At 28.0% G+C, this 41702-nt stretch carries 40 protein-coding genes; 34 read left to right on the forward strand and 6 right to left on the reverse strand.

Annotation, left to right across the window (positions count from 1 at the left end; all coding sequences use genetic code 11):
• Window positions 1-233: 233 nt before the first annotated feature.
• The 5 genes from Q5O44_RS11630 (at window position 234) to Q5O44_RS11650 (ending at window position 5773) form a co-directional block, all read left to right on the forward strand.
• The gene (locus Q5O44_RS11630) at window positions 234-1670 is read left to right on the forward strand and encodes a flippase (RefSeq protein ID WP_022168597.1); all 1437 of its coding nucleotides are present in this window, start codon (window positions 234-236) and stop codon (window positions 1668-1670) included.
• A 22-nt stretch (window positions 1671-1692) separates the two neighbouring features.
• Window positions 1693-2838 carry a glycosyltransferase gene (locus Q5O44_RS11635; RefSeq protein WP_022168598.1) on the forward strand — a complete coding sequence of 382 codons (1146 nt, stop codon included), beginning with the start codon at window positions 1693-1695 and terminating at the stop codon, window positions 2836-2838.
• Window positions 2839-2957: 119 nt separating this feature from the next.
• Window positions 2958-3902 carry a glycosyltransferase family 2 protein gene (locus Q5O44_RS11640; protein WP_022168599.1) on the forward strand — a complete coding sequence of 315 codons (945 nt, stop codon included), beginning with the start codon at window positions 2958-2960 and terminating at the stop codon, window positions 3900-3902.
• Between the two features lie 22 nt (window positions 3903-3924).
• Window positions 3925-5400, forward strand: coding sequence for a glycosyltransferase family 39 protein (locus Q5O44_RS11645; protein ID WP_022168600.1), 1476 nt, complete (start codon window positions 3925-3927; stop codon window positions 5398-5400).
• Complete coding sequence (locus tag Q5O44_RS11650; RefSeq protein WP_302637922.1) at window positions 5381-5773, forward strand: GtrA family protein; 393 nt, start codon at window positions 5381-5383, stop codon at window positions 5771-5773. Before Q5O44_RS11645 ends, Q5O44_RS11650 begins: the two co-directional genes overlap by 20 nt.
• Window positions 5774-5812: 39 nt before the next feature.
• Here the strand turns inward: Q5O44_RS11650 and Q5O44_RS11655 are convergent, their stop codons facing one another.
• On the reverse strand, window positions 5813-7501 hold the full coding sequence (locus Q5O44_RS11655; RefSeq protein ID WP_302637924.1) for an LTA synthase family protein: 1689 nt from the start codon (window positions 7499-7501) through the stop codon (window positions 5813-5815).
• A 13-nt stretch (window positions 7502-7514) separates the two neighbouring features.
• On the opposite strand from Q5O44_RS11655, the gene Q5O44_RS11660 reads away from it, so the two are divergent.
• The 14 genes from Q5O44_RS11660 to Q5O44_RS11725 all read left to right on the forward strand — a co-directional run bounded on the left by Q5O44_RS11660 (window position 7515) and on the right by Q5O44_RS11725 (window position 22355).
• Window positions 7515-7832: a hypothetical protein gene (locus Q5O44_RS11660; RefSeq protein ID WP_302637926.1), complete on the forward strand. Its 318-nt coding sequence runs from the start codon at window positions 7515-7517 to the stop codon at window positions 7830-7832.
• Between the two features lie 391 nt (window positions 7833-8223).
• The gene (locus tag Q5O44_RS11665; RefSeq protein WP_022168603.1) at window positions 8224-8874 is read left to right on the forward strand and encodes a sugar transferase; all 651 of its coding nucleotides are present in this window, start codon (window positions 8224-8226) and stop codon (window positions 8872-8874) included.
• A 26-nt stretch (window positions 8875-8900) separates the two neighbouring features.
• Window positions 8901-9827, forward strand: a complete 927-nt coding sequence (locus Q5O44_RS11670; RefSeq protein ID WP_022168604.1) for a glycosyltransferase family 2 protein — start codon at window positions 8901-8903, stop codon at window positions 9825-9827.
• 19 nt (window positions 9828-9846) lie between these two features.
• Window positions 9847-10710: a glucose-1-phosphate thymidylyltransferase RfbA gene (gene rfbA / locus Q5O44_RS11675; protein WP_022168605.1), complete on the forward strand. Its 864-nt coding sequence runs from the start codon at window positions 9847-9849 to the stop codon at window positions 10708-10710.
• A gap of 141 nt (window positions 10711-10851) precedes the next feature.
• On the forward strand, window positions 10852-11418 hold the full coding sequence (gene rfbC, locus Q5O44_RS11680) for a dTDP-4-dehydrorhamnose 3,5-epimerase (RefSeq protein ID WP_022168606.1): 567 nt from the start codon (window positions 10852-10854) through the stop codon (window positions 11416-11418).
• Window positions 11419-11440: 22 nt separating this feature from the next.
• Window positions 11441-12349 (forward strand): dTDP-4-dehydrorhamnose reductase, encoded by a 909-nt coding sequence (gene rfbD, locus Q5O44_RS11685; protein WP_022168607.1) that lies wholly within the window; start codon window positions 11441-11443, stop codon window positions 12347-12349.
• 4 nt (window positions 12350-12353) lie between these two features.
• On the forward strand, window positions 12354-13406 hold the full coding sequence (rfbB, locus tag Q5O44_RS11690) for a dTDP-glucose 4,6-dehydratase (protein WP_022168608.1): 1053 nt from the start codon (window positions 12354-12356) through the stop codon (window positions 13404-13406).
• 45 nt (window positions 13407-13451) lie between these two features.
• Window positions 13452-14933, forward strand: coding sequence for an O-antigen ligase (locus Q5O44_RS11695; RefSeq protein WP_022168609.1), 1482 nt, complete (start codon window positions 13452-13454; stop codon window positions 14931-14933).
• Entirely contained in the window at window positions 14869-15705 is an 837-nt protein-coding gene (locus tag Q5O44_RS11700) for a glycosyltransferase family 2 protein (RefSeq protein WP_302637973.1), read from the forward strand. The genes Q5O44_RS11695 and Q5O44_RS11700 overlap by 65 nt, the downstream gene beginning before the upstream one ends.
• A gap of 33 nt (window positions 15706-15738) precedes the next feature.
• Complete coding sequence (locus Q5O44_RS11705) at window positions 15739-16692, forward strand: glycosyltransferase (RefSeq protein WP_022168611.1); 954 nt, start codon at window positions 15739-15741, stop codon at window positions 16690-16692.
• A gap of 27 nt (window positions 16693-16719) precedes the next feature.
• On the forward strand, window positions 16720-17754 hold the full coding sequence (locus tag Q5O44_RS11710; protein WP_022168612.1) for a glycosyltransferase: 1035 nt from the start codon (window positions 16720-16722) through the stop codon (window positions 17752-17754).
• Window positions 17755-17927: 173 nt separating this feature from the next.
• Window positions 17928-18554 carry a sugar transferase gene (locus tag Q5O44_RS11715; protein WP_022168613.1) on the forward strand — a complete coding sequence of 209 codons (627 nt, stop codon included), beginning with the start codon at window positions 17928-17930 and terminating at the stop codon, window positions 18552-18554.
• Between the two features lie 95 nt (window positions 18555-18649).
• Window positions 18650-19261 carry a hypothetical protein gene (locus Q5O44_RS11720; protein ID WP_022168614.1) on the forward strand — a complete coding sequence of 204 codons (612 nt, stop codon included), beginning with the start codon at window positions 18650-18652 and terminating at the stop codon, window positions 19259-19261.
• A 112-nt stretch (window positions 19262-19373) separates the two neighbouring features.
• Window positions 19374-22355 (forward strand): glucosaminidase domain-containing protein, encoded by a 2982-nt coding sequence (locus Q5O44_RS11725; protein WP_022168615.1) that lies wholly within the window; start codon window positions 19374-19376, stop codon window positions 22353-22355.
• Between the two features lie 193 nt (window positions 22356-22548).
• Here Q5O44_RS11725 and Q5O44_RS11730 read toward each other — a convergent pair whose 3' ends face one another.
• Window positions 22549-23802 carry a hypothetical protein gene (locus Q5O44_RS11730; protein WP_022168616.1) on the reverse strand — a complete coding sequence of 418 codons (1254 nt, stop codon included), beginning with the start codon at window positions 23800-23802 and terminating at the stop codon, window positions 22549-22551.
• A gap of 234 nt (window positions 23803-24036) precedes the next feature.
• On the opposite strand from Q5O44_RS11730, the gene galU reads away from it, so the two are divergent.
• A complete protein-coding gene (gene galU, locus Q5O44_RS11735) occupies window positions 24037-24909 on the forward strand; it encodes a UTP--glucose-1-phosphate uridylyltransferase GalU (RefSeq protein ID WP_022168617.1) in 873 nt (290 codons plus the stop codon).
• A gap of 125 nt (window positions 24910-25034) precedes the next feature.
• On the opposite strand, the gene trpS is transcribed toward galU, so the two are convergent.
• The 3 genes from trpS to Q5O44_RS11750 form a co-directional block, all read right to left on the reverse strand.
• The gene (trpS, locus tag Q5O44_RS11740) at window positions 25035-26042 is read right to left on the reverse strand and encodes a tryptophan--tRNA ligase (RefSeq protein WP_022168618.1); all 1008 of its coding nucleotides are present in this window, start codon (window positions 26040-26042) and stop codon (window positions 25035-25037) included.
• Window positions 26043-26163: 121 nt separating this feature from the next.
• Complete coding sequence (locus tag Q5O44_RS11745; protein ID WP_022168619.1) at window positions 26164-26331, reverse strand: zinc-ribbon domain-containing protein; 168 nt, start codon at window positions 26329-26331, stop codon at window positions 26164-26166.
• A gap of 167 nt (window positions 26332-26498) precedes the next feature.
• Entirely contained in the window at window positions 26499-27581 is a 1083-nt protein-coding gene (locus Q5O44_RS11750; protein WP_022168620.1) for a GerAB/ArcD/ProY family transporter, read from the reverse strand.
• Window positions 27582-27679: 98 nt separating this feature from the next.
• On the opposite strand from Q5O44_RS11750, the gene Q5O44_RS11755 reads away from it, so the two are divergent.
• From Q5O44_RS11755 to Q5O44_RS11810, 12 genes are all read left to right on the forward strand, one after another.
• On the forward strand, window positions 27680-29110 hold the full coding sequence (locus Q5O44_RS11755; RefSeq protein WP_291661847.1) for a spore germination protein: 1431 nt from the start codon (window positions 27680-27682) through the stop codon (window positions 29108-29110).
• A complete protein-coding gene (locus Q5O44_RS11760; protein WP_022168622.1) occupies window positions 29094-30224 on the forward strand; it encodes a Ger(x)C family spore germination protein in 1131 nt (376 codons plus the stop codon). Before Q5O44_RS11755 ends, Q5O44_RS11760 begins: the two co-directional genes overlap by 17 nt.
• 171 nt (window positions 30225-30395) lie before the next feature.
• Window positions 30396-31409, forward strand: a complete 1014-nt coding sequence (locus tag Q5O44_RS11765; RefSeq protein ID WP_022168623.1) for a diguanylate cyclase — start codon at window positions 30396-30398, stop codon at window positions 31407-31409.
• Window positions 31410-31745: 336 nt separating this feature from the next.
• Window positions 31746-32159 carry a hypothetical protein gene (locus Q5O44_RS11770; protein WP_022168624.1) on the forward strand — a complete coding sequence of 138 codons (414 nt, stop codon included), beginning with the start codon at window positions 31746-31748 and terminating at the stop codon, window positions 32157-32159.
• A gap of 114 nt (window positions 32160-32273) precedes the next feature.
• Window positions 32274-33494: a tyrosine--tRNA ligase gene (tyrS, locus tag Q5O44_RS11775; protein ID WP_022168625.1), complete on the forward strand. Its 1221-nt coding sequence runs from the start codon at window positions 32274-32276 to the stop codon at window positions 33492-33494.
• Window positions 33495-33648: 154 nt separating this feature from the next.
• Window positions 33649-35427 (forward strand): hypothetical protein, encoded by a 1779-nt coding sequence (locus tag Q5O44_RS11780; RefSeq protein ID WP_022168626.1) that lies wholly within the window; start codon window positions 33649-33651, stop codon window positions 35425-35427.
• An 18-nt stretch (window positions 35428-35445) separates the two neighbouring features.
• A complete protein-coding gene (locus tag Q5O44_RS11785) occupies window positions 35446-35700 on the forward strand; it encodes an EscU/YscU/HrcU family type III secretion system export apparatus switch protein (protein WP_022168627.1) in 255 nt (84 codons plus the stop codon).
• 17 nt (window positions 35701-35717) lie between these two features.
• Window positions 35718-36404 (forward strand): metallophosphoesterase, encoded by a 687-nt coding sequence (locus tag Q5O44_RS11790; protein ID WP_022168628.1) that lies wholly within the window; start codon window positions 35718-35720, stop codon window positions 36402-36404.
• A 191-nt stretch (window positions 36405-36595) separates the two neighbouring features.
• Window positions 36596-37390, forward strand: a complete 795-nt coding sequence (locus Q5O44_RS11795; RefSeq protein ID WP_022168629.1) for a GTP pyrophosphokinase family protein — start codon at window positions 36596-36598, stop codon at window positions 37388-37390.
• Window positions 37391-37462: 72 nt separating this feature from the next.
• Window positions 37463-37813, forward strand: a complete 351-nt coding sequence (locus Q5O44_RS11800; RefSeq protein ID WP_022168630.1) for a PTS lactose/cellobiose transporter subunit IIA — start codon at window positions 37463-37465, stop codon at window positions 37811-37813.
• A gap of 69 nt (window positions 37814-37882) precedes the next feature.
• Window positions 37883-38188, forward strand: a complete 306-nt coding sequence (locus Q5O44_RS11805) for a PTS sugar transporter subunit IIB (RefSeq protein ID WP_022168631.1) — start codon at window positions 37883-37885, stop codon at window positions 38186-38188.
• A 176-nt stretch (window positions 38189-38364) separates the two neighbouring features.
• Entirely contained in the window at window positions 38365-39027 is a 663-nt protein-coding gene (locus Q5O44_RS11810) for a hypothetical protein (protein ID WP_022168632.1), read from the forward strand.
• Window positions 39028-39065: 38 nt separating this feature from the next.
• Here the strand turns inward: Q5O44_RS11810 and Q5O44_RS11815 are convergent, their stop codons facing one another.
• On the reverse strand, window positions 39066-39398 hold the full coding sequence (locus tag Q5O44_RS11815) for a HesB-like protein (RefSeq protein WP_022168633.1): 333 nt from the start codon (window positions 39396-39398) through the stop codon (window positions 39066-39068).
• A 204-nt stretch (window positions 39399-39602) separates the two neighbouring features.
• On the opposite strand from Q5O44_RS11815, the gene Q5O44_RS11820 reads away from it, so the two are divergent.
• Both Q5O44_RS11820 and Q5O44_RS11825 read left to right on the forward strand, forming a co-directional pair.
• Window positions 39603-40352 carry a hypothetical protein gene (locus Q5O44_RS11820; protein ID WP_022168634.1) on the forward strand — a complete coding sequence of 250 codons (750 nt, stop codon included), beginning with the start codon at window positions 39603-39605 and terminating at the stop codon, window positions 40350-40352.
• 617 nt (window positions 40353-40969) lie between these two features.
• Window positions 40970-41702, forward strand: a 733-nt coding sequence (locus Q5O44_RS11825) for an Rpn family recombination-promoting nuclease/putative transposase (RefSeq protein WP_302637940.1), incomplete at its 3' end; no start/stop codon positions are given.

A 41702-nucleotide genomic window follows, 5' to 3' on the forward strand; every position in this document is an offset into this window, starting at 1 on the left:
AATTCCCGAAGGGAGCGTGGCGAAGCCACTTTTGTACTTAGTTAAAGTTTGCTTGTTTTAGTATAATAGTACTGAAATAAGCAAACTTTTTTGTTTTTCGAAATAGCTAATTAAAACTTTTATTAACAAATTGGTTATATTATTGACAAATTTAGAGAGGTAATAAATAATTATCTAAGACAATTAATATAGAAAAATATAAATAATTAGGAAGAATAAGAGGTGGAAGTATTATGACCATGAGCGTTAAGAAGAATTATTTGTATAATTTATTATATCAAATGACTTCAGTTTTATTGCCTGTACTAACAATACCTTATGTATCAAGAGTTTTGTCTGCAGATGGAATAGGTATAAATACTGTTACATATGCAAATACACAATATTTTATTCTGCTTGGTAGTTTAGGAATAAGTATATATGCAACTAAAAAGATAGCAACTATAAGAGAGAAGAAAGATAAGTTAAAGAAAACATTTTGGGAGATATTTTCTATTCAATTTACTGGTTGTCTTTTAGCTTATGTGGTATTTGCTTTAACATTAGGGCAAAGTCACAAATATGGAGTTTTCTATATGCTACAAGGATTTTATATATTAGCAGCAGCTGTTGATATATCTTGGTATTTCCTTGGAATTGAAAATTTTAAAAATGCATCATTAAGAAGTTTTTTTGCCAAAATAATTTCTGTAATATTAATATTTACTTTTGTAAAAACAAGAGATGATTTATGGAAATATATTTTAATTAATGCAGGAACAATGTTTGTAGGACAATTAATTATGTGGTTTTATGTAGGTAAGGATATGCTTAAAGTTAAGGGAATTGGAAAGCTGAAAATAGCAATGCACATTATGCCTATATTAGCACTATTTGTACCACAAATAGCTACTCAAGTTTATACTGTTTTAGATAAAACTATGATAGACTTATTTAAAGGGGCAGTAGAAGCTGGATATTATGATCAATCACAAAAGGTAGTAAGAATATTATTATCTGTTGTTACTTCTTTGGGTATCGTAATGCTTCCTAGAATTGCAAATTTATTTAGTAAAGATGACTTAAATGAAGTTAAGAAGAGTTTAAGAAAAGCCTTTGTTGTAATTAGTTTTTTATCTATACCAATAACTTTTGGCTTAATAGGGATAAGTGATAAATTTGTACCAATACTTTTTGGTAATGAGTTTTTAAGTGTAATTCCATTAACTAAGATTTCACCGGTATTGGTAATAATAATAGGTCTTGGCAATGTTTTTGGGACACAGTATTTGTTAGCGATAGGAAAGAATAAAGAATATACAACCTCTGTTTGTGTAGGAGCATTAGTTAATTTTTGTTTTAACTTATTATTAATTCCAAGATTTGCAGCTATGGGAGCAGTAATAGCTACAGTTTCGGCTGAATTATCAATTGCATTAATTCAATTTTGGTTTGCTAGAGTTGTGTTTGATCTAACTTGGATAAAAGAAACATATAAGTATTGGATAAGTGGTATATTGATGTTAGTAGTTGTAAGATTAGTTGGAAACGTAACACCAATTAATATTTTATCACTTATACTTCAAATAGTAGTAGGAGCTTTAGTTTATTTTGCATCCTTAGCCATACTAAGAGATAAATTTTTATTTGAAGCAATTAAAAATGTTATAGATAGAATTCGTAAAAGATAATTTGTAAAAGAAGGTAAAAAAAATGATTAAGGTTTTGAAAAAAGTTAATTACTTAAGAAAACAAAGAAATTATAAAAAATTTATAGATAAAATTTTAAAAGTTGTAGACTTTACTCCCATTGAGAATAAGATTCCAGAAAAAGTGGAAAAGGTAACTTTTATTATTCCAGGAATGCCATTGTATAGTGGTGGTCATACATCAATTTTAAGATTAGGTACTGAGTTAAGTAAAAATGGTTATGATGTAAGATATTTTTCAATTTATGATAATGAAACTCTTGAAGAAATGAAGAGTAATGCAGAAGCTACATTAGCAGGATATAAGGGAACTTTTATTGATGGGTCAATTGAAGATATTGAAACTGATGTAGTAATTGCAACTCAATGGGATACAGTTTATCATGCAAAAAAAATTAATGGATATAAAATGTATTTTGTACAAGATTATGAACCATACTTCTATATGTTTGGTGAAGCTTTTATAATTGCACAAAAGACTTATGAATTAGGCTTCCATATGATAAGCTTAGGAGCTTGGAATAAACATATGGTAGAAAAAGAATGCTCAATAATTTCACCAATAGATGTAATTACATTCCCTTATGAAGGAAAGGAATATTATGATAAAGGTAGAAATTTTGATGAATATCCTAATAAAAAAGAATTCAATATGGCTGTTTATGTAAAAGATACTGGAAAAAGAGCACCATACATATGTCAATATATGGTTAAGAGATTAAAGGATGACTTATTAAAAGATGGTATAACTTTAAATGTTAAATATTATGGTGAATCTACTGACTTTAAATGCGATGGAGGAGAAAATATAGGAAAGCTTACTAAAGCAGAATTGTTAGAGTTATATAATAATTCAGATTTTGGTATGGTTGGATCATTAACTAATATATCTTTAGTACCATATGAAATGTTAGCTACAGGATTACCTATATTTGAATTTAAGGAAGGAACTTTTAATTATTTCTTCCCAACAGGTTCAGCTTTAGTTACATCATTTGATTATAATGAGTTTTATGAAATGTTTAAAAATGCAATTAATAATCCAGATGTATTGAAAGAAATAAATAAAGTTTCTACGGAATATTTAAATACTTTAAGTTGGCAAAATACAGGAAAAGAATGTGTTGAAATATTAAAGAGCTTGAAATAGAAAGAAGAACTCTATTAGAGTTCTTTTTTAAAATTTTTTAGAAAGTTAATATTTATGATATAATGTTTAAGTTATAAAAGAATTAATTTTAGAAATTAATATAAAGGAGAGAGAGCTTAATGAAAACTATATATTTAGTTTTACCTTGTTATAATGAAGAAGCAGTACTTCATGAAACATCTTCCAGATTAAAAGTTAAAATGAATCAGCTTATTAGTGAAAACAAAATAAGCAAGGACAGTAGGGTAACTTTTGTTGATGATGGTAGCAAAGATAATACATGGAGTATTATTGAAGAACTTAAAGAAAGTGATGAATTATTTGCAGGTGTTAAATTATCAAGAAATAGGGGGCATCAAAATGCTTTATTAGCAGGATTAATGACTGTTAAGGATTACTGTGATGCAGCAATCTCTTTAGATGCAGATTTACAAGATGATATTAATGTAATTGATAAATTTATTGATAGATTTATAGATGGTTGTGATGTAGTTTATGGGGTAAGAAGCGATAGAAAAACTGATACTGTATTTAAAAGAACTACAGCACAAGGATTTTATAAGGTAATGAAATTATTAGGAGTTGACATAGTTTATAATCATGCTGATTATAGATTAATGAGTAAAAGGGCCTTAGATGCACTAGAAGAATTTGAGGAAGTTAATTTATTTTTAAGAGGAATAGTTCCTCTTATAGGATATAAAAGTGATGTGGTTTTATATGAGAGAAATGAAAGATTTGCAGGAGAGTCTAAGTATCCACTTAAAAAGATGCTTTCTTTTGCTTTTGAAGGAATAACTTCTTTTAGTGTAAAACCTATAAAATTAATATTAGATATAGGTATAATAATGTTTACAACAAGTTTATTATTTTTAATATATTTTATAGCATTATGGTGTCTTGGGAAAACAGTTGAAGGATGGGCAACAATTGTTGTATCAATATGGATGTTAGGTGGAGTTCAGCTTCTATGTCTAGGAGTAATAGGAGAATACATAGGTAAAATTTATATTGAAACTAAGAAGAGACCTAAATTTATAATAGATAAATTTATAAAGAAGTAATTATAGCTTTAGGAGGATTCTTATGAAGTTAAATAATATAGGAAATGTTTTATTAAAAATATTTGCATGTATTTTCACCTTAATGAGTTCATATTTATTATTTATTAACGTAACATCAAATTATGGAAGATTGTTTCCTATGAATAAATTTATAGTTATAATTGGGGCTATAATTATATTAGCTATATTATTAATGTTAAAGTTTATGTTTAATAAATTAAGTGATAAAACTTTAGTTAAAATTAGTGCTGTATTTGCAATGGTTTTAATAATTTTACAAGTGATTTTTATTATATATTGTAGAGTAATTCCAAGTTGGGATTTTGGAGTTGTATTTAATGATGCTTATAAGATAGCTAATTCAGTATTTGAACTACCAGAGTATTATTATAAGTTTTACCCTAATAATATAGGGGCATTATTAATGTATACAGCATTATTTAAGTTTATAAGCTTGTTTACTGTCAATAAGATGATTTATCTTATAGTTGGAAGTGTTTTCAACATAATGATGATAGATGGAGCTTTATTAATAACTTATATTTTGATTAAGAAAGTATTTAACTTGAAAATGGCAGCAATATTTAGCTTTTTATCTATTTTTATAGTTCCACTATTTGCTTATTCTCCAATATTGTATACAGATACAACAACCATGATATTTCCTATGGCAATAATGTTACTTTTATATAATTATAATGAAAGCAAATCTAATGCAAGAGCTTGGTATTTAATAGGTATAGGGATGCTAGGTGCATTAGGAGTTATATTAAAAACTAATATAATTATTGCTTTAGTTGCTGTAATTATATACATAGTATGCACTAATAAAATAATGAAAAGTTTAATAAACAATATAATAATTATACTTTCATTTTTAGTGATATTCTCATTTTATAAAGTTATTGCAAATTATGTAATGCCTATAGACTATAATGAGGCTGGACTTCCAATGACTCATTGGGTAATGATGGGGCTTAAAAATAACGGAGCATTTAATGCTGATGACGTAGAGTTTACTAAGTCTTTTAATGACAAAGAAAAGGCTAAGGAAGCTAATATAGATGAAATTAAGAAGAGGCTAAGCCACTATGGCTTTAAGGGGTATATAGAGTTTTTATCTAGAAAAACAAAGTTTACTTGGAATGATGGAACATATTATTCTATTAATAAGTTATGCCGACAGCCATTAGAAGATAATAAAGTAGAGGAATATGTAACTGGGGAAAAGAATCATATGCTTATTTATCTTGCACAAATGAGTCATCTAGTATTGATAACCCTTATATTTATTTCTTCAATTGCAGCATTTAAATATGGAGATAAACATAAAATTGTGCAATGTGCACAAATAGCTATATTTGGAGTATTTTTATTCTTAATTATTTGGGAAACTAGATCAAGATATTTAGTTTGTATTTTGCCGATGATGATGTTTGCTGCTATAGGAGGATTATATTCTTTAGGAGTAGGAGAAGATGATGAAATTTATAAATGATGATTTAATTAGATTTATAAAGTTTGGAATGGTTGGAGTATTAAATACATTAGTAAATTGGGTAATATTTTTTATTCTAAATGCCTTTGGTATGTATTATATACTAGCCAATATTATTGCATATACCTTAGGTACTATTCATAGTTATTTATGGAATACCTTATGGGTGTTTAAATATAAAGAGAAGGCATCAACAGATACAACAATAAAGTTTGTTATATTAAATGTTGTTGGACTTGGATTAAATACTGGAATATTATATGTATTAGTTGATTTATGTAATTTAAATAAATTTATAGGGTTAGTTATAACAACGGGAATAGTTATGATTATAAATTATGTAGTTAATAAGCTATGGGTATTTAGTAAATAATAATTAAAGTATTAAAAAAAGGCCGATTTAGGCCTTTTTTTAATATCCATATTCAAAAGTTTCTCTAAGAACTGTTCCATCTCCAGCTACTTGTCTTATTGTATAAGTATCTCCAGGTTTTAAACTGTCTTTTGAAATTGCTAACATAGTATCACCGTAGAAAGCAGTATCTACTTCTTTTCCGTTTACACAGACTTTACTGGATTCTGTAAAGTTACCACCTTTTAGTATTATAAGATCATCTTCATATTCTATTTCGCCTACCCCTTGTTCTTTAAAACCAAATAGCATATTTGTTTTACTGTAAGGACTTTCTCCACCATAAGAATATTTTTTACCATAAAGGATATCATATTGGATTGCATGAAGAGAATCTAAATAATTATCGTCTTCTGATTTTAATTGATGCAATGAAGAAACAATTCCACCTTGAAGATGAAGCTTATCCAATAAATAAGATGATAATTGGTAAGACTTTAACGACAATGAATCCTTATCTAAACCAAGGTTGTCCCAAATTAATAGTGGAGTATCATAGATTGTACCATTGCTTAATCTATCATTTGTTATATTTAGACCAGGTAAGTGATCACCATAAAAAGCTATTATTGTAGGCTCACCAAGTGCATTTACTTCATTGATTAAATCTAATACAATAGCATCCATTTCATTAATTTCTTGGACATAGTATTCCCATTTGTATTTATCAGCAGCTGATAAGTTTTCACCGGTAACAGTAATGTTTACTTCAGGAAGTATTTCATAATCAGGATACGATCCATGACCTTGCATTGAAACTGCATAAATAAAGTCACTTTCATCTGTGCTTGATAATAATTCAGGTATATCACGAGTAAATACAGTATCCTTAGCATAAGTTAGAGGAGTATATTCCCAAAGGTGCATAGTTTCTCTTGAGATAAATCTATCAAAACCTAAATTTGCATAAGCTATGTTTCTACCATAAAAAGTGGCATAGTGATTATGCATAGCTGTAGCTTCATACCCTTGATTTTTTAGATAATATGCCAGCGACTCAGAAGTACTAGTTTGAAGCAAAGTATTGTAAGGGAATTGTCCTGGACCAAATAGTTTAGTGGATAGTCCTGTAATGACTTCAAACTCTGTATTAGATGTTCCGCCACCAATTGTAGGAACAGTTAAATACCCAGAAGAGTATTCCTCTGAAAGCCTTCTGAAGTTTGGAATTGGATCTTCACTAAAAGTTAAATCATTCATTAGTGTTGGATCAAAAAATGATTCTAATTGAACCATGATTATATTAGGTTTATTATTTGTATTTTGATTATCTACAGATATAGAAGAATAAATATCACTAGTTGCTGATGCTAATGTATCAGTATTTAATTCCATTGAAAGGTTAGTGATATAATCTTCACTATAGCCATTTGGTTTCTCTATTCCATAATTAAAAACAGTACTTGTAAAAGAGTAAGGGAAACCATAAGAGTTATAAGCAGTTGTTATATCCCAAAAGTTTGTTGATAAAACTTGAGAAGATATTAGTTTGTTTGAATATCCTTTAAAACAAAAAGCAAAAGCAATTATTGAAGGAATAATTAAAAAATAATTAACTTTTTGTTTTTTAGGACTTTTAATAAATAGTAAAATAAATAATGCTACTAGTATTAAAATCAATATTATTGCTAGATAAATTTGTACTTTGGTAAAATATTGATTTATCAATGTTAGCCCCATATTAGCCATTTGGATATCACTTATGGTTAAAGGAGATCCTCTAAAAGAAAGAAGCATTTTATTTCCTAGACTAAGTCCAATCCACGTTAGAGATACTAACGAGAACCAAAAGATTCTTTTTTTAAATAAGAATATAAATGAAGAACTTAACATAATAAGTAGTAAATTATATGTAAATTTAACAAAGTCAAATTGTGAAGAACCATATAATGTTCTATCAGATAATAAGCTAATATTTTCTACTATAAGAGTTAATACTATAGAACTTATTAGCCATAGAAAAAATGTATTTGAAAAAATACATTTAACATATTTTTTACAATTAACCATAAATTTGTAAACGTTATCCCTCATGTTGCCTCCCAATAACAAAATTATAGTATGTGATAATATATATTATATAATTATTATTGTATTAAATAAAGAGTGAAAGTATGCCATATAGCTTAAAATAAATAAAGTTCATAAAAAAATCATATTCTACAAAAGAAAACATTTTCAATGACATTTAATTGACAAAAACATAGCTATTATAGTATCATAATGGATAGTCTTAACAGTTGTAATTATAAATATTAGTAAGTATAAACTACACTAAGAATATTAGGTGTGGTTTTTATAATATAGTTGTTTTTTAGAACGTATGTTGTTTGTAAAATAGATAGGGAGAATTGAATGCAAAGTTGCAAACAAAGAAAACAATAATAAATCTTTTAAGTGAGGGTTATACTATGAATAATGTAGGTTCTACAGATATTGTAGATAATGAAAAGATAAGATTATATTCAGTTACAAAGAAGAGCATGGATTTAATTTTATCTTTCATAGGATTAATTTTATTGATTCCTGTATTCCTAATTTTAGCTATCTTAGTTAAACTAGATTCTAAAGGTCCAGTATTTTATGCGCATACTAGAAAAGGTAAGAATAGAAGTGACATAAAAATATATAAGTTTAGGACTATGTATTCTAATTCAGATGAGATTTTTGAGTCTTTTTCAGATGAGCAAAAAGAGGAATATTATAAAAACTTTAAACTGGATAACGATCCAAGAGTAACTAAGGTTGGAGATTTTTTAAGAAGAACAAGCCTAGATGAAATACCACAATTAATAAATGTTTTAAAAGGCGATTTAAGTTTAGTTGGTCCTCGTCCTATTGTAGAAAAAGAGATATGTAAATATGGACAATATGCAGATAAGCTTTTTTCAGTTATTCCAGGGATAACAGGATATTGGCAGTCACATGGAAGAAGTGATACTTCTTATGAGGAAAGAATTGAGATGGATATGTATTATATTGATAATAGATCAATATTACTTGATATTAAAATTATGTTTAAAACAGTTATATCTGTTATTAAAAAAGAAGGCGCAGTATAAATTAAAAGTTAAAATGGAGGATTATTATGTCAGTAACAGTAATATGTCCCTTGTATAAATCAAAGCAATATATTAATTCATTACATAAATCATTACTTATGCAGGAAGATATAGATTTAAAAACAATTAAATATATATTAACTGATACAGGTGATGGAGTAGATAAAATAGTAAACGACTTAGAAAAAGCAGAATTAACAATCATACCTATAAGTGATTTTTCACATAGTTTGACAAGAGAAAAAGCAGCAATGGAAAGTGATAGTGATATTATTGTGTTTATAACTCAAGATATTATTATTAAAGATAAAAAGTGGTTAAATAAATTATGCAAACCTATTTATGAAGGAAAATGTGAGGCAGCATTTTCAAGACAAATATGTGATAATCAGTCTATTGAAAAATATACAAGAATAAATAATTATCCTAAGGAATCTAGAATTGTATCTAAGAAGGATACTGAAAGATTAGGGATAGTTACTTTCTTTTTCTCAGATGCAGCTTCTGCCGTTAAAAGGGATATATATGTTAAGTTAAATGGTTATGATGGAAAAGATTTACTGACCAATGAAGATATGTATCTTGCATATAAGCTTATAAATAACGGTTATAAAATAATGTACAATTCTGAAGCAGAAGTTATTCATTCACATGATTATAAATTTAAAGAATTATTTAAACGTTACTTTGATCAAGGAGCGTTTTTAAGTGATAATGCATACCTTACTCAATATGGAGCCAGTGGTAGTGCATTTAAATTACTAAAAGTAGTAGTAGTAGAATCTTTAAAAGATAAGAATTTTAAAGCATTTTTTAATATAGTACCAAATTTTGCTGCTAGATTTTTAGGAGATAGATTTGGAAAAAGATATAAAAAGCTTCCTTTAGAGAAAGTGAAGAAGTATTCTGGTAATATAGGTTATTGGAATAGAGTAGAAAACAATTTAAATTAAGAGAAGGTAGGTAAAAGATATGAAGGGGATTATATTAGCAGGTGGATCAGGAACAAGACTATATCCGGTAACAAAGGCAATGTCAAAGCAAATGGTTCCGATATATGATAAGCCAATGATTTATTATCCAATGTCAGTTTTAATGCTTGCAGGAATAAGAGATATATTAATAATATCAACACCAAGAGATATTCATAATTTCAAAGAATTGTTTAAAGATGGAAGTGAATTTGGATTAAATATAGAATATGCAGTACAAGAACATCCAAATGGATTAGCAGAAGCATTTATTATAGGAGAAAAATTCATTGGCAACGACTCAGTGGCAATGATATTAGGAGACAATATATTCTATGGACAAAGCTTCACAAGTCATTTAGAGAGTGCAGCAAAACTGGAAAAAGGAGCAACTGTTTTTGGGTATTATGTTCAGGATCCAAGAGCATTTGGAGTAGTTGGTTTTGATGAAAATGGTAAGGTTACTTCATTAGAAGAAAAGCCAGAGCATCCAAAATCAAAATATGCAGTACCAGGGCTTTACTTCTATGATAACTCAGTAGTGGAAAAGGCTAAGAATATAAAGCCTTCTGAAAGAGGAGAATTAGAAATAACTGATTTAAATAAAGTATATATGGAAGAAGGAACTTTAACAGTAGAGTTATTAGGTAGAGGAATGGCATGGCTTGACACAGGAACTCATACATCTATGCTTAAGGCATCAAACTTTGTTGAAGCAGTGCAAACTACACAAGGAACTTACATAGCTTGTTTAGAAGAAATAGCTTATAGAAAGGGATGGATATCAAAAGAACAAGTTATAGAGTTAGCAAAGCCTCTTATGAAAACTGGATATGGTAAATATCTTATGGATATAATTGAATAGCAATTAAGAGGTATAGTATAATGGGAGATTCAATTAAAAAATAATAGTGAAATGAATTTAATGAAAGCATTGGGGATTATTGCAGTTGTTTTAGGGCACACTGCATTTCCTTATTTATTGAGAAAAGGAAAGTGATAGTAAATGGGTAATTTTAAATTTATAGAAACAAAGATTCCAGATCTTTATATTATTGAGCCAAAGGTATTTGGTGATAATAGAGGTTATTTTATGGAAAGTTATAGTAAGAAGGATTTTGATGAAGCAGGATTAACTATGAACTTTGTACAAGACAATGAATCAAGATCAACTAAGGGAGTACTGAGAGGATTACACTTCCAAACAAAGCATACTCAAGGTAAATTAGTAAGATGTACTGAAGGTGAAGTTTGGGATGTTGCTGTAGATTTAAGAAAGGGTTCACCTACTTATGGTCAGTGGGAAGGTGTGCATTTATCAGCTGAGAATAAAAGACAATTTTATGTTCCAGAAGGCTTTGCTCATGGATTTGTAGTTTTATCAGATGTTGCAACTTTTAATTACAAGTGTACTGATTTTTATGCCCCAGAATATGATGGTGGAATTCCATGGAATGATAAAGATGTTAACATACAGTGGCCAATAGAAGGTTTAGATATATTATTATCAGAAAAAGATAAAAATCATAAGCCATTAAAAGAACAAGACCTTCCATTTGTTTATGAGAAGTAATGAGAGGTATGGAGGAAAAGTTATGAAAATAGTTGTAACAGGTGCTAATGGGCAACTTGGAAAAGAGCTTCAAAAAATAATAAGAACAGGTAAAGCAGAAATTGGAGAAATATCTAAAAGTGTAGCTTCAGCTGAGGTTTTTGCAGCAGATGTTGATGTTTTAGATATAACCAATCTTGATAATGTAAGAGCTTACTTAAATGATATTAAGCCAGATGTGGTAATAAACTGTGCAGCATTTACTAATGTTGATGGTTGTGAAGAAAATTATGATGCAGCATTTAAGGTAAATGCAATAGGACCAAGAAACTTGGCTATGGTTTGTGAAGAGTTAGGTTCTAAGCTTGTAAATGTATCTACTGATTATGTTTTTGATGGTGAGCCAAGAGAAACACAATTAAGAGAATATGATAAGGTAGAGCCACAAAGTGTTTATGGAACAACTAAATTACAAGGTGAAAATTATGTAAGAGAGTTTTCTTCTAAGTATTATATAGTAAGAACAGCATGGCTTTATGGATATGAAGGAAATAACTTTGTATACACTATGATGAGACTTGGAAAAGATAAAGATTCAATAACTGTTGTTAATGATCAAAAAGGTAATCCAACATCTGCAAATGATTTAGCATATCATATTTTGAAGATTATTGAAACTGAAGAATATGGTGTATATCACTGTACAGCAAAAGGTGAATGTACATGGTATGATTTCGCTAAGAGAATTATGGAACTTGCAGGATTAAACTGTGTTGTTAATCCTATTTCAACTGAGGATTATATAAAAGGTATTAATAAGAAAATAGCTAAAAGACCAGCTTATTCATCGCTTGATAATATGATGCTTAGATGCACAGTTGGTGATGACATGAGAAATTGGGAAGAAGAACTAGAAACTTTCATGGAAAATATTAAAAATAAGGGAGAATAGTGAAATGAAAACATATTTAGTTACAGGTGGAGCAGGATTTATAGGTTCAAATTTTGTATTATACATGCTAAAAAAATATCAAGATATAAGAATAATAAACTTAGATAAATTAACTTATGCAGGAAATTTAGAAAATTTAAAATCAATCCAAGATGACCCAAGACACATATTTGTACACGGAGATATTTGTGATGCAGAATTAGTATCATCATTATTTGAAAAGTATGAAATAGACTATGTAGCTCACTTTGCAGCAGAATCACATGTTGATAGAAGTATAAGAGAGCCAGAAGTATTTGCTAAGACAAATGTAATGGGAACAGTTAATCTTTTAAACTGTGCAAGAAATGCATGGGAAAATGAAGATGGAACTTACAAAGAAGGAGTTAAGTTCTTACATGTTTCAACAGATGAAGTTTATGGTTCACTAGGAGAAACAGGATACTTCATGGAAACAACACCACTTGATCCACATAGTCCATACTCATCAAGTAAGGCAGGATCAGACTTAATGGTTAAGGCATATCATGATACATATAAAATGCCAATGAATATAACAAGATGTTCAAATAACTATGGTCCATTCCAATTCCCAGAAAAGTTAATACCATTATTAATTAACAACTGTTTAGCTCACAAAGATTTACCAGTATATGGTGATGGGATGAACATAAGAGACTGGTTATTTGTTGAAGATCATGCAAAAGCTATTGATATGGTTATAAACAACGGAAGAGTAGGAGAGGTTTACAACGTTGGAGGACACAACGAAAGAACTAATATCCAAATAGTTAAGACTGTTATTGAATACTTAAATGAAAATGTTGATAATGAAATAACAGAAACTTTAATTAAGTATGTTGAAGATAGAAAAGGTCATGATAGAAGATACGGAATCGATCCAACAAAGATAAAAGAAGAATTAGGATGGTATCCAGAAACTACTTTTGAAGTTGGTATAAAGAAAACTATTCAATGGTATTTAGATAACCAAGAATGGATGAAGAATGTAACATCTGGAGAATATCAAAATTATTATAATAGAATGTACAAATAAATATAATAACTATAAGTAGAGGTAGGTTAATTAGGAGTATAAATTATGATAGAAGAGAGAAGAGGGATTTATAAATTAGTATATGTACTAATGGCTTTAACTATACTTTTAATTCCTTTTAATAATTTACCATATCTAAATAATATATTAAAAGAATTATCATTTAGTGCTACATCTTATCCTATGTTGATATTGATGACAATTATGGCTATTTATATATTAAAGGAATCGAGAATTGTTAAAGTTAAAGATAAAAGTATTTATATATTAATAACTTTTGTAATTTTATGTTTTATATTTTCATTATTTAACATTAGTGAGATAATGACAAATTCATTTAAAGGGAAAACAGGGATAAGAAGACTTGTATTTCAATATCCAATGCTTGCTTTTGGAGCTGTAACTAGTTATTGTTTTTATTATTTTTTAAGAAGAACTAAAATAACATTATGGACTATAAGAAGATGGGTTTTATTTTCTACTATAATAGCAAGTGTTTATGGTTTTGTTGAAATGCTTAATATGTTAAATATTATAGATACTAGTGAAATATTAAAAGCAGTATCAAATGTAATTCAACTATATGCTAGAGGGGAATTATATCCTAGAGGAATAAGAACAGTTTGTGGAGAGGCATCTTATTTTGGCATGTATGCAGCATTTGTTCTTCCATGGATTTTAAGTTATATTTATACGGAAAAGGAATATTGGAAAAAAGGAATATCAGTTGTATATGCACTATATTTTATAGCTTTAGTTTTATTATCAAAATCAAGAATGGGTTTACTTATTTTTTGGTTAGAGTTTATTATTTTTACAATTGGAATGATTATCATGAGAGGAAACTGGAAGAAAAAGCTTATAACAGTTCTTTTGTTCCCATTGGTATTTTTAACATCTAACATAGTTAATAAAGTTGGCTTTACTGAAGAAGTGCAATATGAAAATACTGCATCAAATGCAACTGTTGGAGCAGTAGTAGAATCTTTAAATGATGAAAATAATATGTCTAATGTAGCTAGATTTTCAATGATGAAAGCTGCTTTCAGAATAGGAAATCAACACTTATTAACAGGTGTAGGTGTAGGACAATATGCCTTTTATGCTACAGATAATGTTGAACCAGATGATTATAGATCAAGTGAAGTTACTAGATGGTTAGATCCTGAACAAACTCAGTATTGGCCTACTGTATTTGCATTACATGCTAGAATATACGCTGAAAATGGAATAATATGCTTTTTAATTTGGGTAGGATTATGGGCATATATTGGTATATCTTTATTAATTAGATATATAAAGTATAATGATATTAAGACTCTGATTTTAATGTCAAGTGTAGCAGGTGTTTTATTAGCATGCTTTAATGTCGACACATATATATATTATCCATTATGGATTCTTATAGGATTGTATTGGAGATTTGGAAAAGAAAATATAGAGGAAAACAGTGGTGAAAGAGATGAAGAGATTTTCTTTAATTATGGCGACTTATGGAAGAGAAAAAGAGGTAGAAAGCTTCCTTAAGAGCCTTAAAAAATCAAATTATGATTTATCTTTAGTAGAAGTAATTATAGTTGACCAAAATGATAAGATTGATTTAAATCCTATAGTAGAAAGACATAATGATTTAAATATTAAGCATATTAAATCAACAGTTAAGGGATTAGCTAAAAATAGAAATATTGGTCTAGAACAGAGTTATGGTGGAATAATTGCTTTTCCTGATGATGACTGTGAGTATCTACCAGATACATTAAATATCATAAGTGATATTTTTGAGGCTAATTCAGAAATTGACGTGGTGATGGGAAGAATAGTTGAAAGAGATGGCTCAGATTCATTAAGAAAGTGGCCAAAAGAAGAAATAAAAATAAGTAAATCTAATTTTTATACTAAGTGTTCATCAGTAACTATGTTTTATAGAAATGGATCTTCTTTAAGATTTAATGAAAAGTTAGGTGCAGGTAATTATTTAGGCTCATGTGAAGATAGTGATATACTTTATAGAGCTTTAAAGAGTAATAAGAATATAGTATATAAACCAGAAGTGCAAATATATCATCCTCATTACAGTTCAGATACAAATATGAATGAAGGAAAAGTTAGAAGTTATGGATTGGGGTTTGGAGCTTTTTGTAAATTTAACTTTGATTTTCATATATGTATTCTTTTCATTAAAGCAGAGGTATTCCATGTATTAAATACTATTATAGGAATATGTACATTTAATAAAGAAAAAATAAGAAAAGGATATATTGCATTTTCATCAAGATTAAAGGGACTTACCGTTGGGTAGTCCCTATATAAGCTTTTTAAGGTGGTGAATTATATGAAAGAAATAGATGTGTCTGTTATATTATCAGCATATAATGAGGAAGAGCGCTGGTTTAGGGAAGCAGTAGAATCAATTATAAATCAAAGCTATGAAAATTTTGAACTTATTCTTATACTAGATAATCCTAATAATACTTTATTAGAAGGAATAATAAATGAATATGTTAACAAAGATAATAGAATAATTTACATAAAGAATGAAAAGAATTTAGGATTGGTGAAAAGCTTAAACAAAGGCTTAGAGTATGCAAGAGGTAAGTATATAGCTAGAATGGATGCTGATGATATTGCAAATGTTGATAGATTAAAAAAACAATATGAGTTTATGGAAGTTAATAAGGACATAGACTTAATTGGAACCAGTGTTGACTTCATTGATGAAAATAATTCTATAATTCAGAAAAATACTTTTGTTGTAAAGAATAGTGATAAAATTAAAGATTATTTAAAATATACTAATGTTGTTGTACATCCAACATTTTTCTTTAGGAAAAGTATTTTACAAAAAGTAAATGGATATAGAGAAATTTCATTTGCTGAGGATTATGACTTTATTTGTCGTGTTGTTGCAGCTGGATATAAAGTTAGTAATTTATCGGAATCATTATTGCAATATAGAATAAGACAGAATAGTATTTCAAGAGATAAAACATTAGCACAGATATATAATGCTTTTTATTTAAAGAAATTATATAAGGAAAGATTGAAGTCAGGGAAAGATAGTTACTCTATAGATGATTTGTATTCTGAAGATAAGATATCAAACAAAGATATAAGAGACTTTGATAAGTCAGAACAATTAAAATCTACAGCTGATAATAAAAGAAAAAATGGTAAAGCATTAGAGGGAAAAATAATTTTTGCATATTCCAAAATTATATCTAAATATGCAAGAAAGAATGCCATGTGCACAGCTTGGTATAAGATACTTGCAAAAATGTATGAATAAAACAAATATGTTTTAGAAAGGGAAGAAATGAGCAAAAAAGAAGTTTTAATTGTAGGACCTAATTTTTATGGTTATAATGAAAGTGTTGCTAAAGCTTTTCAAGTTAAAGGCTTTAAAACTAATATAATAAATTTTGAAGAAGAGAATATTCCAGTTACAGGGAATAAACTTATAGATAAATTTTTACTTAAAGCTAAAAGAGAATACTATGTAAATGAATATGGCAAAAAAGTTAATAAAGAAGTAATTGATTTTGTTGATAAGAATAATATAAAAAATATAGTTGTAATTAAAGGAAGCTATATTACTAGAGAAACTTTAGAATATATTAAGAAAAAAGGATGTAAGCTAATAATGTGGATGATGGACTCAGTATATAGAGAGAGTCAATCAATGGATACTTTAGAATTATATGATTTTAGATTTATGTTTGAAAAAACTGATATAAAAAAGTTGCAAGAAACAAAGAATATAGATAGTTATTTTCTTCCTCTATGTTATGATAATTTTGTCTATGATGTTAAAGAAATTGAAAGAAATGTAGATATTTCTTTTGTAGGTAGTTTTGCAAACTATGAGCATAGAGTAGTGCTATTTGAAAAAATAATAGAGGAATTTAAAGATTGCAATATTGAAATTTATGGTAAGTATTTAATGCCTAGTAAGCCAGAGAGATATGTCAAATATTATTTAAAAGGATATAGGAAATATTTCAAAAATAGATTTTTATCACCTAAAGAAGTAAGTAATTTATATTCTAGATCAAAGATATGTATTAACATACATAACAAACAATCTAAAGAAGGGTGTAATCCTAGATTCTTTGAAATAATAGGTACAAAATCTTTCGAATTAGTAGATAATATAGAATATATACAAAAGAATTTTAATGATTATACTGTTATTTATAAAGATACAGATGATTTAATAAGTAAAATTAGATTTTATTTAAAACATGAACAAGATAGAGAGTGCATTATAGATAAAGGATATGAATATATTTCTCAAAATCATACTTTTATAAATAGAATAGAAGAAATTATTTCTATATGTGATATATAATATGCTATAAGTATTTATGATTATTTTACATGAGTTCTTTTCTTTTCAATATAAATATTAATATTTTCTTAAAAATAATATTTTTCTTTATTACAAGAAGAATTAATAATATAATAGATATGTTATTTATTTAAGTAGAGTTTAAGCAGAGGAAGAATTCAGGGAGGAATTTTATGGCTAATTCAGCGAGGAAAAAAGTATATTTAGCAATAAAAAGGTTAATTGATATAATAGGTTCTTTAATTGGCATAATATTATTAAGTCCCCTATATATTATTATTGCAATTTTAATTAAATTTGATTCACCAGGAAAAGTTGTTTTTGGACATACAAGAAAAGGTAAAGGCGGAAAGGATATAAAAGTTTATAAATTTAGAACTATGTATTCAAATGCCAGTGAAATTTTTGAAAGTTTTACTCCTGAGCAAAAAGAAGAGTATTATACGAACTTCAAATTAGATAATGATCCAAGAGTAACAAAACTTGGAGGCTTTTTAAGAAAGACAAGTTTAGATGAATTGCCACAATTATTTAATATTCTTAAAGGGGATATGACTATAATTGGACCAAGACCGATAGTTGAAAAAGAAGTTGAAAAGTATGGTGACAAAGCTGAAAAATTATTTTCAGTAGTACCTGGATTAGGTGGTTATTGGCAAGCTAATGGGAGAAGTGATACTACGTATGAAGAGCGTGTAGAAATGGATATGTATTATATTGATCATATGTGTTTTACATTGGATGCTAAAATATTATTTCAAACTATATTTTCAGTATTGAAGGGTGAAGGTGCTATATAAGAGTTAACATAAGTTAACTCTTTTTATTATTTATTTAGCAAAAGTTTCAGTTTAAATAAAATTAAACGATAATAGATTTAGATAGGAGTGAAATTATGAAGAGAACATTAATTATGTCTTTAGCAATTATATCAATATGTTCATTTGTAGCATGTACTAATGAAAATAATAAAAGTGAAGGTAATGTTGAGCAAGTTGTAGAGAATAACTCAGTAATGGTAGATGAAGGTATAACTGAAGAAGAAAAAGAAGAGGAAGAAAACAGAGAAGAGAATAATATAGCTCCTGTTATTGAAGAAGGTATAACTGACAAAGAGAATAATTACAATAAACATTATGAAATGGTAAAAAACATAGTTGAGAATAAAAAGATGACTATTATAAAGTCTGATAATAGAGAAATTCAAGCAGAAAATGGATTAGGAGAAAGCATAGTATATAAGTTAAAGGAAGATAATGAAATTATTATAAGTTATTCTGTAAAATTAACTAGCATATTAAATGATGGAAATTATGAGATTAATGGAACTGTATTTAGTAATATTCTAAGTGAAATATTAAATGATGATAAATATATAATAGATGTAAATGAAGCCATTACAAATTATTTTAATGAAGAAAAAGAAAGTTATATAGAAGATATTGACAGAGTTAAAGTGGATATAAATCAAGATTATGACTTTGTAATAATAAAAATAACTATTTAATTCTATATTTAATATAATTTCAAAATAATGTTCACCAGTTGGATATTTTATGGTATATTTATAGTTGTCTGTAAAACTAATAATTAAATAATCTAGCGAAAGGAGGGATAATTTGAAGAAGATAGCTTTAATGATGACTACATTATTCGCTTTAACTAATATAGTAATACCTTCTACAGCTACTTATGCTCTTGAGCAGATAAGGATTGTTGAATCTTTTGATGAATGTGATAATTTAAATGAATTTAATACTTCTAATAATGAGATAATAGAAGAAAATATATCAGAAGATAATGCTGAAGATAAAGAAAATATCATTGAGGAAAATGTCGAAAATAGTGTAGAAAATCAAGAAGATGTTGAAGCTTTAGAAGATGTCACTGAAGAGTCAAATATTAATTATGAGTCTAATACTTCAAATGATGAAGCCCAAGAGGAAAAAGAAATTTCTGAAGAAAATATTGATGATTCTATTTATAAAAAGGTAAAGAGGAATCCAGAAGAACTAAATGATGTTGAAATTCTTGAAAGCGACATTCAAGTAATTACTGCTGAAAAGGCAAGATTTACATCTGAAACACCTGTTGAGAGTGATATCTATATTGCCACCGAGGATGTAGAATATCATGTTGAAACTGAAGGTGAAAGTATCATACTTGTTGGAGAATACTCAGATGGTACAACTGCAACAAGTAAAGAGGTAGCATTTTATGATGATGCATTAATTGAACAGCTTGAACAAGAAGAGTTTAAAGCTAATTATGAAAATGCATTAAACTTTGAATATTTAGTTAAGAAAACAGATGCTAATTACGAAATTGTAGAAGCATATTCAGATGGTAACTTTAGTTATATAGAAAGTGCTGATACTATTGAAGAGGCAATGAGTATTGCATTAGATGAATACGAAGATGATTCAGCAATTCCATGTGTCATTGATAATTATGGTGTTGTAGTTTACTCAACAAACGCTATGGCAAGATTCTTTAAACATACTAACGGAAAAGTTGATAATTCTAACGTTACTATGTTATATCAAAATTCAAATCTTTCAGGAATTACAAATTATACTAATCATAATTATGTTGATGATGCTCCTGTTATTGAGGATAATGGTAATGCAGTTAGAGTAATGGTTAATGGATATAAGGGATGGACTAAAAAGGATACTAATACTGGTACATATGACGTAGTAATAGTTCCAATGAATCAGGCTACTAATCCAAGTTATTATACTGTTAATAATGGACAACTTCAACATTATATTACTACTGATATAACAGCTAAAAGTGGAACTTCAGGAAGCATTAGAACAGTTGGAGTAGCGCCAAGTTACCTACAAGAAGGTGTAAAATACTATAGTTATGACGCTAGGTATTTTTATACAAATTTAAATACACTAATTAATGATCTAAAAGGAAACACATATGGAAATGCAGTAAATGGCTCAAATCCATATTATAATTACTATCAATATTTACCTTTTAGAAGTAAAAGTATTTATAGTGCAGGTCAATTAAATTCTTTTATAGAGGCAAATACTCAAAGCAACAGTAAATTAAGAGGAATTGGACAATATTTAATTAATGCTCAAAATGCTTATGGAGTAAATGCACTTCTTATATTAGGAGTTGCAATAAATGAATCAGCATGGGGAATGTCAAGTTATGCTCAAAATAGAAATAATCTATTTGGGCTGAATGCAGTAGACTCTAACCCAGATGATGCAAGTAGATTTAATTCAGTAGAACATTGTATAAATGAATTTGCTAAGTATTGGATATCATCAGGATATAGTGATCCACATGATTCTAGATACTATGGAGGATTTGTTGGTAATAAGTATATGGGGGCAAATGTTAAATATGCTTCTGACCCGTTTTGGGGTGAAAAAGCAGCATCTTATGCTTTTACAGCAGATAAATATTTAAGTGGAAATAATATAAATTCATTAAATGATTATAATTATAACCAATTAGCCATTTATTCTGCAGCTGGAAGAGTTGTAGATAAAAATAATAACTTATTATACAATGTCTCAAATACAATGGACTATTATGTTACATTTGTAGGAGTTCCTGTAGTACTAACTACAACAAAGACTTATACAATTGGACAAGATGTATGTTATGAAGTATATCCAGAAAGAACTACTCCGTTATCATCAAGTGGTGGTAGTGAATTTAGTGGAAATTATGACTGGAATATAAAAGGTTACATTAAAACATCTAATGTAAAGTTAATTAATACAGGAAAAAATAATTCTACTGCAAATGAAGCTCCTGGAATAACATATCAGGCACATTCAGCTAAGTATATGTGGTTACCAGAAAAGAATGAAGGAGAAGTTGCAGGAACTGTAAATCAGTCTTTAAGAATGGAAGCTATAAGAATTTCTCTTCAAGGATATGAAGGGGCATCTGTTAAGTATAGAGTACGTGGTGAAGGTTACAATTGGCAAGATTGGGCTAGAGATGGACAAGTTGCAGGTACAACAGGTCAAAGTAAGCGTATGGAAGCTATTCAAATAGTTACAGAAGGAATGCCGAAAGGCCATTATCTTCAATATAGAGTTCTTGTTCAAGATTATGGTTGGATGAGCTGGAAAAACGAAGGTGAAACAGCTGGAACAATCAATGAATGGAGAAGAATAGAAGCTATTCAAATAAGAATAATTAAAGAAGAGTGTAATATTCAATATAGAACGCATCTTGCAGATACTATGTGGCAAGATTGGCGTTATAATGGACAAATGGCTGGTACTGTTAATCAGTGGAGAAGAATGGAAGCAATAGAAATAATTGCACCAGATTTACCAGAAGGTGCAAGCATAAGATACAAAGCTCATTTAGCAGGTACTATGTGGAATCAAGGTTGGGTATATGATGGTGCAACTGCAGGAACCACAGGACAATCTAGAAGAATGGAAGCTATAATTATTGATTTAGTTAATGCTCCAGATTATGATGTTATGTACAGAGTTCGTGGAGAAGGATATGGTTGGACTGAATGGAAAACTGGTGGACAAATTGCTGGAACCACTGGACAAGGTAAAAGAATGGAAGCCATTGAAATAAAACTTATAAGACACTAAAAAAAGCAGTTACATTTTATGAAGCCACTGAAAAACTGAAGTTATTGGGTAAATATCAAAATTTTAGGGAAATTTCAGAGGTTAAATATGTCTAAAAGTTAATAGAGAACCCTTAGAATTGCTTCTAAGGGTTCTCATTTTTTACCATGTAATTTATACAAAAATAAAAGGCACTTTTTCAGTGCCCTCCATTTTATGTAGCTGGTTTTTTCTTGCTTAATTTTATTGGTAGTAATAATATTATTATGTATAGTGGCATCCACATTAAAGCAACTCTATTGATTATAAATGCATCTTTACATAATACTAGTAAGCCACATAATAATGTGAAATACATTGAAAATTTAAATAAATAAGTTAATGAATTCTTCTTATTTATTAATATACTTATTAAAAGCTTTATACCAAATATAATTGTTAAAATAGTACCTAAGATATTTCCTAAAGAAAATAGTATCAGATATAATGATCCAGATTTTAAGAATTCAGGGAAAATAGGATCAACAACTATATGAATAAATGTCTGAACAAATATATTAATTACAAAGGTAATTCCACTACCATATAAATCTCTTAACGCACTTTGTAGGTTAGCCATTTGTCCATCATCAAAGCCTAAGATCATAAGCTCACCATTATTAAACTTGAAGTTAGAGAAGAATAATAGTGTAAAGATAATTATTAAAAAATAAAAGATATCTTTAACTGTAATAATTTTTTCATCGTTTTTATAACAAAATATTAATACTACAGGTAATATTAATGGCAAATAGCCTCTAATAGGGAATATTAGTAGTAAAAATAGTAATAATTTTTTATAATTAATAGGCTTATTTAATGAGTAATATAAGATTATTATTAAGAGCATTAAGATTATATTATCTCTCATTAATAATGTATTAGTAAGTATATAGCCAGGTAATAAGCTAAAAATTGATACAGTTATTAAAGATTTTTTTTCATCTAAATATATTCGTGATAATTTATATAAATAGATGCTTGTTGGTATGTATACAATTAATTTTACAAGTATTAAATCAACCACACTATTAATTCCTATAAATCTAAGTAAAGCTAAAAAGATTACGAATATGTTTTTGTATCCAAATCCAGGAATATCTGCACCAGTTATATATTCATATGCTGGAAAAGAACCTTTTAAAAGCTCCAATAGCTCACCATTTTTTAAATGTTCACTTAGTAAAGCTGATTCAAAAAAGTATCTTTCTTCATCGCAAAAATAAGAACCAGCCACATCACCAAATAAGATTCCATATTTAAAACCAGAATTGATGTTATTATAATAAATTAATATGGTAATAAGTGAATATAGTCCAATAAAAATAGAAGTAATAGTAAATAAATTTTTATTTATTATCTTTTTTCTATATAGGTAATAGGTAATACCTATAAGGAAAGCAATAAGTATAACTGACAAAAAAGTCATAATAAGCTCCTTTCGTAGTAAGTTAATCATATATAAATTTGTTAGAAAATAATAATTTTAATTTTAATGTATCTAAAGTATTGACTATATTAGTAAACTGTAAACATGCACTATATACAATATAACTATAAATTATAATATAGTAAAGATATTAATGGAATATTGTTGAATTATTATGTTGATATGGTATTATAATCATATATAGTATTAGAAAATTATTAGAGAGGTATAGATATGAAAGTAAGGAAAGCAATTATTCCAGCAGCAGGATTAGGTACAAGATTTTTACCAGCAACTAAGGCGCAACCAAAAGAAATGCTACCAATAGTTGATAAACCAACTATTCAATATATTATTGAAGAAGCTGTTGCATCTGGAATAGAAGAAATACTAATAATTACAGGAAGAAATAAAAAATCTATTGAAGATCATTTTGATAAATCTGTAGAATTAGAACTTGAGCTTGAAAAGAGTGGTAAGATGGAAATGCTTGAAATGGTTAGAAATATTTCTGATATGGTGGATATTCATTATATAAGACAAAAAGAACCTAAAGGGTTAGGTCATGCAATACATTGTGCTAAATCTTTTGTAGGTAATGAACCATTTGCTGTAATGTTAGGTGATGATGTAGTAGATAATGATGTACCATGTTTAAAGCAACTTATGGATTGTTATGACGAGTATAAGACAACAATTTTAGGGGTGCAAGAAGTAGCGCCTGAAAATGTAAATAAATATGGAATAGTAAATGGTATACATATTGAAGATAAAGTATACAAAGTAAAAGATTTAGTAGAAAAACCTTCAATAGAAGAAGCACCAAGTAATATAGCTATTTTAGGAAGATATATAATAACTCCTAAGATATTTGAAATATTAGAAAATACTAAACCAGGAAAAGGTGGAGAAATTCAATTAACAGATGCTTTGAAAACTTTAGTTGAAAATGAAGCTATGTATGCTTATAACTTCAATGGAAGAAGATATGATGTAGGAGATAAATTAGGTTTCTTACAAGCAACTGTGGAAATGGCTCTTAAGAGAGAAGAACTAAGAGATGATTTTATTAAATATTTAGAAACAAAGCCATGGGAAAATAAATAATTAATTATAGAAGGATATAATTAAATTATAAAAGAAGAAATTTAGGTAATAATTAGCTTTTATAAAGTGAATATAGGTGTATTAGATTAGTTTTAACAAATCTAATGCACCTATATTTTTTAATTTTAACGAGGAATTAAACCAATCTTTTTTTGCATCTTTCTAAGAAGCTTCATAGAAGCGTAATTAGCTTTTTCAGCACCTTCTTTATAAATTGCTTCTAAAGCTTTTTTATCACTCATAAGTTCGTTAAATCTAGCTTGAATTGGAGCTAATTCATTAATGATAATTTCTGCTGTATCCTTCTTTAAATCAGCATATCCTTTTCCTTCATATTTAGCCACAACTTCTTCTGGAGTAGTATTTTCTATGGCACAGATAATATCTATAAGGTTTTTAACGCCAGGTTGTTCTTCAGTGTAATTTATTACACCGATGCTATCAGTAACAGCTCTAGCAATCTTCTTTCTAATAACGTCTGGTGAATCCATAATTAAGATGTATGAGTTAGGATTTTCATCAGACTTAGACATTTTCTTAGTTGGCTCTTGAAGACTCATTATTTTAGCACCAGTCTTTGGAATATAAGGTTCTGGTACTTTAAATGTATCACTATAAGTTGTATTAAATCTTGAAGCTAAAGTTCTTGCAAGTTCTAAATGTTGTTTTTGATCTTGCCCTACAGGTACTAAATCAGTATTGTATAAAAGAATATCACAAGCCATAAGTACTGGATATGTGAATAAACCAACACCGATAGATTCTCCCATCTTTTTAGATTTATCTTTATATTGAGTCATTCTGCTAAGCTCACCCATGTAAGTAGAGCAGCTTAATAGCCAGCAAGCTTCGCTATGGGCAGGTACATGTGACTGAATGAATAGTGTATTTTTAGCTGGATCAATTCCAGCTGCTAAATATATAGCTAAAACTTCAAGAGTTCTTCTTCTTAAATCTTTAGGTTCTTGTTTTACAGTTATTGCATGTAAATCAACAACACAATAATAACAGTCATATTCATCTTGTAGTTTAACCCAATTTTTAAGAGCTCCTAAGTAGTTTCCGATTGTTAAGTTACCAGATGGCTGAACACCACTGAATATAACTTTTTTATTTTCTGTTGTATTTTCCAAAAAAAACACCTCTTCTCATATTTTACGTAAATACATATTAGTTTAATTATAGAAGTAGGAAAAATTTATGTCAACGATTTAAATAAATAATAGAAAAAGCAGCCTAAGGGCTGCCTTTTGTCTAGTATTTCTTATCTCTGTTCATTTTTTGAGCTTTTCTTGCTTTTCTACATTCAGGACAACGAACTGGATCGTTTTCAAATCCTTTTTCTTTGTAAAATTCTTGTTCTCCTACAGTAAAAATAAATTCTTTTCCGCAGTCCTTACAAGTAATTTTCTTATCTTCCATTTTTTAACCTCCTCAAAATTTATAGGGCTTATTGACACTGATACATAACCCTTTAAATATGAAGGGGTACTTTCTAATGATCATATAAAATCCTACTAAATTTCATTTATAATATTATTATATACATATACTTCCAAAAGTGCAATTAAATTGCAATTTAAAAGTAGTTATGCCTTTCTTGAAGATTTCATTGAAAAAGCTGTAAAAGCAATTAATGGAATCAATATAAAGAAGAATAGATTGCTATAATTATAGTATTTCAAAATATTAAATAAAATATAATTATTTTTTGATAAAAGTGAAGCTAAAATAAAAATAATTATAGAGTAAGTACCAATATATATTTTTTTATTCTTAATATATTTTTTATAAATAATATATATTCCATATGTACTTAAAAGATATTTTAGAAATAAGCCTACCACAGCTTCCATTAAAAAAAATAATTCACCGAAATCAATGAATCCACCTAATTGGATACGTTGGCTCATGGTATATTCAGGGTAGAATAAATTTGCTGCTCTAGATGAACCGAAGCAAGAAATAATTCCTATCATTGAATATATTGAGTATAAGGCTATAGTACATAATGCAATAAGACTATGCTTCTTTAAATTATCTGCTTTTGTAAGATGCTTCAAATATGGCAGTGAAATAGCAAATGATGAGATGCATCCTAATAAAAGTAGAATACAATTAAAATAGTTTCCTATTGTTAAATTATTGCCAAACACTGGAAGAATATACTCAGTGTTTTTATAAGGTTCAGAAAATATGCTCAATATTAAACAGTTCACTATAAAAGAAATTACATTTATAGTAGTAAAAATTAATACTGTACGAACTTTCTTGCTTATTAAAAAGAATGAAGGCAATAAGAAAAATAAAAGTATATACCATTGAGGAGTAGGTAAGAAAAAGCAGGTTTTAATGCAATTAGCTTCTACCATAGCTGCTTCCAATGAAGATAAAAATAATCCTATAGCAAATAAGAAAAGCAGAATATTTCCCATAGTTTTAGATAGACCGATGGTGAAAATATTATTTATACTGTAGTTCCCTTTTCTTGCTATTACATCTAATAGGTAAGTAGCAATGCCAATTAATAATATAAATGCTGCAATCAAGCATATCCAAGTATCTCTTCCCCCTATGGTAATAAATTGTGAACAGTAAATTTTAAGACTTACAAAGGTCACTGCATATATAAAAATTATATAGTGTTTTGTTGATATTTTATTTTCATTCATCTCTCCACCTCGTATATATTTTAGTATTCTAAAATAGTATTCTCAAAAAAATGAATATTAAACACTATGAGAGGAATAATATTCTTAGGTGATGAATGATGAAGAAAAATATCGATTATTTAAAGGAAAAGTTTAAAGACTGCTTTGATGTTAAGTTTAGAGATTTATCTACTATACTTGGAAATGGGACAGTAGTATTTATTGATGATCTATGCAATAGTCAATGGATGATGGAGTATATGATACTTCCTCTTAGAGGTTTTGGAGAGCTTAAAGGAGAAGGGGGAATTAGTACTCCACAGGATTTGATAGATAAAGTTCTAGATATGAATATGACTGGTATAGCCAAGGATATAGATGATGCAATATTCCATGTTTTAAGCGGAGATGTAATATTAGTATTAAATGATTATGAAGAGATAATATACAGTGAAGTAAAGAACATGGTAAGAAGAGGGGTTGGAATACCGGATACTGAATCTGTATTAAAGGGTCCAAGAGAGGGATTTAATGAGCTGATTGTAGATAATGTTGCTTTGATAAGAAGAAGGCTTAAGAATCCAGATTTGAAATTTGAAGCTGTATATGTTGGAGAAAAATCTCAGACAGCTGTAGCCATAACATATATAAAAGGTATTGTAGATGAAAAGGTACTAGAAGATATAAGGAAAAAAGTTAAAAATTTAGATTTAAGATTTGTACTAGATTCTAATTATATTGAATGTAACCTAAAGAAAGAAAATTCATTTTTTGATACAGTAGGATATACAGAAAAGCCTGATGAAGTGTGTGCAAAAATCTTAGAAGGACGGGTAGCCCTTATTGTTGATGGCACATCATTTGTAATAACTGTACCTTATTTTTTTATGGAAAACTTTCAAATGCCAGATGATTATTATGTAAATAAGTATTTTACTAATTTTAATAGGATATTAAGATGGATTGCTTTTTTTATAGCTGCATTCTTACCAGGATTATATGTAGCAGTAATAACTCATCATTTTTCCATGATACCTACATTATTTATATTTAGACTTGCTGTATCAAGGGCTGGAGTTCCTTTGCCAACTTTTGTTGAAGTAATAATAATGATGCTTGCTTTTCAATTTATAAAAGAAGCAGGAATAAGATTGCCAAAGGCTATTGGAAGTGCTATGAGCATTGTATCAGCATTAATTTTGGGAGATGCAGCAGTTGGTGCTGGAGTAGCATCAAGAATTACCATAATTGTAGTAGCTATAAGCACATTATGTTATTTTTTAATACCAAAACTTTATGGAGCAGTATCATTTTGGTCAATAGTTCTTGTTTGTTTTGCTGCATTGCTTGGACTTCCAGGATTCCTTTCAGCTTCACTTATTTTTATGACTCAGATATGTGAGTTAGATTCTGTGGGATATCCATTCCTATTCCCATTGGGAAGCTTAAGTGAATATAGATTTAAAGATATATTGTTTAGAGGAAGTTTAAATAGGATATCAAGAAAAATAATTGGAGTAGGGTGTGATAAAGATGGCAAAAATAAATAAAATATTTAAAATACTTAAAATACTTATCATCTTCCTTATTCCCTTAACTTTAACCGGTTGTTTTAATTATAGGGATATAAATAAGGTAACCTTTGCAACAAGTATGATTTTTGATACAGATGATTTGGGTCAGGTGATAGTATATCTAGATTGCATTAAGCCTTATAGAAGTACTAATGAAAGCTCTGATAAGGGTAGAAGACTTATTTTTAAAGGTGTAGGAAAAACTACAGAGGATGCTTTAGGGAAAATTGATAATTTCTCAAGTGCTAAGCTAAATTATAGTCAAGTAAAAGCCTATATTTTTACAGAGAAGGCAGCTAAAGAAGGAATTAAGAAGTATTTAGATTTAATAAATAATTATGGTGAAATGCAAATAAAGCCTAGTGCATTTATTTATTATGGCGATGTTGAAGAATTGCTTAAAGCTACATCTGGTGATGATGAATTCTTAGGTATGTATTTAAATGATATAATGAATAAAAAACCATTTAATAGTCTTTCACTTCAAGCTAATATAAATTATTATTTAAGCAATAGACTTATGGGAGATAATACATTGTTACTTCCAGCAGTAAATTTAAAAAAGGATGTCTTAGATAAAAAAGTTCAAATAAATGGTTCAGGTATATTAAAAGATAATGTACTTGTTGATAGGTTAGAACAGGAAGATACCTTATTATATGAACTTATGATGGGAAGTGTCTATGAAGGTACATTTGAAATTGGTAATCCTAATATTGATACGGGTTTTATAAGTTTAGATGTTTTATCAAGTTCTGAAGATAGCATGTTGAGATTTGATAATAATAGATTTACTTTAGTAAAAAATATTGAGGTTGATTTGGAAATTTCAGATATACAAGGAGAAGCTATTGTAGATAGTGAATTTATAAATTATATAAAAGTTAATGAAGAAGCATATATTAACAGTTATATAACTCAATTGTTTAATAAGTATAAAGAAAAGGGTATAGATATATTTAATGTTTATAGAATGAAGGAAATTCATTATGGAAAAGAAGAAATTAATGACCCTTTAAGCATTTGTGATCTTGAAATAAATACGAAAGTAAATATTAATGGAACAGGATTATCACAGAATGCTTTATAAATGAAGATAAAAGACGAAAAATATAACAAAAAGCAAAAATATTGATATTTAATCTAATAAAAGGTAAAATTGTATTGAGTTAAATTAAAACATAGATAATATATTGATATATTATCTATGTTTTTTAATGAATATTTACATTTCAGTGGAAGTATTTGTGAGAGGTTTATAATGGACAATCCTATTAAAACATATGACGAGATAAATGAAGAATTCAAACTATATAAAGATGAGATGGAAGAAAAACTTAGAATATTAGAAAGTATAGTTAAGTTGGGAAGCTTTTTGAATAGTATTTTAAGCAAACCAAATTTTTTAGAAATAGTAAATAATATGATAATATCAATACTTAAGATTGATTATAGCACCATATATTTAATAGAAGATAACAAATATATAGCAAAAGTATCTAATAATGAGTTTGCTTTGAGGGTATTAGATGATAAGAAGATTTCCTCATATTATAGTGATACAATAGCTACTTTTAATATAGAAAATGAGTATAATGAGGACAATATTAGGATTCATAAATCTATAATGACAATACCTTTAATAGTAGGGGAGAGGATTACGGGGTATATATTTTTAGAGCATTTAGAAAAGCATCATTTTAACTTTAAATATGAGAAATATATTAAGAAAATTGCTAATTTGATAGCTGTAGCTATTGAAAACGCACAATTATATAGAGATTTAGAAATAGCAGCAGCAACTGATTCCCTTACAGGTTTATACAATAGAGAATCCTTTTATAATAGAGTAGTAAAAAGTTGTGAAGTGGTAAAAGATTATGCAATTGTTATGATTGATATTGATAATTTTAAGCATATTAATGATGAATATGGACATTATGCCGGTGATATTGTCATAATAAAGACAGCTCGTATAATTATGGATAATATAAGGGAAAGAGATATTGCAGCAAGATATGGTGGAGAAGAAATAATATTATATATTGATAATAATCAGAAAAATGAAGAAGAAGTATATTATAGGATTGATGAACTAAGAAGGAAAATAGCTAATAATACAATTATAATAGAGGATAAGATAATTGAGGTAACAGCAAGCTTTGGCTTAAGCTTCAGCAAGTCAGAAGAGTGTATTGACGATGTTATCAAGGAAGCTGATAGGCTTTTATATAAGGCAAAGAGAATAGGAAAGAATAGAGTTGTTACATATTAAAATAAGTGCTGCATGTCTATGATAGAATAGTGTTATTGTAGAAATGCAGCATTTATATTTTATTTAGGAAAAACTTAAAAATAGTTGGAACATTTTCAGTATGTTTTGAATATTATATAGTACAGCGAGGTATAAATTAATGTAGGATTTAAGATAACGTTTTCGTAGATTTGAGCATTTTCTTTATTTAATATATAAAATTAATTAGTGAATAATGCAAAGTAAATTGAGAATAATAATTTTAAAGAAGGTAAGTAGTTTAATAGTGTTATGTGCTAAATATAATGATGTTTTACCATCATTAATAAATAATCATAGAAAGAAGGAGTGGTTCCAATGATACAAGTTTTTTGTGCAAGGAGAGGTTCTGGAAAGACTAAAAGGTTAATAGAATTAGCTAACCACCAACAATTAGAAGCTAAGGGAGATTCAGTTTATATTGATGACGATTCAAGGCCAATGTTACAGCTAAATAGATCAATAAGGTTTATTGATACAATGGAGTACGGAGTAAGAGATTGTAGCGATTTTTATGGCATGCTTTGTGGTATAATATCATCAAATTATGATATAGAAAATATATATATAGATGGGTTGTTTAATATAATAAATTGTACAATGAAAGAATCAGCTCAATTAATAAAAAGAATAGCTAATTTAACTGATAGATTTGGAATAAATGTATATATTAATATAAATATTAATGGCAGTGAAGAGGTGCCTGAAGGCATAAAAGAATATGTAGCTTAAAATAAAAGAGGTCAGTAATGACCTCTTTTATTTTTTCAACTAACATTTTCTTGATAAAAAACGTTATTATAAGATATACTGTATATAGTGATTTACGTAGGAGGTAAAGTTAAGATGGCTAATGTTTTAGATGAATTATTAGAACGTGGATACATAAAGCAATTCACACATGAAGATGAAACAAGAGAGTTATTAGAAAAGGAAAAAATAACTTTTTATATAGGTTTTGATCCAACAGCAGATAGTTTACATGTTGGACACTTTATAGCAATGATGTTTATGGCACATATGCAAAAGGCAGGCCACAGACCAATAGCATTACTTGGTGGTGGAACTGCAATGGTAGGAGATCCATCAGGAAAAACTGATATGAGATCTATGCTTACAAAAGAACAAATTGAGCATAATGTTTCATGTATCAAGAAGCAAATGGAAAGATTTATAGATTTCTCAGATGATAAGGCTATACTAGTAAACAATGCTGATTGGTTATTAAACTTAAATTATGTAGATTTCTTAAGAGATGTTGGAGTACACTTCTCAGTAAATAGAATGCTAAGTGCAGAATGCTTTAAGCAAAGATTAGAAAAAGGTCTTTCATTCTTAGAATTTAACTATATGTTAATGCAAGGATATGATTTCTATGTGTTAAACCAAAAATATAACTGTAAGATGGAACTTGGTGGAGATGACCAATGGTCAAATATGATTGCTGGAGTTGAGTTAGTTAGAAGAAAAGCTCAAGGCCAAGCTATGGCAATGACTTGTACACTTTTAACAAACAGCCAAGGACAAAAAATGGGTAAAACAGTTGGTGGAGCTTTATGGTTAGATCCAGAAAAGACATCTCCATTTGAATTCTTCCAATACTGGAGAAACGTTGATGATGCAGATGTTGAAAAATGTTTAGCATTATTAACATTCTTACCAATGGATGAAGTAAGAAGATTAGGTGCTTTAGAAGGTGCTGAAATAAACAAAGCTAAGGCAGTACTTGCTTATGAAGTAACTAAACTTGTACATGGTGAAGAAGAAGCTGCTAAAGCTAAATCAGCAGCAGAAGCTTTATTTGCTGGTGGAGTTGATAGGAGCAATGTACCAACAGTTACTGTAAGTGCTGAAAGCTTTGGTAAAACAGTTCTTGATGTTATAGCTGAAACTAAAATAGTTCCATCAAAAGCTGAAGGAAGAAGATTAATCCAACAAGGTGGTCTTTCAATAAATGGAGAAAAAGTTACAGAAGTAGCAAGAATATTTACAGAAGAAGATATTCAAGATGGAGCTGCTTTAATTAAAAGAGGAAAGAAGAATTACACTAAGATAGAAGTACAATAATTCAATAAAGCAAGGAGATAGAATTTTTATCTATCTCCTTTATTTTATGTATTTGTATTGTTTTACTGAATATATAAATAAAAAGTTTAGAAGATCATATTTTTGACGATAACTAATTTAGAGGAATTAAATATGGGTGGTTAAGCCATAATGAATGGAGGGGAGAAAAATAAATAATATATCAGCATTTACTTATGGAAAATATATTAGAACACAAAAGATAGGTTTTAAAGGAAACTATGATTTTAAACAGGGAGATACTCTAAAGGGAATAGTTGTAAAGCATGATGCTGAATCCAATGAAGTTACAATAAAATTAACTAATGGTATGGAAATAGAAGCTGAAATTCAAGGTGATGTGGAGTTAAAAGGTGGTATATTAAAGTTTGAAGTAACAGAATTTAAAGATAATACATTGTTCCTTAAACTATCTGATAATAAGGCAGATGTAATACAGGGGGAAGCTAGCAAGAAAATCACTGATGAAATAATGAACTTTATCATTAAAGAAGGTTTAAAAAAAGAAGATTATAATATGTTAAAGGCTATGGTTAAATATAATATACCTCTTACTAGAGAAAATATTACTACAGTAAAAAGTGTACTGGAATTTAGTGGTAAGATGAATAATAATCCACAAGAAATAAAAAGCTTTATAAATACTTATTTGAATAGTAGGGATATTGTAGTAAATAGTAGAGAAGGTTTGCAGATAGCACAAAAGCTTTATGAATTCTTCAAAGCTTTTTCCAAAGCTGATTTACAAGAAGTGCTTTTATTTTTAGAAAATAACATTGAATTTACCAAGGAAAATTTAGATAGTTTTAATAAATTATTTAATAGTGAAAATACCATGGAAAAAGTCATTGATGCAGTTAATGAAGAAATAGGTAAGGTTATAGCTATTGAAGAGGAGCTTTTAAGTGAAAACACAGTAGAGCAATCTTTAAAGCAGATAACTTTAAAAAATGGAGATGAGTATACTGGCAAAGGTAAAGGCACTGAAGTAGGGAAAACAATAATGGCAACTTTAGTGAAAGAAAGCTCAAAAAGTCATTCTATAAATGATAATATAGTGAAGGATATTATAAAAAATCATTCCATTACTGATGATGATGCGAAAGAAATAATAAAGCTAATGAAGAATGATAGCAATTATGTAATGAGCAAAGAAACTTTAAAAGAAAATATATTGAAACATACAGGTAGAGAAGTAGTATTAAATGATGTTGAAGCAAAATCTTTAGAGGCGATAATTAATAAAGAAGTTATTAAAGATAAAGATATAAATTTTATAAAGAGCTTATTTAATAATATAGAGAGCAAGCAGATATCAGTGGCAAAAGAGTTAGAGAGCAATGATATAAGAGAAAATATATTTAATATAAGTAAAAACTTAGCTAAAAATGTTACCGAAAAATCTGAAGGAGCTAAAGAAGTCATAAGAAATATAATTTCTAGTTTAAAAGAAAGCAATGGAAATTCTACGCAAATTTTAAATATAATGAAAAGTAGCATAAATGATTTAAAGTTATTCAATAAAATTAATGATCAATATTATTGCTTAGATATACCAGTAAATTTTAAGGAAAATGAATATCCATGTAAGCTTATTATTAAGGATGATAGGAAAAATGGTAAAGTCATAGACAGCACTAATTTCAAAGTAGCTGTATCGGTTAAAACAGTAAAGCTTGGTACTGTTGATGCACTTTTAGATGTAAAAAATAGAAATATTGATATACAATTAAAATGTGATAAGAATGTTATGAATTTATTTGTCATATCAAAAGATAAGCTTAAAGATATAGTTGAATCATCAGGATTTAGCACTAAAATAGAAGTTGTTGAAAGAACAGAAAAACTTCAATTATTATCTTGTAGAGAATTCTTTAATGATAATAATATTGCAGTGGTGGATATTACAGTATAAGATAGTAGGTGGGATATAGTGCAAAATAGAAAGAAAGCTGTAGCTTTAAACTATGATGGTGCCAATGCACCCATAGTTACTGCAGTAGGAATGGGAATCATAGCAGATAAAATATTAGAAAAAGCAGAAGATAGTGAAGTTCCTGTTGTTTTTAATAAGGAACTAACAGATTTATTATGTAATGTTGATGTAGGAGATGCTATACCAACAGAAGTTTATGATGCTGTAGCTCATATAATTGCTTATATTACTGAATTAGATAGCTCTTTATAGGAGGTTGGAGTTAAAAGATGGCATTATATGCGATATCAGACTTACATTTAGCGTTAAATGTTCATAAGCCCATGGATATCTTTGGAGAAAGATGGCTTAATCATGATGAAAAGATAAAGGAAAATTGGATTAGAAAGATTACAGATGAAGATACTGTACTTATAGCAGGTGATATATCCTGGTCTATGAAAGCGGAAGATAGTAAGGCAGATTTAGACTGGATAGATAGCCTTCCAGGAAAAAAGATAATTTCTAAAGGAAATCATGATTATTGGTGGAGCAGCATAAGCAAGCTAAATGCAATGTATGAAAATATGAAGTTTATTCAAAATAATTTTTATACATATAATGATTATGCTATTTGTGGGACTCGTGGATGGGTATCACCAGATAGTGATAAATTTACAGAAAAAGATGCAAAAATATATGCTAGAGAAGTAATAAGATTAAGGCTATCTTTAGAAAGTGCAAAAAACTTAGGATATTCTAAAATAATTGTAATGATTCATTATCCGCCATTTAATGAAGGTGATGACGAATCAGAATTTATGAAGATTTTTAAAGAATATAATGTAGAAAAAGTTATTTATGGACATTTACATGGACCAGGAAGGTTTAAAGCAAAAACTGGATTAATAAATGATATAGAGTATATTATGACGTCTTGTGATTTTATTGATTTTGATCCAGTGAAAATTTTATAAATAATGGGGATATCTCAAAATAAAATAGGTTATTTTGAGGTATTTTTATTTTAAATAAGGAATAAGGTACTTTTTTAAGAAACAATTTTTAAACAAAGATAGTGAAATTTTGTTATAATAGTAATGAAGTAACATGAAATTTACAAAAGTTTTTATTTTACAATAAACGATAATTAAGGGTGATAAAAAGAATGGCTATTCAAAATTGGAAGAATTTTTTAATGGCTTATGAACAAGCTGTTGATGAGTTAAAGGTGAAGCTAAAAAGCATAAGAAAAGAATATAGAAGAAGAAATGAATATTCACCAATTGAATTTGTAACAGGAAGAGTGAAGGAAGTATCCAGTATATTAGAAAAGGCTAATAAGTTTGAAATTCCTTTAGATAGATTGGAACAAGAGATGGAGGATATAGCTGGTATAAGAATTATGTGCCAGTTTGTTGATGATATAGATAAAGTGGTGGAGCTTTTAAGAGTAAGAAAAGATATGCAGATACTTTACGAAAAGGATTATGTCAATAATGTTAAGGCAAGTGGATATAGAAGTTATCATGTAATTATTAAGTATACAGTTAATATGGTTGATGGGGCAAAAGATATATTGGCTGAATTCCAAATAAGAACACTGGCCATGAACTTCTGGGCAACGGCAGAGCATTCATTAAATTATAAATATAAGCAGCATATACCAGAGGAAATAAAGATTAGGCTTAAGAAGGCAGCAGATGCAGCCTTTGAATTAGACCAGCAAATGCTTGAAATTAAGGATGAGATAAAGGATGCACAAAAATTATTTGAAGTTAAATCAGATATTATTTCATCTATAATGAATAATATTTTAACATTAATATCACTTGGTAAAGTTGCAGAAGCTGCTAGATATGAAGTTCTTTTAAATAGACTTATTGAAGAAGGAGAAGTATGGGAATTAAACAATCTTCTTGATATAACTAAAAAAGATTTGGAAAGATATAAGGACAACTAAAATAGTGATAATAAAAAAAATACCCTAAAAATATAAATAGAATATAATGATTGTTGTAATAGAGGTATTTGAATGATTGATGACATGGAAGTCATAGTATTTAAAGTTATCACTGCATCAGGAATTGCAAAGGGGTTGGCATATAAGGCATTGGATAAAGTTGAAAATAGAGATTTTAAAGGTGCATATAAATTATTGGGGGAAGCTAATGAATATATTGATGAAGCTCATGAAATTCAGAAAGGTATAATAGAAGATGAAGTAACAGGAAATGCAATTGAAATATCAACATTATTAATTCATGCACAAGATCATTTTATGATTGCAATGGAAGTAATTACTATGGTAGAAAGAATGATTAAATTATATAAGATCATATTTAAAGAAATAGATGAAAAAAATAATAAACTACTTAGCATGTAGTTTATTATTTCTATATATTTTTTAATTTGGGTAAATGTTTTCGAAGGGATGTTAAGGGGGAGTTTTGGAATGAAGGTATTATTTGTTTGTGTTCAAGGTTTATCAAGTGCTATAGTTGTTAGTTCATTAAAGAAACAAGCTAAGAAAGAAAATATTGATATGGATATTTTAGCCGTAAGTATAAGGGAATTTGAAAAGGAAATTGAAAATGGATGTAATCTAGCTGTCATAGCACCGCAAGTAATGCATAAGTATGATTATTTAAGCAAGATATCTAATGAAAGAGGAATACCATGTGTATTAGTAGATAAAGATATTTATGGACCAAGATCAGGAATGAAGCTTCTTAATATGGTTATTAAGGCAATTGGGTAAATGATGTATTTACAAGGCATTAACATGAGAAGAAGTATGCATATTTATTGATATGAGAAAGTATTTTTCTCGTGTTAATGTAAAAATAAAAAACAGATGAGAGAGATTATTATGTAGTTTTTTACATTAAGGCCTAGCATTTAATATTTATGATATAATATTGGCGGGGGTGTACTATGAAAGATAAGATAACTAAAAAGGATAAGTGTTTTATAATAATATTAATTATTTTATTTATAAGCTTTGTCCTAAATTGCTATCAAGTTATGGTGAACAAAAGATATAAAAGAATTATTGAATCAACTTGTTATGGAAATGTTGAAGAGATAAGAATAAAGAATGAAAGTGTACTTAGTATTTTAGATAGGTGCATTAAGTCAGGAAATATTAGTAACGAAGAGCTTTTGAAATTATATAAAAACTATTCAGCAATTGCTAGTGCTGAAACAAATTTATTGGAATACTACTTAGAATATAAGGATAATCCTAATATAAAAACCAGTAGTAAAAATGTATCTATTGAAAATGAAAATATAAATGGGGTATATTGGCAAATAGAAGAGGTTATTTATAATTATATTAAAAGTGATTTAAGTGAAAAAACTGAAAATATGAAAATAAATGATGAGAAATTAGAAGAAGTTATTGTGCTAAAAGAAATGGCAGAAAAACTAAATGAATATTACATAAGTTTTTATGATGAAAACTGCTCAAATTTAAATGAAGATTCTAGAGCAGACAAGATAATAAAACATGCCTATTGGCTTGATATATTAAAAGGAATACAAAATATTAATGAAGAATACATTGATTATGAGTTTTCTAGTGAAAAATCTTAATTCATAATTAAAAAAAGAGTGCTTAAAAGCACTCTTTTTTAGTGACCGCAGCCGCCTCCGCAAGAACCGCATCCACCAGCAACTTCGATAACTGGTTTAAGAGATAATCCTCTTCCGTCATTTTCTTCAGAAGAAAGTAATCTAAATCCACCAAATTCATCAACTAATTTGCTTTCAGCTATGAAAGTTATGTCATTCATTGTTTCAACAACGTCATTTTCATTTGCTTCGTCAACAGTTATATTAAAAGCTGGACCACTGCATCCAAAACCTGCTAAGTTTATTCTAATGCTATATTTTTCTACTTCATTTTCATCTAAGAATGCTTTAAATTCTTTATATGCTTCTTCGCTTACTAAAAACTTGTTCATTTTATCACCTCAAAAATATTTTTCCAAATTATATTCATAGTATACCATATTACTCGGAAATAGCAAGGAAATTTTAAAAGGGTTATATGAGATTAAAAGACATTTTTACAAAATTATAAATTATATTGAAAGTTAAACAAATTAACAATATAATAAACCTATGTATATTGGCTAAAAATGTTGCTAAGAAAGGAATTGTTTGATTTGAAGCCCTTTAATGATGGATATGTTTTAGAAAAAATAGATGAATATAGTAAAATAATTGTACCTGCTAAAGTTGGTAGCTATGAAATAGAAGCAGTTGATGGTTTAAAAGGAATAATACAAGGATATTTATATGCTAAAGAAGGAGAAATTAATAAACCTATATTAGAACTTCATGGACCAGAGCATATATGGATGAGGCTTACTCCTTTAGAAATAGAAGGTGCATATTTTTCAATAAAAAGAGCTCATGGAAAAGTAGGTATAGTTGGATTAGGATTAGGTTATACTGTTTGGGAAATGGCTAAAAAAGAAAGTGTTAGCCAAGTAATTGTTTATGAAATAAGCCAAGAAGTAATTGATCTATATAATAAGAACTTTGGTGATAATCCTAAAATAAAAATAATTAAAGGTGATGCCTATACTGCAGAAAAAGATAAATTTGATTTCTTTTATGCAGATATATATGAATATAAATTAACTTCCCAAGTTGTTGATGATTACGAGAAGTTTAATAGGCTTCATGAAATAGAGGAATATGCTTTCTTTGGTATGGAACATTTCTTATTAAGCTGTAAGTATGAAGAAATCGTATGGGTTTATATACCTGAAAGCTGGATGGAAATGAGTAAGGATGCTTACAGAGCGTTAGGTGAAGCAGGATACCTTGCTTATTATACTGCACTAGATGAAGAATTAGTAAGCCAAGTACTTGCTAAATTTAAACCAGTATTAGAAGAACTTAGTTAATGATGGATTATGAATGATGAATTATGAATTAAGGAAAAAACTCAGTTTAGGCTGAGTTTTTTTATTTCTTAATATATGTAAAATAAAGGGAAAGAGGCGTATAATTTAATTAAGAAGATTTATATAATGATGAGTGATGAATGATGAATGATGAATTTAGGAATAAATTCTTCGACGGAATTTAGAAAAAATATATTTATCAGAAACTCTTCGAGTTTCATCATTAATTCATAATTCTTAATTCATAATTCATAATTTAAATTAGAGGGGTGTTTTCTTTGGTTTGGGGAATTGTTTTATTAATTTTAGGAATATTTTTTTTAGTAATGCCAAAGATGAAATTTTACAAGGGGTTTTTGAAAAAACATAACATAGGAAAAGGTGAGGATTTTTTGGGCTTTTTATCCATGGTTACAGGAGGTGTTTGCTTAGTTTTTGCCATTAGTGCAATAGTGGGAAACTTAATTCAATAAGTAAAAAATATGCTAGCTTTTTATATATAGAATCATAATTGCTATATGCCCATTTTATTTTTAAATATATAAGGATAATGATATAATTATCATATAAATGTAGATAATTTAACTAATGATAAAAACTTCGGAGGAAATATAAAAATGAATATAGATAATAGTAACTTTATTTTAAAGCCTAAAAATGACTATGTATTTAAAAAGATTTTTGGAGATGAAAGAAATAAAGATATACTAATAGCATTTTTAAAAGCAATTTTAAAGATAGATATAAAAGATGTACAAATATTAAATAGTGAATTACCAAAGGAAAATATAGCAGATAAAAAAAGCATATTAGATATAAGAGCAACTATAGACAATAATGTAGAAATTGATGTTGAAATACAAGTAGCAAGAACAATTTACATGCCACAAAGAAGCTTATATTATTGGTCAAAAATATATTGTGAACAATTAGAAAGTGGAGAAAAATATAATAAATTAAAAAAGACAGTATGTATAAATATATTAGATTTCAATACTTTAGATACTAAAAAATATCATAGTATGTTTAAGCTAAAAGAAAATGAAGAAAATTATATATTAACAGATTTGTTAGAGATACACTTTTTAGAAATGAAAAAATTAGATGAATATAAGGAAAATGATGATTTATCACAATGGGTAAGTTTTATAAAGGCAGATTCAAAGGAGGAATTGGATAAAATGGCTAAGGTAAATTCTAATATTGATAAAGCTGTAAATGTATTAACTATAATGAGCCAAGATAAAAAGGCAAGAGCAGAATATCTTTCACGTGAAATGGCATTACACGATGAAGCTACTAAAATTGAAGAAGCTATGGAAGAAGGCTATGAACAAGGAAGAGAACAAG

Source organism: Clostridium sp. CAG:221, from assembly GCA_000435835.1.
GTDB lineage: Bacteria > Bacillota > Clostridia > Clostridiales > Clostridiaceae > Clostridium.

Coding starts and splice junctions, on each gene's coding strand:
- Q5O44_RS11800 (WP_022168630.1), top strand. CDS start 37,463: ATGATTGATGACATGGAAGTCATAGTATTTAAAGTTATCACTGCATCA.
- Q5O44_RS11770 (WP_022168624.1), top strand. CDS start 31,746: ATGATACAAGTTTTTTGTGCAAGGAGAGGTTCTGGAAAGACTAAAAGG.
- Q5O44_RS11650 (WP_302637922.1), top strand. CDS start 5,381: ATGATGAAATTTATAAATGATGATTTAATTAGATTTATAAAGTTTGGA.
- Q5O44_RS11635 (WP_022168598.1), top strand. CDS start 1,693: ATGATTAAGGTTTTGAAAAAAGTTAATTACTTAAGAAAACAAAGAAAT.
- Q5O44_RS11745 (WP_022168619.1), bottom strand. CDS start 26,331: ATGGAAGATAAGAAAATTACTTGTAAGGACTGCGGAAAAGAATTTATT.
- Q5O44_RS11790 (WP_022168628.1), top strand. CDS start 35,718: ATGGCATTATATGCGATATCAGACTTACATTTAGCGTTAAATGTTCAT.
- Q5O44_RS11695 (WP_022168609.1), top strand. CDS start 13,452: ATGATAGAAGAGAGAAGAGGGATTTATAAATTAGTATATGTACTAATG.
- rfbD (WP_022168607.1), top strand. CDS start 11,441: ATGAAAATAGTTGTAACAGGTGCTAATGGGCAACTTGGAAAAGAGCTT.
- Q5O44_RS11750 (WP_022168620.1), bottom strand. CDS start 27,581: ATGAATGAAAATAAAATATCAACAAAACACTATATAATTTTTATATAT.
- Q5O44_RS11655 (WP_302637924.1), bottom strand. CDS start 7,501: ATGGCTAATATGGGGCTAACATTGATAAATCAATATTTTACCAAAGTA.
- rfbB (WP_022168608.1), top strand. CDS start 12,354: ATGAAAACATATTTAGTTACAGGTGGAGCAGGATTTATAGGTTCAAAT.
- Q5O44_RS11705 (WP_022168611.1), top strand. CDS start 15,739: ATGAAAGAAATAGATGTGTCTGTTATATTATCAGCATATAATGAGGAA.
- Q5O44_RS11710 (WP_022168612.1), top strand. CDS start 16,720: ATGAGCAAAAAAGAAGTTTTAATTGTAGGACCTAATTTTTATGGTTAT.
- Q5O44_RS11660 (WP_302637926.1), top strand. CDS start 7,515: ATGGTTAAAGGAGATCCTCTAAAAGAAAGAAGCATTTTATTTCCTAGA.
- Q5O44_RS11670 (WP_022168604.1), top strand. CDS start 8,901: ATGTCAGTAACAGTAATATGTCCCTTGTATAAATCAAAGCAATATATT.
- Q5O44_RS11665 (WP_022168603.1), top strand. CDS start 8,224: ATGAATAATGTAGGTTCTACAGATATTGTAGATAATGAAAAGATAAGA.
- Q5O44_RS11645 (WP_022168600.1), top strand. CDS start 3,925: ATGAAGTTAAATAATATAGGAAATGTTTTATTAAAAATATTTGCATGT.
- Q5O44_RS11630 (WP_022168597.1), top strand. CDS start 234: ATGACCATGAGCGTTAAGAAGAATTATTTGTATAATTTATTATATCAA.
- Q5O44_RS11715 (WP_022168613.1), top strand. CDS start 17,928: ATGGCTAATTCAGCGAGGAAAAAAGTATATTTAGCAATAAAAAGGTTA.
- Q5O44_RS11815 (WP_022168633.1), bottom strand. CDS start 39,398: ATGAACAAGTTTTTAGTAAGCGAAGAAGCATATAAAGAATTTAAAGCA.
- Q5O44_RS11700 (WP_302637973.1), top strand. CDS start 14,869: ATGAAGAGATTTTCTTTAATTATGGCGACTTATGGAAGAGAAAAAGAG.
- galU (WP_022168617.1), top strand. CDS start 24,037: ATGAAAGTAAGGAAAGCAATTATTCCAGCAGCAGGATTAGGTACAAGA.
- Q5O44_RS11810 (WP_022168632.1), top strand. CDS start 38,365: ATGAAAGATAAGATAACTAAAAAGGATAAGTGTTTTATAATAATATTA.
- tyrS (WP_022168625.1), top strand. CDS start 32,274: ATGGCTAATGTTTTAGATGAATTATTAGAACGTGGATACATAAAGCAA.
- Q5O44_RS11730 (WP_022168616.1), bottom strand. CDS start 23,802: ATGACTTTTTTGTCAGTTATACTTATTGCTTTCCTTATAGGTATTACC.
- rfbC (WP_022168606.1), top strand. CDS start 10,852: ATGGGTAATTTTAAATTTATAGAAACAAAGATTCCAGATCTTTATATT.
- Q5O44_RS11795 (WP_022168629.1), top strand. CDS start 36,596: ATGGCTATTCAAAATTGGAAGAATTTTTTAATGGCTTATGAACAAGCT.
- rfbA (WP_022168605.1), top strand. CDS start 9,847: ATGAAGGGGATTATATTAGCAGGTGGATCAGGAACAAGACTATATCCG.
- Q5O44_RS11805 (WP_022168631.1), top strand. CDS start 37,883: ATGAAGGTATTATTTGTTTGTGTTCAAGGTTTATCAAGTGCTATAGTT.
- Q5O44_RS11640 (WP_022168599.1), top strand. CDS start 2,958: ATGAAAACTATATATTTAGTTTTACCTTGTTATAATGAAGAAGCAGTA.
- Q5O44_RS11720 (WP_022168614.1), top strand. CDS start 18,650: ATGAAGAGAACATTAATTATGTCTTTAGCAATTATATCAATATGTTCA.
- Q5O44_RS11760 (WP_022168622.1), top strand. CDS start 29,094: ATGGCAAAAATAAATAAAATATTTAAAATACTTAAAATACTTATCATC.
- Q5O44_RS11780 (WP_022168626.1), top strand. CDS start 33,649: ATGGAGGGGAGAAAAATAAATAATATATCAGCATTTACTTATGGAAAA.
- Q5O44_RS11755 (WP_291661847.1), top strand. CDS start 27,680: ATGAAGAAAAATATCGATTATTTAAAGGAAAAGTTTAAAGACTGCTTT.
- Q5O44_RS11765 (WP_022168623.1), top strand. CDS start 30,396: ATGGACAATCCTATTAAAACATATGACGAGATAAATGAAGAATTCAAA.